This window comes from Sulfitobacter sp. R86518 (assembly GCF_042466275.1).
In the GTDB taxonomy this organism is placed as follows: Bacteria; Pseudomonadota; Alphaproteobacteria; order Rhodobacterales; family Rhodobacteraceae; genus Sulfitobacter; species Sulfitobacter pontiacus.
In genome coordinates this window covers 113313-169788 of record NZ_JAXHCA010000010.1, presented here as the reverse complement: position 1 = coordinate 169788, position 56476 = coordinate 113313, and the positions used below count along the sequence as shown (strand labels likewise).

Below are 56476 nucleotides of genomic sequence, written 5' to 3'. Positions count from 1 at the left end.
GCGCTGTCATGCGACATTATCCTCGCCTCCGATCAGGCGAAATTCGCCCTGCCCGAGGTCAAGGTAGGGTTCTTCGCCGCGGCTTCCGGCGTGCAGCGCCTGTCGCGCTATATCGGGCGTCTTGCCGCGCAAGAGATGATGTTCACCGGCCGCACCATCATGGCCGATGAGGCGCTGTCGATGGGCTGCGTTAACGCGGTCTATCCTGCCGACCAGCTGATGGCGAAAGCGATGGAAAAGGCCGAAGAGCTGTGCGCCGTGTCGCCGTCGGCGGTCAAGGCCACGAAACGCGTCCTGAACGACATGTACAAGCGCGACGGGATGCAGGACAGCATCGCCTATTCACGCGAGGTGATCGCGGACCTCAGCAAAACCGAAGATTTCAAGGAAGGCGTGAACGCCTTTGTCGAAAAACGCAAACCCAACTGGGTCAATAAATAATCGAACCAACTGCCAGGAGGCACTCTATGTCACATAACGAAGCTATGGCCGGAATGAATAATCTCGAGATGTCCGAGAAGGCCAAGCCGCTGTTGGCCGCCGTCATCAAACACATCCGCGAAAATGTCGATCCGATCACCGACGAATATTTCCGCCTTGGCGAAGGTCGTGCCGACCGCTGGTCACACGCGCCCGGCCAGTTGGAGCTGCTGGAAACCGCCAAGAAAAAGGCTCGTGAAAATGGGCTGTGGAATTTCTTTTTGCCCAATGCCGAAACCGGTGAAGGTCTGTCGAACCTCGATTACGCCTATATCGCGGCCGAGCTTGGCAAAAGCCCGCTGGCCTCTGAATCGCTGAACTGTTCCGCGCCCGACACCGGCAACATGGAAGTGCTGGAACGGATCGGGACAGCGGAACAGAAAGAAAAGTGGCTCAAGCCGTTGCTTGCCGGTGAAATCCGGTCGGCCTTCGCGATGACCGAACCCGATATGGCGTCCTCGGATGCCAAGAATATCTCTACCTCTGCCGTGCTGGAAAACGGTGAATGGGTCATCAACGGCGAGAAATACTATATCTCCGGTGCCGGTGATCCGCGCTGCAAGATCATGATTACCATGGTCAAGACGTCGCCAGATGCCGAACCCTTCCGCCAGCAGTCGCAGATCCTCGTGCCGATCGACACCCCCGGTGTTGAAATTGTCGGCCCGATGCATGTCTTTGGTCACGACGACGCGCCGCATGGTCACATGCATATCAAGTTCACCAATGTGCGCGTGCCCGAGGAAAACATCCTCTGGGGCGAAGGCAAAGGCTTTGAAATCTCCCAAGTGCGTCTTGGGCCAGGCCGTATCCACCACTGCATGCGCTCCATCGGGGCAGCGGAAAAGGCGCTGGACCTGATGATCGAACGCGGGCTGAGCCGTGAAGCCTTTGGCAAGAAGATCATCGATCTGGGCAAGAACATGGAAACGATCTCTCGCGCCAAGATCGAGATTGAAGCCATGCGCCTGATGGTTCTGAAAGCCGCCAAGGCGATGGACGTTCTGGGCAACAAAGAGGCTCGCATCTGGGTCAGCATGATCAAGGCGATGGTGCCGGAAAAAGTCTGCAACATCATCGATCAGGCGATGCAGGTGCATGGTGCGACAGGTATTTCGCAGTGGTCGCCGCTGTCGGGCATGTACACGTCGCAGCGCACGCTGCGCTATGCGGATGGCCCTGATGAGGTCCACCACCACGTGATCGCCCGCGCCGAGGTCAAGGATTATCAGGAATCCAACCTGCGGACATCGCGCGCCCGTGAAGAGATCGCCACAGGCCGTACGCGAGGTGGCGTATGACCCTATTCGATCTGACCGGAAAGGTGGCGCTGTTGACCGGCGCCTCCAAGGGCATGGGGCTGGCGATGGCCAAGGGTCTGGCCGAGCATGGCGCGACAGTCGTCATCTCGGCCCGCAAGCAAGACCAGCTGGACGCCGCCGCCGCCGAGATCAACGCGCTTGGCAAGGGAAAAGCGTTCGGCGTCGCCTGCAACGTTGGTTATAAAGAGCAACTGCAAGCGCTGGTGGACGAGACCCACAAGCTGGCAGGCAAGATCGACATCGTGATCGGCAACGCGGGCGTGAACCCCTACTATGGGCCCACGTCCGAGATCCCAGATGATGCCTATGAAAAGACGATGAACGCCAATGTGCTGTCCAATCTTTGGCTGGCACAGATGGTGGCCCCCGATATGATCGAGAAAGGCGCCGGGTCGATGGCGTTCACCTCGTCCATCGGGGCGTTCAAACCGTCGGTCATGCTGGGCACCTATGGCATGTCCAAGCTGGCGCTGATCGGCCTTGTGCGCAACCTTGCCGCTGAATTCGGGCCCAAGGGTCTGCGGTTCAACGCAATCTGTCCGGGTCTGGTGAAAACCGAATTCGCGCGCGAGCTGTGGGACAATCCCGATGTCGAGAAACGCATCAAGAACGAGATCCCGCTGCGCCGTCTTGGCGAGGCAAAGGATTTCGCGGGGCTCGCCGTGTTCCTCGCCTCTGATGCAAGCCGCTACATGACCGGTCAGGCGCTGACCGTTTGTGGCGGGTCGAACATGTGGACGTAAGGGGCTGCTATGGAACTGAAGGATAAAATCATCGTCATCACCGGCGCCGCAAGCGGCATCGGCAAGGCGATGGCCATCCGCTTTGCCGCGGAAGGGGCCAAGAAAGTCGTCTGTGTCGACCTTAACAAAGAGGGCGCGCAGGCGGTTGCCGATGAGATCGACGGCGTGGCTTTCGGTGTGAATGTCGGTGTCGAGCAAGAGATCGCGGATATGATCGATGCCGTGGAAAACGACATCGGCCCGATTGATCTGTTCTGCTCTAACGCGGGCATATTGATCGCGGGCGGCATGGAAGTGCCGAACGAAGACTGGCAGCGCATCTGGGACATCAATGTGATGGCCCACATCTGGGCGGCCCGTCATCTGGTGCCGCGCATGACCGAACGCGGGGGCGGCTATCTGCTGAACACCGCGTCGGCGGCAGGACTGCTGAATCAGGTCGGATGCGCGCCTTACGGCGTGACCAAACACGCGGCTGTTGCTGTGGCCGAATGGCTGGCGATGTCCCATGGTGATGACGGGATCAAGGTGTCGGTGCTCTGCCCTCAGGCTGTCCGCAGCGAGATGACCCGCGGTCACGAGGATTCTGTCGCCGCGCTCGACGGTCTGCTGGAAGCGGAACCCGTGGCCGAAGCCTGTCTGGAAACCATCCGCAACGAGACGTTCCTTGTGCTGCCCCACCCGCAAGTGCTGGAGTATATGCGCAAGAAAACCGAGAATTACGATCGCTGGATCGGGGGTATGCGCAAGCTGCACCGGATGTATGGCGACCGCAGAAACCCGCAGGGGAATGTATCGTGATCGGCTATACCACGGTGGGCACCAGCGACATGGCGCGGGCCAAGCAGTTCTATTGCGACCTGTTCGAAAGCAAGGGTGCCAAGGTGCTGATTGACAGCGGCCGGATCGCCATGATCGGCACCGGCGGCGGCACGCCCATGATCTCTGTCTGCGAACCCTACAACAAAGAGGCCCCCACCCCCGGCAACGGGGTGATGGTCGCTTTTACCGCTGACAGCAAAGAGGAAGTGGACGAGATCTACGCCAAGGCGATCTCGCTTGGTGCGACAGACGAGGGCGCGCCGGGGCAAAGGGTGCCGGACCGGTTCTACGGGGCCTATGTCCGCGACCTTGATGGCAACAAACTGTGCTTTTTCAAATTCGCCTAAAGTAAAAACCTGCCGTCCGCGTCACGCGGGCGGCAGCCTATAGACGCGCCGCGCAGTGCCAGAGAAAAGCGCCGCTTGCGCCGCGTCATCCAGATGCGCTGACATCTTCTTGAACGCGTTCCAGATCACCACATAGCTGACCGCCGTGCGATCCACGGGAAAGTTGCTTTCGAACATGCAGCGTTCGGAGCCGAAGACATCCAGCATATGCGCGTACCATTTGCCCTGCGTCTCTACGATCTCGTCCGAGGACGGTGGCAGGTCGCGATGCATGTAGCCATACCCATTGTCGGGCATGCAAAGCCCGCCCAGCTTGGCCATCACATTGGGGCATTCCGCCAACTCAGACATATGGTCTTTCCACGCGGCAAAGATATCGTCGCGTTTGCCTTTGAACCGTCCAACGCCCAAGGGTGTGCCGAAGTGGTCAAGGATCAGCGTGGTCTGTGGCACCGCGCGGGCAAGGTCCAGAAACTCTTGGTGTTGATGGTGGTAATGCCAGCTGTCCAGCGTCAGCCCCCGCTCCCCCAGGATCGCGGCACCGCGGATGAAATCAGGATCGCCGTATTGGTTTTCGACCCCGCGTCCGGGGATCGCCAGATGCTGCGGTTCCGCATCGCGCGCGCCGGAGTTTCGTATACCCTTGAACAGCCCGTTCCCTGCGGCCTCATGCGCGTCGAGCGCGGCATGCAGCTGGTCGGGGGGCAGCACCAGTTCGGTCTGCGCGATGATGCCCGCGATCTGCGCCTGACCGCGCGGCACCTGCGCCGCCATCTGCGCCACGGTGCGGGTCTCGCCCACCGATTGCAGATGCGCGGGCGCGTCGCGATCCCAATAGGACCGACATTCGATATAGACCGTCTGTACCACGTTATGTCCGGCGCCGGTGTCGCGCCAAAGCGCGTCCATCTCGTAGACGGCGGGGGCGTCGGGCGTGCCGTGACGCCAGAGGTGGTGGTGGGGGTCCACAATCTCGCGGTGCGGGTCGATTGCGGTCTCGGGGACCAGTCCCAGCCAGTCGTCCCGCAGTTCGATCCCCGGTCGCCAACCCGGATAGCGGCCCCCCGTCTGTGTCATGAAGCAGCTTCTTTCTTTTTATAGGGGCGCATCAGCCCTTCTTGCGCCGTTGTCGCGGCAAGTTGGCCGTTCTGATTGTAGATCAGCCCGCGATTGAACCCGCGCGCGCCACCGGTGAAGGGGGCGTCGAGTTCGTACAGATGCCAGTCAGAGAAATCGATCGGCGCGTGAAACCACATGGCGTGGTCAAGGCTGGCGGTCATGACCTGCCCCTGGAACCACGTCAGCCCGTGGGGCCGCAGCGACGAGCCGAGCAGGTTCATATCGGACGCATAGGCGAGCAGGCAGTGCTGCATGATCGGGGACTGCCCCTTTGCCGCCTCCATCCGGAACCAAAGATAGTTCTTGTCCGAGGTCTTTTCCGGTTCGAACAGATCGCGCGGGTCAACCTCGCGGATCTCGATAGGGCGTTCGCGCAGGAAATCGTCGCGGTGTTTAGGCGAGATTTTTTCGATATAGGGTTCGCGCAGGTCGGGGCGGTCAAGCCAGTGTTCCGGTCCTTTCACGTCAGGCATCTTGTGCTGGTAGTCCCAGCCCTCTTCCTGCACGTGAAACGACGCCGAGAGGTTGAAGATCTGCTTGCCATGCTGGATCGCGACGACCCGCCGCGTGGTAAAGCTGCCCCCGTCGCGGGCGCGGTCAACCTGATAGATCACCGGGATCGACGGGTCACCGGGACGGATGAAATAGGCATGCAGCGAATGGCACATCCGGTCCGGCACCGTGCGATAGGCGGCCATCAGCGCCTGTGCGATAACATGGCCGCCAAAGATGCGCGTGGTGGTTTCCCCGCCCGACCCGATGCCGCGGAACAAGTCGATCTCAAGCTGTTCGATATCCAGCAATTCAAGGAGTTGGCGGGCCACATCGGTCATCTGGGTTCAGTCCTTCTGGGTCGCACGCGCATTGGCGTAGGCGACATAAAAATCAAAGCTGTCCGGATTGGCCATTGAATCCCTGTTCACCACCTTTTCCGGATCCTGACCAAGCAATAGCTTTTTCACAGGAACCTCAAGCTTTTTGCCAGATAGGGTGCGGGGGATCTCGGCGACCTCGATGATCTCGTTCGGAATGAACCGGGCCGAGACGTTCTTGCGAATTGCCGCGTTGATCTTGTCCTTGAAGGCGTCATCAAAGGCGACGCCTTGGGCCGGCACCACAAACAGCGGCATAAAGCTTTCGCGCCCCAGAAATTCGAGGTCGACAACAAGGCTGTCCATCACCTCGTCCAGCCCTTCGACGGCCTGATAGATTTCCGCACTGCCAAGGCGCAGACCCTTGCGGTTGATCGTGGCGTCAGAGCGGCCATAAATCACCGACCCGCCGTGTTCGTTGATCTCGATCCAGTCGCCGTGGCGCCAGATGCCGGGATAGGTGTCGAAATAGCTGTCGTGCAGGCGGCTGCCATCATCGTCGCCCCAGAAGAACAGCGGCATCGACGGCAGCGGCTCGGTACAGACCAATTCGCCCACCACGCCGGTCAGGTCATTGCCACCCTCGTCGAAGGCACGCACCGCGTTGCCAAGCGCGCGGCACTGCATTTCACCAGCGCGCACGGGCATGCCGGGATGGCCCAGCACAAAGGCCCCCGCCAGATCGGTCCCGCCCGAGATAGGCGCCAGCCAGACGTCCTCTTTCACCTGTGTGTATATCCAGTCATAGGCATCAGAGCTCAGCGGTGATCCGGTCGAGCCGAGCGAGCGCAGCGCGGAAAGGTCAACCTCGTCGCGTGGGGTCAGCCCTGCCTTCATGCAACCACTAAAGAAGGCCGCGCCCGCGCCAAAGAAATCAAGCTTTTCATCCGCGACAAAGCGCCAGATCACGCCCATGTCAGGGTAATTCGGCGCCCCGTCGAACATCGCGACCGTGGTGCCCTGCCCCAGTGCGGTGAATTGCGAGTTCCACATGATCCAGCCCGAAGATGTCAGCCAGCAATAGCGTCCGCCGCGCCGAAGATCATGGTGTAGCGATTGTTTTGCGGATTCCAGAATGATCCCGCCATGCCCGTGCACGATCGGCTTGGGGTTGCCGGTGGTGCCGGAGGAATAGACGATCCACAGCGGATGATCGAAGGGGACTTGCGTGCTTTCATAGGGTGCGTCGCGGTCCAGCAGACTGTCCCACGCCATATGCCCCTTGGGCAGATCCCCGACAAAAGGCACCGTGACGCATTGCACCAGACTGGGCAGCGCCGCCTCTAGCCCTGCGAGGATCTCGCGACGGTCCACGGTTTTGCCCGCGTGGACATAGCCGTCTTGCGCGATCAGCACCTTGGGTTCGATCTGCTTGAACCGGTCCAGAATAGCGACATGCCCCATATCGGGGGCGCAAAGCGACCAGATCGCGCCGATGCTCGCGGTGGCCAGAAAGGCGATCATCGCGGTTTCGGTATTGGGCAGCACGGCAACAACGCGGTCGCCTTTGGTCACGCCCATATCCCGCAGATGCGCGGCGACGCTTGCCACTTGTGCGCGCAGCTCGGACCACGACAGACGTTTGCGGCCAAAGGTTTCGGATTGCACGATCAGCGCATCGCCGTCAGGCTGGCTGTCCACATGCTTCATGATCTGGTCGGTGTAGTTCAGCATCGCGCCGGGGCACCATTCGGCACCGGGCATCTGACGCTTTGCCATCACGGTCGTGTAGGGCGCGCTGGCCTGTACGTCGAAATAGTCCCAGATCGCGGACCAGAATCCGTCAAGGTCGGTCACGCTCCACTCCCACATGGCGTTATAGTCGTCGAACGTCAGCCCGCGTTGGTCTTTCAGGAACCGTTCAATTTCCGCCATGGTCGAGGCATCGGCGCGCTCTTTTGTCGGGGTCCAAAGGATATCGTTCATGTCATCGCTCCGTGGATGAGGGCCTTGAGTTGGGGGCGCGCGGGGTACGAGCTGGACGGCGCAAGCTGCGTGAAGAATACGACAGACAGATCCAGCACCGGATCAATCCAGAAGAAGGTAGAGGCCATGCCGCCCCAGCTGAAATCACCTGGGCTGCTGGGAACGCGGACGCGACCGGGGTTCAGCACCACGGCACCGCCAAGGCCAAAGCCCATTCCTTCCATCGGTTGTTCAGCAAAGCTCGCGGGCCCCATCGACGCGATGTCGCCGGGCAGATGGTTGCGCATCATAAAGTCGAGCGTCTTGGGCGAAATCAGCCCCGCCCCACCGGTGCGCAGCATCTCGGTGAACTTGAGGTAATCATCAATGGTGCCCACCAGCCCGCCGCCGCCAGAATGCATCTCGGCGTTCAGGAAGGGGGAGGTGTCGGGCTTGTCCACGCAGCGCAGCATGGGCGTATCTGGTTTGGCCGCGTTCATGCCATAGGCGCTGCCCGCCAGCGGTGTGTAAAGCGAGGCAAAGCGGTCAATGCCACCTGCGGGCACGGAAAACCGCGTTTCGTCCATGCCAAGGGGGCCAAGGATTTCATCAACCAGAAACGCCTCTAACGACTTGCCCGAAACGACCTCTATCACGCGGCCAAGCACGTCGATGCCCACGGAGTATTCCCAACGGGTGCCGGGGTGAAACGCCAGCGGTAATGCGGCCACGCGGTCGGTCATCTCAGCCAGCGATCCCTGATCGGCGCGGAACAGGATGTCGGCCTTGTCCATTGCCTTTGCCGTGATGCCGGGGTTGAACGGATAGCTCAGCCCCGAGGTATGGGTCAGCAGCTGGTGCAGTGTCGGCGTCTGGCAGGGTTCGGTCTGATCCGCCGCTGTCGCGCCGTCGATCAGGCAGCGCATATCGGCGAAAGCGGGGATGAAATCGGACACCGGCGCATCAAGGTGGAACAGCCCGCGTTCCGCCAACATCATGATGCCGACCGAGGTGACGGGTTTGGTCATCGAATAGATGCGGGCGATCGTGTCGCGTGTGAACGGCTGGCCGGTATCCGTGTCGCGCTGGCCCTTGGCATCAAAGTAGACCTCTTGCCCGCCCTGCGCCACCAGCACCGAACACCCGGCAAACCGTTTGCGGTCCACATAGGTCTGCATCCAATCCCCGATGCGGCCCAGCTTATTTGTGTCGAACGCCAAAAAACTTTCCTCCCGAGCCGCGACCGCGCCTCAGGAGGATGAGGCCGCGGAACGCGACGATTTCAATAGATGATTTACTGGTAATGGTCCGGGTTAGGTCATCAGACCTCAAGCCATTCCTTGCGCACGTCATCACGCTGGCGCAATTCAGCCGGCGTGCCCTCATAGACCACCTGACCATGCCCCATAACATAGACCCGATCCGCGATGTCCATCGCGATCGACAGTTTCTGTTCCACCAGCAGGGTAGAGATCCCGCGGTTGGCGATCTCTTTGAGCACCTCGGCGACCTTCTGCACCATCTGCGGGGACAGACCTTCGGTGGGTTCGTCGATCATGACCAGATCGGGGTCGCCCATCAGCGTGCGACACATGGTCAACATCTGCTGCTCCCCCCCGACAGTACCGAGGCTTCGACGTCGGCGCGGCGGTCAAGGTTTTCGAACATGTCGAACATCGACTGCATCGACCAACGGCCCGCGCCATCCTTCTGGCCCGGCTTCAGACCCAGCGTCAGGTTCTGCCGCGTGGTGAGACCGGGAAAGATATCGCGGTTCTCTGGCACATAGCCGATCCCCATATTGGCGATCTGGAAGGCTTTCTTGCCGCTGATCTCCTGCCCCTGAAACTTGACCGATCCTTTCGGTTCGACCTCGCCCATGATGGCCTTGCAGGTGGTAGACCGCCCCACCCCGTTGCGCCCCAGAAGCGCGACGATCTCGCCTTCTTTGACGTTCAGGTTCACCCCCTGAAGGATGTGGGACTTGCCGTAGAAGGCGTGCATATCCGTGACTTCGAGCATCATTAGTGTTCTGCCTCCAATGCGGCGCCCAGATAGGCTTCTTGTACGCGGGCGTCTGCACGCACGTCTTCGGGTTTTCCGGTGGCGATGATTTCGCCATAGACCAGCACCGAAATCCGGTCGGCGAGACCGAAGACCACGCTCATATCATGTTCCACCATGATCAGCGTCTTGCCCGCGGTCACCTTGAGGATCAGGTCGGTGATATAGTCGGTTTCCGTGTTGCTCATCCCCGCCGTCGGTTCGTCCAGCATGATGACATCGGCACCGCCCGCGATGGTGATCCCGATTTCAAGCGCGCGCTGTTCGGCGTAAGACAGGGTACCCGCGGGCAGGTTGCGCCGTTCCAGCAGGTTGATCTGGTCAAGGATGCGGTCCGCGCCCTCGGTCAGTTCACGGGACCGGTTCACCAGATTCCAGAAGCTGTATTTATAGCCCTGCGACCACAAGAGCGCACAGCGCACGTTTTCAAACACGCTCATCGCCGGAAAGATGTTGGTGATCTGGAACGAGCGGCTAAGCCCCTTGCGGTTGATCTGGAAGGGTTCAAGCCCGGCCAGATCCTCTCCGTGCAGCTTTACCGTTCCAGCCGAAGGCGCAAACCGTGCGGTGATCAGGTTGAACAGCGTCGATTTGCCCGCGCCGTTCGGCCCGATCACGGCGTGACGTTCCGCCTTGCCGATGCTCAGGTCGATGCCGCGGATGATCTCGGCCTTGCCAAAGCTTTTCTTGAGGCCAGTCAGTTCAAGTGCGGGTGTGCTCATGACGCGCCTCCTGCTGTGTTTGCTTCGTTCCAGGCGTCTTTCAACGCGGGTGCTGTGGCCCTGGCGATGCCCAGACCGATCAGCGCGACCGCGCCCGCCACCAGCCACGGCATCAGCGTGTGGCTGTCAAAGGTGGTCCAGAAGACGGTCATTTCATTGTCACCCGTGGCCCCATGACGATAGTGGAACGTCATCTCGACCAGCGCGGCCAGCCCCATCAAACCGATTGCCGCTGGCAGCAGCGTCTTGAGATAGGGCATGATCAACGTCGATGCCTTGCCCAGCTTGAACACAGGCACATGCATCATCAGCAGACCCGCCAGACCACCGGGGAAGAACATCACCGTGGATAGGAACAGGACGCCCGCATAAAAGGCCCAAAGCTCTGTCGACAGGCTCAGAACGGTTTGCAGCAGGGTAAAGGCGATGGCCCCGATGATCGGCCCAAAGAAGAACCCGACGCCGCCAAGGAAGGTCACCAGCAGGATGATCCCTGACGAGGCGGTGTTGAGGTTTTCCTCGGTCAGGATTTCGTAGTTGATCGCGAAAAGCCCACCGGACACACCCGCAAAGAAGCCAGAGGCGACAAAGCTGTAGAAGCGGACCCACCGCGAGGAATAGCCCAGAAACTCTGCCCGTTCGGGATTGTCGCGCACGGCGTTTGCCATGCGTCCCACGGGGGTGCGGCTCCAGAGGTACATCAGCGCGGCAGAGATCACGACCCAGCCAGCGGTCAGGTAATAGACCTCGATCTGTTGCAGGAATTCGACGCCAAAGAAGGGCTGCGCGTAGGTCCGGTCGCCGCTGATGCCTTCTTCGCCGCCAAAGAACGCGACGATGATGACGGAACAGGCCGCGATCAATTCGCCCACACCCAGCGAGATCATGGCGAATACCGTGCCCGCGTTACGGGTCGAAAACGCGCCGACGATCATGGCCAGACCCATGCCGAAGAGACCACCAAAAACCGGCAGGATCACCAGTGGAATGGTCGAGAAGAAATCGGACATGTTCATGATGTGCATACAGGCAAAGCCCCCCACACCGGCATAGACCGCGTGGCCAAAGGACAGCATACCCCCCTGCCCGAGCAGCATGTTATAGGCCAGCGCGAAGACGATCGTGATCGACATCTGGTTCATGATCGTCAGTGCCGAATTATTGGTAAACACCATCGGCAGGATGGCCAGCACGACAGAGGCAATGACCCAGGGGGCCAATGTCAGCACCAGCGACCCTGACCGCATACGCTGCGCGGGTTTGGAAGGGTCCGTGGTGATCTGCTCTTTCGGGCGGGCGCCTTTGGGAATGTCGGTTCTTGGATCTGAAACTGTCATGAGCTGCGCTTTCCGAAAAGACCTGCCGGGCGGAAGATGAGGATCAGCACCATCAGGATATAGGGCAAGATGTCGGCGATCTGCGGGCTGGTGAGGCTCCAGAAATCGCGGAATATGCTGTCATCCAGGCTCTCGGGTTTAGAGATGCCAAGGCCGGTCAGGATATTCTCCATCTCGATGTTGTAGGATTTGGCGAAAGTGGTGATCCAGCCAATCAATAGCGACGCGATCAGCGCCCCCCACAGCGACCCGAGGCCACCGATCACGATGGTCACGAACACGATCGACCCCAGCACAAAGGCCATACCGGGGAAGGTGCCAAGCACCGGTCCCGCAATCACACCGGCTACGCCGGCCAGCGCCGTGCCGACCCCGAACACCCCCATAAAGATCAGCGGCACATTGTGGCCCAAGGCTTCGACCGTGCGCGGATAGCTCAGCGCGGCCTGAATGATCATGCCGACGCGGGTCTTGGTCAGCACGTAAAGCAGCCCGATAAAGATGCTGATCGAGATGAAGATCATGAATATCTTATAAGCGGGGATCGAATTCCCCGAGATCGCAAACGCGGTAAAGTTCAACGCGTCAGGAATGGCGTAGGGCAGTTGGTTCTTGCCCCAGATGAATTGCACCAGTTCTTCGATCAACAGCGCCAGACCAAAGGTAAAGATCAGTTCGGGCACGTGTCCGTATTGGTGAACCCGGCGCAGGCCATAGCGTTCAACCCCTGCCCCCATCACACCCACGACGAGCGGCGCGATCAGCAGCCCCATCCAGAAGCCGAGCGCAAGACTGATCTGGTAGGCGAAATAGGCACCAAGCATGTAAAAGCTGGCGTGAGCGAAGTTCAAAACACCCATCATCGAGAAAATTAGGGTCAGACCGGCGGAGAGCATGAACAACAGCAATCCAGTAACCAGCCCGTCGATGAGGTTGACGAGAATGAGGTCCATGAGGCCCCTCCAGTAGTATGGTGGCAAGGTGCAAGAGGGGCCCGCCCGCCAGCGCAGGCGGACCCGAGAGAAATCGCCTTATTCGGGGCGCTTCATCTCGCAGGTTGTCGGGCTGTCCATCGACGCCATTTCGACGGTCGATTCAGTCACGACACCATACCCGGATTGGTCATAGTCAAAGTCCAGGTTGTCGTTTGTGTGGACGCCGACATGCATGTCCTGAATGATCTGGTGATCTTGGGGACGCATGAACAGTTTACCACCCCACATGCTGTCGTATTCCATGCCTTCCAGTTTGCTGGCCACCGCGACCACATCTGTGGCGGAGCCCGCTTCGGTGATGGCCTGGGCCAGCATACCGATGGTGTTGAAGATACGGCTTTGGTCGATGTTGCCGTCTGGATACTTCTCAAGGAAGGCGTTGTAGGTGTCGCGCGCTTCTTCGGTGGCGATCGGGTTGATGCTACCTTGCGAAATCAGGCGGATCTTGTCTTTACCGCTTTCACCAAAGGCGGCCGTGATGCCGGAACCCGCAGCGTAATAGGTATAGATCGGCCCTTCGAACCCGTTGTCGATGATCGCCTTGCCGATGCCCAGCATGTCAGCGCCCCAGTTCCCGGTAATCACGGCATCCGCACCAGAGGATACAACCTTGCGCGCGTAGGGGGTAAAGTCTTTCACCTTGCCGATGGGGTGCAGTTCGTCACCGACGACCTCGATGCCGTCACCTTTCGCGCCCAGCATTTCATTGGCGGCGGCAGACACAGCCTTACCAAAGGAATAGTCCTGCCCGATGATGTAGACTTTCTTGATGTCCTTGTCCTGAACGATCACATCGGTCAGCGCGTCCATCTTGATGTCAGAGTTGGCGTCGAAACGGAAATGCCAGAAGTTGCATTTGTCGTTGGTCAGCGCAGGGTCCACAGCGGCATAGTTCAGGAACAGAACACGGCTGTCGGGGTTGCGGCGGTTGTGCTTGTCGATGGCTTCGGTCAATGCGTTCGCAACGCCAGAGGAGTTCCCCTGAACGACGTAGCGCGCGCCTTGGTCAATCGCGACCTGAAGCTGAATAAGGGATTCTTTGGGGCTGACCTTGTTATCAAAAGGCAGCACTTCCATTTTTTGGCCGTCCAGCAGACCGCCTTTGTCGTTTACCATGTAATCAGCCGCGAATTCGAACTGATGCAGGCCATTGGTGCCAGTGCTTGCGAATGGACCGGAGAGCGGGTCAATGAACGCGATCTTGATGTTTTCGGCAAAGGCTGCGCTCGCGCCAATGACCAAAGAAAGCGCGGAAACCGCGCCGTACTTAGCGATATTTTTCATTTTAATCCTCCCAAGGACGGCCCGGCGCTTTTAATGCGTTTTTTGGATTGCCAGACCTTGGGAAGAGCCTTGCATAATGCGATTTATTGTCAAGCGCCTCTATTCATAAGTTGCGAGCCTGCACCGTCGGTTATGCCATATATTGCGTGACGGTGCGGACAAAATCACCTGCGTGAAATTTTGCCCGCTGCCGTTTTTTGACGCAGGGTCAGAAATAAGCATTTGAAAATAAATGTATTAATGAATTGCACAAGATTGTGACGGCTGATCAGTTTTTACGCGGTGCCTGACAGATGTCCGCTGAACACTATTCAAAAAAAATTTGCGGCGGCGGGTGCGATCCTGACAATTGTCATGGCACCGCAGATTTGCCAATTCCAGCCACTGGAACGAAGCTGCTGGCCGCGGTGGTTGAAATCTATACGACCGGCCAAGTTGATTCTCCCGCCCCGCGGGTCCACACCCTAAAACCGGATGCTGATGGCTTGCGCCGCTGCTGACAAAAGCTGTGCATAGGTCGTTTCAAGCTGCCGTTTCTTCACGTGGAAAGCGGGACCGCCCACATTCAGCCCGTAAACCTGCGATCCGTTGGGCGAAAACACGGGCACCGCGATGCCGTTCACATCAGGACGCCAATCGCCATAGCTTGAACAAAATCCCTTATCTGCAAACTCTGTCATCGCTGCGGCATAGCTGTCGCGCGCGCGGGTTTCGAACTCGGGTCCTTCGGCTGCAGCATAGCGGAACGCGCGGTCGCGGCTTTCGTCGGACATGCCGGTCAGGATTGCGCGACCAATGGCGGAATCAAACAGCGGCAGCCGTGACCCGACGCGAATTTGCAACGCGACATCTTCGCGCGAGCGTTTGGTCGCGATATAGACAACGTCCAGCCGGTGGACCTCTCCGATCGCGATGGTGACGTAGGAATTGGGCCCGTCGCGCAGCTTGCGCATCTCTTCCTGCGCGCGGTCGCCGATCTCCATACTCGACAGCACGCCAAAGCCAAGCTGCAGCACCCCTGCGCCCAGCCGATAGGTGCCGGTGCGGGCATCGGCGACAAGATAGTCCAGTTCCACCAGCGTATGGGTCAAGCGCGACACCGTCGCCTTGGGCAGCCCTGTCCGTTCGGAGAAATCCGTGTTGGTCAGGGCTGTTTCGTTTTCCCGAAAGCAGCGCAACACATCCAGCCCGCGGGCAAGCGCCGTGACAAAGTTTCTGTCCTTCGTCTCTGCCGGATCTGTCGCGAACTCGTTGGAGGCCATCTTACTTGCCTTCCAGCGCTTTAAGCCCGTTTTCCGCAAACACAGGGACATAGGCCCCGACCTTCATCGCCCGCTCGGGGTTGGAGGCATTGCCGTCCAGCGCGCGTTTCAATACGCCCTGAATGATCCCGGCCATGCGGAAGAAGCAAAAGGCGAGGTAGAAGCCAAAGTTGTCGATCCCGTCCAGCCCGCGGCGTTCGCAGTATTTGGCGATGAATTCGGCATCACTCGGCACGCCAAGCGCTGCGCGGTCCACACCGCCAAAGCCGCGCCCTTCGGTGCCCGCGGGCATCTGCCACTGCATGATAACGGCCGCAAGGTCAGCGTATGGGTGGCCAATGGTCGACAGTTCCCAGTCCAGAATGGCCAGACATTTGGTGCCGTCTTTCTCGAACATCATATTGTCGATACGGTAATCACCATGCACCAGCGTGCGCTGCCCGTCATCCGCAGGGATGCTGGCGGTCAGCTTTTCGATCAGCTTGTTCATCGCGGGCAGGTCTTCGGTTTCGGACGCGCGGTATTGCTTGGTCCAGCGGGCGACCTGACGTTCATAATAGTTACCGGGGGGGCCGTAATCCGACAGACCCACCGCGTCGATGTCCACCTCGTGCAGGGCGGCAAGCACGCGGTTCATCTCGTCAATCACGCCAGCGCGGCCTGCCTTGTCCATGTCGGGCATGCGCGGGTCCATGAAGTTGCGCCCGTCGATATGATCCATGATGTAGAACGCCGACCCGATCACATCGTCGTCTTCGCACAGCAGGTGCATTTTCGACACGGGCACATCGGTATCCTGCAACGCCTTTTGCACGCGGAACTCACGATCAACCGCGTGTGCGGATTTCAACAGAACCCCCGGCGGTTTGCGACGCAGCACATAGTTACGCGACGGGGTTTTCAGCAGGAACGTCGGGTTGGACTGACCAGCCTGGAACTTGGAGACCTCAAGCGGGCCTTCAAAGCCCTCAAGGTGTTTTTCCAGATAGGCGCTGACCATCGGAATATCGAGTGTCTGGGTGTCTGTGCTCATGGCTACCGTTCCTTAACTATAGGTCAGCATGTCAGCGGTCTCGGCTGACATCAGATGCGGGGTCGCGTTGAATTCATGAAGGAAAAACGCGGATTTGGTGAAGACGAATTTGGTGATGGATGTGTTCTTGATCTGCAGGTTCAAGGTCATCATCATTTTATGCGGTGCGCCGAGAGACGCCGCCGTCAGCTGCCCGATCACCCCACCGGAGCTTACGGCAAGCACGCGCTCCGCCCCTTCGGCACAGGCGATCAGACGGGCGGCTTCCACGCGGTCGGTGAAATTGGCCCATGTCTCGGCGGGGCCTTCGATCTCGTCTGCCTGCCACTGAAAGACGGTTTCGCGCAGGGTACGGAAATGCACCTTGCGGTCGCCCTTGACCAGTTCCGGAACCGCCCCTTTATAGCGCGCGTCCAGCAGGTTCTGAAAATCATACTCATTCAGGCCGGGGTGGGTGTCGCCTGCCTCGAATCCCATCGAGGCAAGCGTTTCTTTCTGACGGGTCAGGGTGCCGGTGATTGTCCGGTCCGGCACCCATCCGGTATCGCGGAGCAACTGGCCGACGGCCTCGGATTGCCGGTGCCCGAGGTCCGACAACTTGTCATAGTTGTCAGCCCCAAAAGACGCCTGACCGTGGCGGATGACCAGTAGCTCTCCCATGATGGTTTACAGAACCTCAAAGAGGCCAGCAGCCCCCATGCCGCCGCCAACACACATGGTGCAGACAACGTATTTGGCACCGCGACGCTTGCCTTCGATCAGCGCGTGGCCAACCATGCGCGCGCCGGACATGCCGTAGGGGTGACCGATAGAGATCGCGCCGCCGTCGACGTTCAACAGCTCGTCCGGGATGCCCAGCTTGTCGCGCGATGCGATCACCTGACAGGCAAAGGCTTCGTTCAGTTCCCACAGACCGATGTCTTCGATCTTGAGCCCGTGCGCTTCCAGCAGCTTTGGCACGGCATAGATCGGGCCGATACCCATCTCATCGGGCTCGCAGCCTGCGGCCATCACGCCAACGTAGCGACCCAGTGGCTGAAGACCGCGACGTTCGGCTTCTTTCGCTTCCATGACCACGGCGGCAGAGGCACCATCGGACAGCTGCGAGGCGTTGCCCGCGGTGATGAACTTGCCTTCGGGCAGGTGGATGCCGTCTTTGAACACGGGCTTCAGACCGGCAAGGCTTTCCGCCGTGGTGCCGGGGCGGTTGCCCTCGTCTTTTTCCAAAGTGACTTCGTGCTTGGAAATCTCTTTGGTCTCTTTGTCCTGAACCATCATCGTGGTGGTCATCGCGACGATTTCGTCGTCAAAGCGGCCGGCCTGTTGCGCTTGGTGCGTCAGCTCTTGGCTGCGCGCCGCGTATTCGTCCTGCGCTTCGCGGCTCACGTTATAGCGCTCTGCCACGTTTTCGGCTGTTTCCAGCATGGTCATGTAGATTTCGGGCTTGTTCTGCTTGAGCCATGGGTCGGCGCTGACGCGCATCTCTGGCGTTTGCACGAGGGAGATGCTGTCGACACCGCCGCCGATGACAATGTCCATCCCGTCGGTGATCACCTGCTTGGCCGCGGTGGCGATTGCCATCATGCCGGATGCACACTGACGGTCCAGCGACATGCCTGCAACGGTCACGGGCAGGCCTGCGCGGATGGCGGCCTGACGCGCGATGTTGCCCGCCTGATGTCCCTGCTGCAAGGCGGAACCGATGACACAGTCAGAGATTTCCGACCCGTCAAGACCCGCGCGCTTCACGGCGTTCTCGATGGCGTGGGCGGCAAGCGCCTGTGGTGTGGTGGCGTTGAACGCACCGCGATAGGCTTTGCCGATCGGGGTACGGGCGGTGGATACGATTACTGCGTCACGCATGGTGATCTCCCTTTGAAAGTTCGTCTGTTAGCCCCAATCCAGATCAAGACCTTGGGCCTTGGCTGCATTGAGCGCGTATTTCTTCGTTTGACTAAAGGCATCGGTCAGCTCTTGCTGGCCGCCTGCGTCGGTGATTTTGTCGAAAGCGGATGCGACACCTTCAGGGGTATTCTCGTCGCCGGTCAAGGTCACGCCTTCCGTTTCGTAAATTCGGGTCTGGGCAAAGCCGCCCGCCCCTGCCCCAAGGATCACACGGCTGGGGCCGTCCTCGCTGACGAGGTACAGCAGGCCGGGGGTGATCGTTTCGGGGGCCAGCAGGGCTTGGGCCTGTTCGGGCAGCAGATCGGCGGTCATCCGCGTGGCCGCTGTGGGGGCCAGCGTGTTGACGCGGATATTGTCACGCGCGCCTTCCAGATGCAGCACGTTCATCAGCCCCACCATCGCCGCTTTGGCCGCACCGTAGTTGGATTGACCAAAGTTGCCATACAGCCCCGAGGCCGAGGATGTCAGCACAATGCGCCCGTATTTCTGTTCGCGCATGATCGGCCAGCAAGCATGGGTCACATTCGCAGACCCGATCAGATGCACGTCGACGACCTTGCGGAAATCAGACATCTCCATCTTGGAAAACGTCTTGTCCCGCAGGATGCCTGCGTTGTTCACCAGAATGTCGATACGGCCCCAGGCGTCCATGACCTGCGCGACCATATCCTTGACACCGGCCTCGTCCGAGACATCACAGCCATGCGCCATCGCCTCGCCGCCCGCGTCGCGGATTTCCTGCGCGACGGCTTCGGCAGCCGCCGACGAAGACCCTTGCCCGTCGGTTGTCACGCCCAGATCATTGACCATAACCTTTGCGCCGCGTGCCGCGAGGCCAAGCGCATGGCTGCGCCCTAGGCCCGTGCCCGCGCCGGTGACAATAGCGACGCGGTTGTCAAAACGAATATCCATCATCGCCCCTTAGTGCAGTGCTTGTTCAAAGATGTTCGGCCCGCTCATCACGTTGATGCCGCCGCTGACGGGGACGATCGCGCCGGTGATATAGGCACCGCCCTTGCCGCAAAGGAACAACATGCAGCCCGCGATATCCGTATCGGTTCCGACGCGGCGCAGGGGGACGTCTTCGCCCACCTTGTTGCGCATATCCTCGTCGTGGGTCGCAAAGGCGGTCATCCGCGACACGAAGGGTCCGGGGGCCAAGGCGTTCACGGTGATCGCGTCACCTGCCAGTTCCTTGGCGAGGATCTTGCTCAGGTGGATCACCGCGGCCTTCGAGGCAGAGTAGCTGTAGGCGCCATCGCCCATCTCGCGTTCGCCCATCACCGATCCGACGTTCACCACCCGTGCCGGATCGTCGATCGTCGCGTTTGCCTTGAGCAGCGGCAGCAGTTTTTGCGTCAGATCGAACAGTCCCGCGACGTTCACGTCCATGACCTTGCCCCAGGCCTTGAACGGGAAATCACCCAAAGGCGCGCCCCAGGTGATGCCCGCGTTGTTCATCAGGATATCAAGGCTCTCGGTGCGGTCCTTCACGGCAGCGACCATTGCATCGACACCTTCCTCGGTGCCGACATCGCCTGCGAACCCCTCGGCAGAGCCAGAGGCCCCGAGCGCATTCAGTTCTTTCGCCACGGCCTCGCAGGCCTCGCCCTTACGGCTGGCGATCAACACGCGGGCGCCGGCACGCACCAGCGCCTCGGCGGCCATACGGCCAATCCCGGTCGCCCCGCCTGTGACCAGCGCGGTTTTACCCTCTAGGCCGAAAAGTGTTTGAATATCCATGCCTTAGAATCCTTTGTGCTTGGCAACCTGGGCAGCGTGATAGCCGTAGTCCCCGAGCCATTCGGCACCCACACGGGCGCGCTTCATGTAAAAACCGATGTCGAAAGCGTCCGTCATGCCGATCCCGCCATGCATTTGCACTCCTTCGATCACCGCCAGCTTGGCGGTCGATGTCGCACGGGCCTTGGCGAGCGACACGGCCATTGTCGCATTGTCGGGGTCTTCGTCCAGCTTGCGCCCCGCGTGCAACACGGCAGAGGCGGTGACTTCCGTCTCGCACCACAGATGGGCGGCGCGGTGTTGCAAGGCCTGGAAGGTGCCGATCAACGTGCCGAACTGCTTGCGTTCTTTCAGGTAGCCCACGGTCATGCCAAAGGCGCCCGCAGCAACGCCTGCCATCTCGGCGGCGAGGGCGGCCTGCCCTGCCTCGATCGCGGGTTTCAGCACGGTCATGGCGTCATCGACCTGACCCAACACATCATCGCCCGTCGCTTCGACGTTATCAAAATCGATCCGCGCGGAATCGCGTGCGTCGATCATGTTCTGCGCGTTGCGTGTGATGCCTGCGCGGTCCGCGGGAATGTCGAACAGGGTCAGCCCGTTGTCTGTCTTGGCCAGCACCAGCAAACGGTCCGCCAAAGCACCATCGACGACAAAGGTCTTCTTGCCCGTCAGGCGAAAACCATTGCCTTCCGCCGTGGCGGTCATTGCCGTCGCATCGGGGTTGAACTTCGATGTCTCATCCACCGCTAAGGCATAGGTCGCGTCGCCGCTGGCAATCTTGGCCAGCGCGGCCTCGGCGCGCGCATCGCTGACGTGGCGCAGGGCTGTCGCCGCGATCACCGCCGTCGAAAGGAACGGGCTGACGGCCAGCGTCTTGCCCATCTCCTGCGCCAGAATACCCGCAGCAGCATGGCCCATATCAACGCCACCCGCACTTTCAGGGACCAGCACACCGGCCCATCCCATCGCGGCCATCTCTTTCCACATCTTCGCGTCATGGGTCTGCCCGGCATCGCGCAAGTCACGGAACGCTTTGACGGGGGCGGATTTATCAATAAAACCGCGCGCCGAGTTGGCCAGCATGGTTTCGTCTTCAGTTAATACTAGTTTTACCATGATCTTACCCCGGAAGCCCAAGCACGCGGCGGGAGATAATGCTCAGCATCACCTCGCTCGTGCCGCCTTCGATTGAATTGGCCTTAGTCCGCAGCCAGTCCGCGGGACGGTTGCCTAAAGGCCCGTCCCATTCCAGCGCGTCGCTGCCACCCGCGGCCATCAGCAATTCGTGGCGCTGCATGTTCAGCTCTGTGCCCATGTATTTCAGCATCGCCGAGGCATCCCCCGCGCCAGTGCCGGCCTCGGCCTGATCCTTGTAGCGTTCCAGCGTGAGGCCAATGGCAAGCGCGTCCACCTCGCAGCGCATCGCATCGGCGCGCAGCACGGTGTCCATCTCTTGCCCCTCGGCCAGAGATTTATTCAGCACCGCCCCAAGCGCACGACCGCCCGACAGGCCCTGCCCCCCGCCCGAGATCATCTCGCGCTCGTGGGTCAGCAGGTATTTCGCCACGTCCCAACCGCGGTTCTCTTCGCCGACGATCCGGTCCTTGGGCACCTTCACATTGGTAAAGAACGTCTCGCAGAAGACCGACGCGCCAGAGATCAGCTTGATCGGGCGGGTCTCGACGCCTGCGTCTTCCATATCGATCAGCAGAAAGGAGATACCTTTGTGCTTGGGCGCGTCACGATCCGTACGGATCAGCGCGAAAATCCAGTCGGCTTTATCGGCGTAGGAGGTCCAGATTTTCTGACCATTTACCAGCCAATGATCGCCCTTGTCCTCGCCTTTGGTCTGGACACTGGCCAGATCCGACCCGGCCCCCGGCTCGGAATAGCCCTGACACCAGCGGATTTCACCGCGGGCGATCGGGGGCAAATAATGCAGTTTCTGTTCATGCGTGCCAAAGTGCAGCAAGGCGGGCCCAAGCATCCAGATGCCAAAGCTTTGCAACGGGTTGCGCGCCTCGATCCGGTCCATCTCTTCTTTGAATATCTTTTCCTGCGCGCGGTTCATCCCCGCCCCGCCGTATTCGACGGGCCATGTAGGCACGGTATAGCCCTTGGACGCGGCGCGCTCCATCCAGACGCGCTGCGCGTCGGATTCGAACTCAAAATTCTTGCCACCCCAGCATATCGATGCTTCACTCGGCTCACCGCCGCGCATTTCGGCCGGGCAGTTTGCCTCCAGCCAATCGCGCAGCTCCGCGCGGAAACCCTCCAGTTCCTGTTCGGACTGCATCTTTTCTCCCCCCTCGTTTTGCGAACTCCAATTCCGCACTGCAAAATTGCATTTCGAAATTCGATTGACAAGACAGTTTCTGAACGCGCCTATTGCTTTGCAAATCTAGAGGAGGAATGACCCGATGAAAGCCATGCTTAGCACTGCCCCCGGCGGACCCGAAACGCTGGAACTGACAGAGATGCCACAGCCTGAACCGAAGAAAGGTCAGGTGCGTATTCGCATCCGCGCAGCGGGGCTGAACTTCCCTGACACCTTGATTATCAAGGATCTTTACCAGATGAAGCCGCCCCGCCCCTTCGCGCCGGGTGGCGAGGTTTCAGGCGATGTGGACGCCGTGGGAGAGGGCGTTTCCAACGTTGCTGTGGGCGACCGGGTGCTGGCGATGACCGGCTTTGGCGGCTTTGCGACAGACATCATTGTGGACGCGGAACGGGTGCTGAAGATCCCCGATGCGATGCCATATGACGAAGCGTCATGTCTGGTGCTGACCTATGGCACCTCCCATCACGCGCTGAAAAACCGCGCCGAAATCCAGCCCGGCGAATCCTTGCTGATCATGGGCGCTGCGGGCGGTGTTGGCGTGGCTGCGATCGAACTGGCGAAAGCCGCCGGTGCCCGTGTGATCGCTGCCGTATCGTCGGAAGACAAGGCGCAGTTCTGCCGTGATCTGGGCGCGGACGAGACGATCATCTACAGCCGCGACATGGATGACCGTGCGACGCAGAAAGCCTTCTCGGACGAGATCAAGAAGCTGTCGGGCGGTGAGGGTGTCGATGTGGTTTATGACGCCGTGGGCGGCGCCTATGCCGAACCCGCCGTACGCGCGCTGGCGTGGAAAGGCCGCTATCTGGTCGTGGGCTTCCCTGCCGGTATCCCCAAGATCCCGTTGAACCTGACGCTGCTTAAGGGCTCGCAGATCATGGGTGTTTTCTGGGGCGCGCATACGGCACGCGAACCCAAGGTACATGCCGAAAACATGGCCGATCTGTTCCGTATGTATGCGGGTGGCCAGATCAAGCCGCGCATCTCTGCCCGCTATCCGCTGGAAAAAGCCGCCGACGCTCTCAACCTGATGCAGGACCGTAAGGTGCAGGGCAAAGTGGTGTTGGATGTTCAATAAGCAGATAGGACGTTCAAAATGACCAACACACAGATTGTCATCGCAGAGCTGCCCAGCGATTCGCTGACGCCTGCGCATTTCAAACAGACCACCGCGGATATGCCCGTGGCAGGCGACGGTCAGGTGCTGCTCAAGGTGATCCTGATGTCCATCGACGCGGCCAACCGGTCATGGATGAAAGGCGCGACCTACCGCGCGGCGGTCAACGCCGGAGACGCCATGCCGACCTATGCCATCTGCGAGGTCGTCGAGAGCAATAGCGACCGTCTGGCCGTTGGCGATATCGTCGCGTCAGAAGCAACGTGGTCGAACTTTGTCGTCGCCGATGCGCGCAAATGCGAGAAGCTGCCAAAGGTGCCGCAGCTGTCGAACCTGATGTCCGTCTACGGCATCGCGGGCAAAACCGCCTATCACGGGCTGATCTCTGTCGGGCAACCGGTTGCGGGTGAAACCGTGCTGGTGTCGGCAGCCGCAGGGTCGGTCGGTGGCTATGTCGGCCAGATCGCCAAGGCGCTTGGCTGTCGGGTCGTGGGCATCGCGGGCGGAGCGGAGAAATGCAAATGGGTGACGGAGGAATTGGGCTTTGACGCCTGCATCGACTACCGCGCCCCCGGCATGTCCAAAGCCCTGCGTGCTGCCTGCCCCGACGGGGTGGATGTCTATTTCGACAACGTCGGCGGCACCGTGCTCGAGGCCGCGTTGTTCGCGATGAACGAAAAGGGCCGCATCGTCTGCTGTGGTGCTGTCAGCCAATATGACACCGAAACCCCCACCGGGCCGCGCAACCTGCCCGGTCTGGTCGTGGTCAAACGTCTGCGGATGGAAGGCTTTATCGTGATGGACTGGACCCAGAACGACGCCAAGGCGCTGCGCGCGTTGCAGACTTGGGTCGACGCGGGACAGATCAAGGTGACCGAGGACATCGTCGACGGATTGGAAAACGCGCCACAGGCGCTGATCGGCCTGCTGGCCGGTGAGAACAAGGGCAAGCGCATGGTGCGTGTTGCCGCGGACCCATCCTGAAGGAGTATCACATGTCTGCATTGAAAGAGGCACTTGCCCATAGTGAAACGCTGATCGGGACCGAGGTCGGGGTCTCTGACTGGATCACGGTGGATCAAGAGATGATCGACCAATTTGCCAAAACCACCCACGACATGCAGTGGATTCACATCGACCCTGAACGCGCCGCTGCGGAAACGCCCTTTGGCGGAACGATTGCGCATGGGTTCCTGACCTTGTCGCTGGCGAGCCGCTTTGCCTATGATTGCTTTAACATGATGCCCGGACAGGTGATGGGCATTAACTATGGCATGAACAAGCTGCGGTTCCTGACCCCGGTCAAGGCGGGGTCGCGGCTGCGCGGGCGGTTCACGCTGCAAAAGGTCACGGCGCGCAACGCTACCGATATGCTGCGCGAGAACCTGCTAACGATCGAGATCGAAGGCGTCGAGACACCCGCGATGGTCGCCGAATGGTTGGGGCTGGCGGTGTTCAAAGACTAACCCCCCACACCAGCGCAAAGACAAAGGGCCGCGCATCCCTGCGCGGCCCTTTGCTATTTCGTCACCTCGGTTATCCCGCGGGACAGGCGGCACCCGTCTCGATCCAGGCCTTGGTCAGCTCGCCAAAAATCTCCTGACTGCCGGGTGCGGGCTCGCGGCCCTCGCCCGGATGCCACCCCCAGCCGACCAGACCGTCTTCGGCGTTGTGCTCGTGCAGCTCTTCCAGCGTCTTACCGCCATTGCGTTCCTCGTCCTTGATCTGGGCACAGATTTCGGCAGCGGATTTGCCGATCCAGCCCATTTCAATCGGGGCCAGTTGCCAAGGGGTATGCCCCGGGATCGACCCGCCCCCTGCGGCAAAGGTAAAGTTCTGTTCGCCATGACAGGTGTTGCAGCGCATACCGGGCGCGCCAAAGTCCGCCTCTCCGCGTACCACGGGGGGTTCGTGCATCTGCATATCCATCCCTTGGCGTGGAGAGTTATCGACGGGGTGGCAATTCAGGCAACGTGGATGCCCGATCACCACCATCATTTCCTCGAAAAGCGCGGTGGAGCGTTCTGCCTCCCCCTCGATCGCGTCAAATTCGTCAACCGTGCGCAGACCGTTGACGGTCTCTGCCATGACAGGGCCCGCCATCAGCGCAGTGATGGCCATGATGTTCAGCGTATTTTTCATGACTTACACTCCTACAGATTTGGTAAAGGGCAGTTTGGTGACAGCTTGCCCCGTCAGGGCACGCCACGCGTTTGCAACGGCCGGACCGACAGGCGGCAAGCCGGGTTCGCCGATACCGGTGGGGTCGTTGTCGCTTTGCACGATAGCGACCTCTACCTCGGGCATCTCGTTGATGCGCAGCATGCGGTAGGTGTCAAAGTTGCGTTCCATGATGGTGCCGCCTTCGCCAAGGGTGACCTCGTCAAACAGCACCGATCCCAGACCATAACCCGCCCCGCCTTCGATCTGGGCGCGGATGACATTGGGGTTCACGGCGACGCCACAGTCAACGGCGCACCAGATTTTGTGCACCTTGGGGAAGCCGCTCTGATCCGAGACTTCGACGATCTGGGCCACATAGGTGTTAAAGCTTTCGTGCACAGCAACGCCGTAGGCACGATCCCCCTTCACCTTGGTGCCGTCCCAACCGGCCAGCGCGGCCACTTTCTCCAACACGCCACGGTCGCGACCTGCGTCGCCTTTCATCAGGTCCAGACGCCCCTGAACGGGGTCTTTGCCCCCTGCCTCAAGCAGTTGATCCAGAAACACCTCGGTCGCGTAACCCGTATGCGAATGGCCGACCGACCGCCACCAGAGCACGGAAACGGGGCTATCCTGCCGGACCCAGTCCACCTTCAGCGCGGGCAGGTCGTAGGGCATCTTGGTGGCCCCCTCGTAGGACGTGGGGTCCATGCCGTCTTTCATCATGCCTTCCATCGGACCACCGGCCATGATGGATTGGTTCACCACCACGTCATGCCACCCGACGATATTGCCGTTCGCGTCCAGACCGCCCTTCATCTTATGCACGGTTAGCGGGCGATAATAGCCGCCGATCATGTCGTCCTCGCGCGTCCAGAGCAGTTTCCAGGACCCGTTCCCGCCCGCGGCTTTCGCGATCTCGGCGACTTCGGCGGCAACATGGGCCGTGGGCTGCGCGCGGCGGCCAAAGCTGCCGCCCGCGAACATCACGTTGATCTGCACCTCCGATGGATCGATCCCCAAGGTGGCGGCCAGCGTTGGCTTGTCGAGCGACGGGAATTGCGAGCCCATCCAAAGCTCCGCCTTGCCGTCCGTGACCTCGAGCACGGCATCAAGCGGTTCAAGCGCGGCATGGGCAAGATAGGGAAAGTGGAACTCTGCCTCGATCACCTGCGCGGCCCCGTCGATCCCCGCCATGGCATCGCCAACCTCTTCCGCGGCGCGACCGCCTTCGGCAGCGGCACGCGAGAAATCCGCATAGATCTGCGCGCTCGACCGAGTTTCGGCTTTGCTGTCGTCCCATGTCACCTGCAATGCCTCGCGCCCTTTGAGCGCGGCACCGGTGGTCTTGGCATAAACCGCGACCCCTTGCGGGATCTCACGTGCCGCTATGACACCCGGCACCTTCAGCGCGTCGGTATCATCAAAGCTGGCGACAACGGCACCCATCTTATCGGGGTGCGCCACGACGACCGTTTCCATCCCCTCGCGGTAGACATCCATCGTGTATTCGGCCTGACCGGTTGTCTTGGCATGGGTGTCCAGCTTGGGAACATCGGTGCCGATCAGGGTAAAATCCTTGGCCTCTTTCAGCTTGGGCTCGGCGGGGGCGGTCATGGTTGCGGCTTTTTCAGCGAAGGCACCAAAGCCTGCCTCGGTCCCGTTGGGGTGGGATATCCGCCCTTTCGAGATCGTGATCTCGGACGCGGGCACGCCCCATTCGGCGGCGGCGGCATCAACCAGCATCGCGCGGGCGGCGGCGCCGGCCTTGCGCATCTGCATATAGCTGTTCGCCATCGCGGTGGACCCGCCTGTGCCCTGCAACCCGAACAGCGTGTTGGCATAAAGTTCGTCATTGGCAGGCGCGCTTTCGGCACGCATCTGCGACCAGTCGGCGTCCAGTTCCTCGGCCACGAGGGTCGCAAGGCCGGTGTTCGGCCCTTGCCCGAATTCGATATGTTTGATCAGCACCGTCACCGTGTCATCGGGGGCGACACGAACAAAGGCGTTCGGCGCGAATGTGGCCGGATCGGCTGCCGGATCAAAGGCGGTCGCGGCACCGGACTGGGCGCGCGATTTTTCGGGTAGAACAACGCCGATCACCAGTCCGGCAGAAACGGTAGACAGAAAACCGCGGCGAGAAAGATTAAGATTGGTCATGGCTTACCCCTCCAGCTCTTTGGCGGCGTTCTTGATCGCCTCGCGGATACGGACATAGGTAGCGCAGCGGCAGATGTTGCCGGCCATGGCATTGTCGATATCCTCGTCCGTGGGGTTCGGGATCTCGCGCAGCAGGGCCGTGGCGCTCATCACCTGACCGGATTGGCACCAGCCGCATTGGGGCACGTCGATCGCCTCCCATGCTGCTTGGACCGCTTTGGCCTCTGGCCCGTCGACACCTTCGATGGTGGTCACATAGGAGCCTTCAACCATAGAAAGCGGGGTGACGCAGCTGCGGCGGGTCATGCCGTTCAGCTCGACCGTGCAGGCACCGCATTGCGCGATACCACAGCCGAATTTCGTGCCGGTCAGCCGCAGGTCGTCGCGCAGCACCCACAAGAGGGGCGTGTCATCGGGCGCGTCGACGCTCACCTCTTTGCCGTTCAGGGTAAAATTTATCATGCTGGCTCCTCCTATTGGATGTTGGCTGCTGGCGTGGAATGTTCGGGCTTCCCTCGCAGAGGGAACTAGCCCGCAATAGCAGCGCGTCAATGTGCCCCAACGCAAAAGACGGAGGCGACGCGCCGTTGCCTCCGTCCTGACTTCATCAAAGCAAGGTGGTGCCTAGCCGGTGGTGTCCTTGACGGGATCCTTGCCGGTGAAACGCGCCACCATCGCAAAGAAATACGGCACGAAAAGAACCCCCAGAACAGTTGCGGCAATCGTACCGGCCAGCACACCGGCCCCAATCGCCGTACGTCCACCGGAGCCCGCACCGGTGCTGAGCACCAGCGGCAATACCCCAAGCGAGAACGCCATAGAGGTCATGATGATAGGGCGGAACCGTTGCCGCGCGGCGTCGACAGCGGCGTCAAAGATGCTTTCGCCCTCTTGCCGTCTGTCGCGGGCAAACTCGACAATCAAGATCGCGTTTTTCCCCGTCAGACCCACCACAGTCAGCAGCCCGACCTGAAAGAACACCCCGTTTTCGAACCCGCCCAGATAGGCGCCGGTCAAGGTCCCCAAAATGCCGATTGGCATGGCGAGCATCACGGCAAAGGGGATCGACCAGCTTTCATAAAGCGCCGCCAGCGCCAAGAAGATCGCCGCCAGGGACAGACCGTACAGCAAGGGGGCCTGGTTGCCGGATTCCTGTTCCTCCAAGGACAAACCAGTCCAGGCGATCTGGAAGCCGGGGGGCAACTGGGTGACCAGACGTTCAAGCTCTGCAATTGCCTCGCCTGTGCTGACCCCTTCGGCGGGGGAACCCTGGATCTGCATCGCGGGGATACCGTTATAGCGGTTCACCCCCTGCGGCCCGTACGCCCAGCTTCCTTCGGCAAAGTTAGAGAAGGGCACCAGCCCCCCGCTGTCATTACGCACGCGCCATTTCTCAAGATCCGACGGGGTCGCGCGGGCAGCGGCCTCGCCCTGCACATAGACCCGTTTGATCCGCCCCTCATCGACAAAGTCGTTCACATAGCGACCCGCCCACGCGACGGTCAGCAGGTTGCCCACATCCGTGGCACTGACCCCCATCGCACCGGCGCGGCGCCAGTCGATATCCAGATTGAACTGCGCCGCATCTTCCAACCCGCTGGGGCGGGCAGAGGCGATCAGCGGGCTTTGCGCCGCCATCCCCAAAAGCTGGTTACGTGCCTCCAGCAGCTGTTCGTGGCTTTGACCGCCGCGGCCTTGCAGGTAGAAATCAAAGCCCGACACGTTGCCAAGCTGGCTGACCGAGGGCGGCACGATGGGGAAGACCATCGCGTCCTGTATCTGGCTGAAGGCACCAAAGGCCCGCCCCGCCACCGCCTGCACGCTTTGCGCTGCCTCTGTGCGTTGCTCCCAGTCTTGCAGTCGTACGAAGACCAGACCAAGGTTCTGCCCTTGGCCCGCAAAGCTGAAGCCCACCACGCCGAAGACGGATTCAACGACGTCGCCCTCGTTTTCCAGATAGTAGTTCTCGACCTGTTTGATGACCTCGAGCGTGCGTTCCGCCGTCGCGCCCGTGGGGGCCTGCACCAGCGTGAACAGCGTGCCCTGATCCTCGGCCGGCAGGAAGCCTGCAGGCGTGCGCATGAACAAGAACACCATCGCCGCGATGATCGCCAGATAGACCAGCCCGACCCGCAGCGGTCGCCGCACGAGCCAGCCCACCGTGCCGGTATACCCACCAAGCGTCTTGTCAAAACCGCGGTTGAACAGGCCAAAGAACCCGCGCCGCTTCTCGTGGCTACCCTGCTTGAGCAGGGACGCACAAAGCGCGGGCGTCAGGGTCAACGCGACCACCACCGACAGCGTCATCGCCGAGATGATGGTGATCGAGAACTGCTTATAGATCACCCCCGTCGAGCCGGGGAAAAACGCCATCGGCACAAATACCGCCGACAGAACCACCGCGATCCCGATCAGGGCGCCGGTGATCTGGTCCATCGACTTGCGCGTCGCCTCAAGCGGGCCAATGTGTTCCTGCTCCATGATCCGTTCGACGTTCTCGACGACCACAATCGCGTCATCGACGAGCAGGCCAATCGCCAGCACCATGCCCAGCATCGTCAGCGTGTTGATCGAAAAGCCAAAGGCCGCGAGCACGCCAAAGGTGCCCAGCAAGACGACCGGCACCGCCAGCGTCGGGATCAAGGTGGCGCGGATGTTCTGCAAGAACAGATACATCACGATAAAGACCAGCACGATCGCCTCGATCAGGGTCTTGATCACCTCTTCGATAGAGATTTTCACGAAGGGCGTCGTATCGAAGGGCACGACATAGCTCACGCCTTCGGGGAAGAACGCCGACAGTTCCTCGATCCGCTGTTCGACAGCGGCGGCTGTATCCAGCGCGTTGGCACCGGGGGCAAGGCTGACCGCCATGCCGGTCGCCGCATTGCGGTTGTAGCGCGAGATCGTGGCATAGCTTTCCGACCCGATCTCGACCCGCGCGACATCATTCAGCAGCACCAGCCCGCCGTCGGTTTCCGCGCGCAATACGATCTGGCGGAAATCCTCGGGGCTGGTCAGCAGGGATTGCGCGGTGATCGTGGCGTTCAGCGCCTGCCCTTCGACGGCAGGACGGCTGCCAAAGGATCCCGCTGAAATCTGCGCGTTCTCGGCCGAAACCGCTGCCACGATGTCGGACGGGGTCAATTCAAACGCGGCGAGCTTCACCGGATCAAGCCAGATGCGCATCGCGTATTGCGCCCCGAACACTTGTACGCTGCCCACGCCTTCGACGCGGCTGATCTCGTTCACCAGATTGGATTGCATGTAATCGCCAAGGTCGGTGGCGTCATACTTCCCGTTCTCGCCAATCAGCCCGATCACCATCAAGAAGCCGGCAGAGGATTTTTGCACCGTGATCCCCTGCCGCTGCACCGGTTCCGGCAACAAGGCAGAGGCTTGTGACAGTTTGTTCTGCACCTGCACCTGCGCGATATCGACATCTGTGCCGGTCTCGAACGTCAGCGTAATGCTCGCCCCGCCTTCGCTGGTGGACGAAGACGAGATATAGCGCAGCCCGTCCAGACCGGTCATCTGCTGTTCGATCACCTGCGTCACCGTATTGGCCACCGTCTGCGCCGAGGCACCGGGATAGGACGCGCGCACAGCCACAGAGGGCGGCGCGATCTGCGGGTATTGCGCCACGGGTAGGTTGAGGATCGACAAGACGCCGATACCCATGATGAAAATCGAAATCACCCATGCGAAGATGGGGCGGTCAATAAAGAAACGGGCCATGCAAAACGCTCCGGCTTTTGGTTATTCGGCGGGTGCCGGTGCGGCGTCCTCGGACTTGGCGTCTGGGGCGGCTTGCTCTTGCGGAGTAACGGTCGCACCGGGCGCGGCCTTTTGCAGCCCCATCACGATCACACGGTCGCCCGCCGATAGCCCCTCGCTCACGATCCAGTCCGATCCGCGGTCCTGCAGCACGGTCAACTGGCGCTGTTCGACGACGTTGTCGCCGTTCACCACCATCGCCAGCGGCTGCCCGCGACGGTCGCGGCTTACGGCTTCTTGCGGGACAAGGAAGGCACCTTTCGCGATCCCCGTGGGCATTTCAACGCGCACATACATGCCCGGCAGGAGCAGACGGTCGGGGTTGTCAAAGGCCATCCGCAGCACGACGACGCCGGTTTGCTGGTCCACATCCGGTTCGGCGGCGGTCAGCGTACCGGTCTGGTCATAGATACTGCCATCGGCCAGCGTCAGCTTGACCTCGCGCGGGGTATCGCCAAGGCGCTTTTCCGCATTGCCGCGCCGCCAATCCAGCAGCTCGGCCGCTGATTGCGTAACATCGACATAGACCGGATCAATGTTGCGGATCACGGCCAGCGGGCTGGCCTGACTGTTGGTCACCAAGGCACCGGGGCTGGTCAGGGACCGCCCGATCTCGCCCGATAGACGGGCGCGGACCTGTGTGTGATCCAGCTCGATCTGGGCAGAGCGCAGCCCCGCCTGCGCCGCCTGAAGCGAAGCCGCCGCGCTGTCGCGTGCCGCTACCGCCGCATCCAGCGCCTGATCGCTGGCAACATTGCGCGAGGACAGTTCCTCGAGCCGCTTGGCTTCACGCTCGGCAGAGCTGGCTTGCGCCTGTGCCTGCGCAACCGATGCCTGCGCCTGCGCGACAGCCGCCTCGTAAACGATGGGATCAATTTTAAACAGCACATCGCCTTCCGCCACGGGCTCACCCTCGGCAAACAGACGTTCTGTGATGATGCCGGCCACCTGCGGGCGTACCTCTGCCTCGGCAGAAGCGACAACGCGTCCGGGCAAGGTTGTGGCAAGCTGCACATCCTGCGGCTGCATCGTCATGACGGTGACGGCAGCGGGCGGGCGTTCGCCCTGCTGCGCCGTTGCGGGGACAGACACCACACAAATAGCCGTTGCAAGGGCGGCGCAGCGCAGCCCGGAGATCAAGGAGTACATTCTGACGATCCTGTCTTTTAGTTCAAATCGAAAGCACCACCGCGGGGTGCTGTGGATGGGGCGGACAAATTGCCCTATTTTTCCGGTGCCGACACGGGCGACGGCGCCGTCACCTTGGGCCCGCAGGTGGCACGGGTTTCTGCCGGTGCAGCGGCTGCGGGCCGAGGCTGGATCTTGCGATAAACCAGAAACGACACGCAAGCTACCGCGCCCATCATCGGGATTAGGGTTGCCATAGCCAAAAGCGCATTGCCCAGCAAGGCACCAAGCGACCCGACCAACAAACCGGACCCCATCTGGATAAAGCCCAGCATCGACGCCGCCGCCCCCGCAGCCCGCCCAAAGGGGGCAAGTGCCGCGGTGGACATGGCAGGCATCACAAAGGCAATCCCGAAAGAATAGGTCGCGACCGGCACCATCACATGCAGAAAGCTCGGCGGCCAAAGCAGCAGGGTTAACGTCCCCAGACTGCCCAAGGCCACAAACACCAGCCCCGGCCCGACCAGCCGGTCTGCCGAAAACCGGCCCATCAGCTGACGCACCAACAAGGACGCGGTAAAGAAGCTGCCCGATTGCGCCAACATCGACGCCCCGAATTGCGCAGGCGTCAGCCCGACCTCGTCCATCAGGATAAACGGCAGGAACGTCGCCTGCGCATAGAGCGCCCCAAGTGCACCGCCCATCACCAAAGCGGCGGATAGGAACTGCGGATTGCTGAGCAAAGCCTTGTAGGTCCGGCCAAGTGCCTTGAAATTCAGGCGCGAGGGGTCTGCGGTCACGGTTTCTTTCATGGAAAAAAGCGCGACCCAGATCACGAGGAAACCGATCACGGTCATCAGCAAGAAAATCGACTGCCAACCAAACACCGGCAGCATCAGCCCCCCGATGGTCGGGGCCAGCGCCGGACCAAGAGCTAGAATAATCCCGATCAGGTTCATGATCCGCGACGACCGGTCATCGGTGAACAGATCCCGCACCAATGCCCGCGAGATCGCGATGCCCGCGGAGGCACCGATGCCTTGCAGGAAACGCGCGCCCATCAGAACCTCTACCGTGGGCGACAGGGTCGCAGCGACACTGGCCACACAATAAAGCGCCATGAAGGCAATCGTGATCGGCCGCCGTCCAAGCGCATCCGACAACGGCCCCGCGATCAGCTGCGCGCAGGCGAAGCCCCCGAAATAAAGCGTCAGCGTCAGCTTGATCGCGGATTCCGTGGTGTCAAAGACGCGCACCAGCTCTGTCATTGCGGGCGTATACAAGGCCATCGACACAGGTCCGATGGCCACCAGAAGCGCGCCGATCAGACTGACCCGCCGTTCTGACATAATGGGCGTTGTCATTCGGCAGCCTCGGATTTGCACGTCGCCCCGCGTGAGGCTGACAGGTTCTGTCGCAGGGTCAGGGCCGTGGCGCGAAAGGTCTGCCACTGCTCTGGCGTCAATCCTTCCGAAATGATCGTCTCTACCCGTGCACCGGCCTGTGCGATCTGCGACAGGATGTCATTGGCTCGCGGGGTCAGGGACGCGATCTTGGCGCGGCGGTCATTCGGGTCTGCGGTACGGGCAATCAGCTCTGCCGCTTCCAGACGGTCCAGAAACCCCGTGAGGCTCATCGGCGTCATGCCAAGACTTTCAGCCAGCATATGCTGCCGCGTCGCCCCGCAGCGCGCCATATGCGCCAGCACCCGTGCCTCTGCCGCCGTCACAGGAAGCTCGGCGGCTTCGATCTCGCGCTCGAACACGCCACGGCTGAGCCTGCCGATGTCGCTGATAAGGAAACCAAAGCTGTCAGGGTTGATCTTGGTACGCATGTCTTGTCCGCTTTTAATATGTTAACCTTATTATATAGCGCACTGATACATCTTGGACCAAGTGTCAATTCGACCCTGCCCCAAAAAAACGTGAGGTGACCACGGCAAAGCTGTCAAATGCGGCGCAGCTCGAACCGGGACCGGTATCGCACGGGCTTTTCCGGCAGCAGCAAACAATCGGGATACTCGGGGTGGTGCGGGGTATCGGGCCAGAACTGCGGCTCGATCGCGAGCCCTGCCTGTGGCCCATAGGCGCCTCCGTCCACGCCCAGATCCGCACCTGTATCAATATGCGCGCCGTTATAGAGCTGCACCCCAGGTTGATCTGTCAACACATCCAACTGTAGCCGTTGAGTGCTTAACCGGCAGGCAAGCACCATCTGGTCCCCGCCTTGGGAAAGGCAAAAGTTGTGATCCAGCACCGGCCCGATGGCGCGCGCATGGCGATAGTCGAATTCGCTGCCCGCTACCGAGACGGGCGCGCCCAACGGGAGTTGAGCGTCATCCACAGCAAGGTAGCTGGTCGCGGGCACCATCAGGCGGTGATCCGACAGATCCGCCGATCCCGACAGGTTCCAATAGCCATGAAAGGCGGGATTGAAATAGGTCGGCTGATCCGCCGCGCCCGTCATCTCGATCTCTAGATGTCCAGCAGTATCAATCGTGTATGTAACAGACGCGTCAATATTCCCGGGAATCCCGGCCAACCCGTCGGGGTGGTGCAGCTCAAGCCGGCAGCGCGTGGGGGTGACATTGGTAAAGCGCCAGTTCCGGCCGGAATATCCCGCAACGCCACTGTGCAATGTGGTCCGTCCTGCTTCGTTTTTATCAAGCTGATGCCGGATGCCCGCAATCTCCATCTCTGCGCCCGCGATGCGATTGGCGACCGGACCGACCACCGCGCCAAAGTACTGCATGCTGCCAAGATAGGCAGCCACGTCGTGCCCGCCCAGTAGCAGCGAATGCGATTCCCCCATGACGCGAAGCTCTTGAATCGTTGCCCCCCACGACAAAACGGAAATCGACGTGCCGCCGTTGCTGATCTGATGCCGGACGATCTTTTCACCCTCTGGCGTTGTGCCGAAAATCGTTGAATCGGCTTTATTTTTCTTGCTCTGCGCCGGCGTCATCGAATGGTCCCTTTCGTCTATTCAACTGCTCAAACGAACATCTAATTAGCCTAAATGCCTAAGTATTTAACCGAGATCGCCCCAATTATGACAAGTTTCGCCATCAGATAGAAAGCAACAGAAACAGCCATACCGAGCTGTTACGGACAAGTAGTAAGGCAAACAAATGAAAATTCTTGCGGTAGATGACGACCCAATCATCCTAGAGCTTTTGTCGCATTTCATTGAAGGCATGACAGACCATACGCTGGTCACTGCCGAATGCGCTGCCGATGCACTTGAGGCGATCAAGGACAACGCCCGCGCCCCGTTCGACAGCTTCCTTCTGGATATTCAGATGCCGGTCACCGACGGTATCCAGCTGGCCAGCCAGATCCGCGCGATGAAGCAATATATGGACGCGCCGATCCTGATGCTGACCGCGATGTCCGAAAAATCCTATATCGACGCCGCCTTTTCTGCCGGTGCGACCGACTATGTGACCAAGCCGTTCGAAATGACCGAGCTTAAGGCGCGGCTGTCGCTGGTTGAACGCGCGGTTGACGGGTTGGCAACCCGCACCAGCAAAGTGTTCGCGGCCAAGGCGGTTACCCATCACGACGGTCGGCCCGAACGCGCCGTGCAATTGCACGAGCCGATGGCGATCCATGATGTGAACAACCTGATCGAGTTCATGGCGCTTGAGAACTATGTGCAGCAGTTGTCGCGCAGCGACCTGTTCGGGTCGATCTGTTTTGCCTTCAACATCCGCGATGTCGAAATCTTCCACGAAAACATGTCGAACTTTGAATTCTGCAGCATGCTCAGCGATGTCGGAGAGATCATTTCGGATACGCTGGAAGGGTGCCAGTTCCTCATGTCTTATGCAGGCGGCGGCACGTTTGTGTGCATCACAGAAAGCGGCTGGCGCCCTGATCCCAAGCTTTTGGCGAATAATATCAACATTTCGCTGGCAAAAACCGAATTGTTCGATAACCGTGGTCAACACATCAACCCACGTATTTGCGCCGGCAAGGCGGTGCGGTTGATGTGGAAGACAAATTCCTCGGTCATGGATGCGCTGTCAGAGGCGCATGCCTCTGCCGAAGAAGCGACAGCCAACTACCAGAAGGTCCAGAACGACTTCTGGAATGTGGGGAGAACAGCGTGATGCACAAGAAGCTGGAGTTACCGGGGATCGAGCGTATTCGCGCGCGGTTCCTCGATATGCTAGAGCAGCGCCAGCGTGCGCTGGCCGAGCACGCGCTTGCCGCCTGGGAAGGCAGCACGCTGCAAGATATCAACGATAACCTCGCCGAAGCCCGTACCATTCTGCACCAGATCGCGGGCACGGCCGGTTCTTTGGGGTTCGACGATCTGGGCACCGTGGCGCGCGACAACGAGCTTGCAATTGACGCGCATCTGGATGGCCCCAAGGGCAAGATCGCCAACTGCCCGACCGAGATTATCTTTGGTCTGGATGACTTCCTGAAATCCTCCGAAGCGTTGATTGCCGAACAATCCGCGTTGGAATCCGCCTAAACTGTCCTTTGCGCTTCCGCCCCCACGGGCCATTTGCCGTTGCAGCGCCTCGCGCTCCGGCGATCCGGGATGTGCCCCGCTTTCCCAGACATCCCATTGATTTCCGCACCATGATGTAGGACGTTCGTCGCACAACGAAATGCCCCTAGTCGAAAGCGGAAATGCACCATGACCCAACCCCATATCCTGATCGCAGGCGGCGGTATTGGCGGCCTAGTACTGGCGCTTTCGCTGCACCAGCTTGGCCTGCGCTGCACCGTTTATGAACAGGTGCGCAGCTTGAAACCGCTGGGTGTGGGGATCAACATCCAGCCCAATGCCGTGCGCGAGCTGTTTGACCTGGGGTTGACCCAAGCGCAGCTTGACGAAATCGGCGTACCCGCAAAGGAATGGGCGCTGGTCGGGCAGAAGGGGCAAGAGATTTACGCAGAGCCGCGCGGCACCGACGCAGGCTATCGCTGGCCGCAATATGCCGCGCATCGGGGCCAGCTGCATATGCTGTTGTATCAAACGCTGGTGGATCGCGCTGGTGCCGAGGCCGTGCAGCTTGGTGCCAAGATCACCGGATACACCCACGGGCCAGCGGGTGGCGTGACCGCGCATATCGCCCGTGCCGACGGGTCACAGACACGTGCCGAGGGCACCCTGCTGATCGGTGCCGACGGGATACATTCCGCCGTGCGTGCGCAGATGCATCCCGATCAGCCGGCGATCCACTGGGGTGGTGCTTTGATGTGGCGCGGCACCTCGCGGGCAAAACCGGTGCGCACGGGGTCTTCGTTTGTTGGGCTTGGCGACCACCGCCAGCGCATGGTGATCTATCCGATTTCAGCCCCCGATGCCGAGGGCTATGCCACCATCAACTGGATCGCCGAAGTCACGCTGGACGAGACCGAGGATCGCAAAAGCGGTTGGTACCGTCCGGCGGAGCTGTCGGACTTTGCGCATCACTTTGACGGCTGGACTTACGATTGGCTGGATGTCCCCGCCCTTCTGCGCGGCGCGACAGAGATTTACGAGAACCCGATGATCGACCGTGACCCGATCCCCACATGGGTCGACGGCCCTGTTGCCCTGATCGGCGACGCGGCCCATGCCATGTATCCCACGGGATCGAACGGCGCGAGCCAGGCGATCATGGACGCCCGCCATCTGTGCGCGCGCTTCCTGCAAGACGGGGTCACCCCCGCGGCACTGCGCAGTTTTGACGACGCTTATTGCGGACCGATATCAGAGCTGATCCTGCGCAATCGCGGGGCCGGTCCTTTCGGGTTGCTGAACATGGTAAACGACCGCTGTGGCGGTGCCTTTGACCAGATCGACGACGTGATCCCTCCTCAGGAACGGGCCGAGTATATGGCGCAGTACAAGACCGCAGCAGGATTTGCCGTTGATCGGTTGAATGCCTCTGACCCCACTTTGCCGCAAGGCGCCCGCCTTACATAGTAAGCCCCTAGGATCACCGCGTATTTTTTGGGCGATGCCAAAAACGTGAGCGGCAAAAAAGTTATCTTACTAAAATTGTCGGGTTGACCTTCCCAACGATACTGTTCAGGTATTGCGCATGATTTACATGCCTCCGGCGCGGCACGTCGACCCGAAATTGTCGACAGCATCCGCAGGCGCGATCCGTCAAAAGGAACTGAACGTATGACCCGCAGCTTGATGACCTCTGTGCTTGCATTGACCTTGGCCTCCCCCGCTTTGGCGGTAGAGAAGTCCGAGGTGATCGACACATACGCCGACATCGCCGAAGCCGCCTACGGCGACAGCCTGATCACAGCCCAAGCGCTGGTCGACGCCGTGGATGCCCTGATCGCAGAACCCTCCGCCGACACGATGCAAGCCGCCCGCACCGCGTGGCTGGCAGCGCGCGTCCCCTACCAGCAGACCGAAGCCTACCGTTTCGGCAACCCCATCGTTGACGACTGGGAAGGCAAGCTGAACGCCTGGCCGCTAGACGAAGGTCTGATCGACTATGTTGACGCCTCCTATGGCGGGGCCACCGATGAAAACGCTGCCGCCGCGTTGAACGTTATCGCGAACCCGACCTTTACACTGTCGGGCACCGAAGTTGACGCCAGCACAATCACCCCCGACTTCCTTGCCGAAACCCTGCACGAAGCCGACGGGAACGAAGCCAATGTGGCGTCGGGCTACCACGCGGTTGAATTCCTGCTCTGGGGGCAGGATCTGAACGGCACGAAACACGGGGCCGGTGGGCGCGACTGGACAGACTACGCCACGGGCGAAGACTGCACCAATGACAATTGTGACCGCCGCGGTCAGTACCTCAAGGCTGCTGCCGATCTGATCGTGACCGATCTGGAGTATATGGTTGCACAATGGGCCGAAGGCGGTGCCGCGCGCACCAACCTGACCGACAACGAAGACGGCGCCATTTCTGCGATGCTGACCGGCATGGGGTCGCTGTCTTACGGTGAGCTCGCGGGCGAACGCATGCGCCTTGGTCTGATGCTGAACGACCCCGAAGAAGAGCATGACTGCTTCTCGGACAACACACACAACAGCCACTATTACGACGGTCTGGGCATCCAGAACGTGTACCTCGGAGCCTATGCGCGTACCGACGGCACGCTGGTCACCGGCCCATCCCTGTCCGATCTGGTCGCTGCCGAAAACGCTGATCTGGATGCGGAAATGCAGCTGAACCTGTCGACCACCATGCGCAAGCTTGGCCAGATCAAGACCGCTGCCGAAGCGGGCATGTCCTATGACCAGATGATGGCGCGTGGCAACAAGGGCGGCGAAGCCTTGGTCATGGGGGGGGTGAACGCCCTGATCGCACAGACCAAGACCATCGAACGCGTCGTCGCCACCCTGGGCGTGGATGACGTGGCGATTGAAGGCTCCGACAGCCTCGATAGCCCCGGCGCCGTGTTCGAGTAATACCCCGTTTTCATGAGTTCCTCCTCCCACTGAAAGTAAACAAGAATGAAGAAACTAGCTCTCGCCGGTTGCGCTTTGGCGCTGACCGGTGCCACTCCCCTTTTGGCTCAAGAACAGGCATTTGTCTGGGGCGGTGAGTTTGAAATCGGCGTCGACAGCACCGTCACATCCGATGATCCTGCAGGCGAGTTGACCGATAACTACGCCAGCCTGTCGCTCGCCTTCGAAGCCGGTGTCGCGACCAGCATCACGCTGTTTGGTGAAGTGACCCTGGAAAGCGTCACAGACCCGGCCGAAACCCGTCAGTTCGACGATCTGGGTCTTTATGTGAACGAACTTGGCCTGCGCTTTGATCTGGCAGCAGGCGAGCTGAGCGTCGGTAAAGTAAGCCCGACCTTCGCTGTGGCATGGGACGCAGCCCCCGGTTTCTACGGCACGTCGCTGGCCGAAGATTATGAGTTGTCCGAAGTGATCGGTGCGACATTCGACATGCCCGTCGCCGCCTCCGGCGGGGTTCTGTCCTTTGCGCTGTTCTATGCGGATGACACGGCGTTCAGCAACTCGCTGGGGACAAAACGCGGCCGCAACACCACCGCGGACGGCGGCGCGGGTAACACCGGCAAGCTGAACAACGTGGCGCTACAGTACACGCAAGAAGTTGGCGACACGACCTATTGGGTTGGCGGGCGTTTCCTGACCGCGGGTGACAGCGATGTATCCGACGAAAAAGGGGCCGTCATCGGGATGGCGCATGACTTTGGCAACGGTTTCGACCTGATCGCCGAAGTGGCCTATTTCGACGGGTTCGCAGGCACGGGCGAGGATTCCACCTATGCGACGTTGGGCGGTTCTTACGTTCAGGGGCCGTGGGCCTACTCTGCCAGCTACACCGGCATCGACAACACCGCGAATGGTTACGACGATTTGATCACCGTGGGTGTAGACTACACGTTCGAGAATGATATGTCGCTGGGTGGTGGCGTCGGCTTCTACGATGTAGACGGCAATGACTTTACCGCTGTCGGGGCATCGCTGGTGATCCCCTTCTAATATCGAAATAGGGCAGAATATGCATTTCCTCCGGTCTTTTATCCCTCAGGCCCTGGTGATGTCCCTGCCCCTATTGAGCGGTCCGGTCTACGCCGGGCCGCTTGATGAACCCCATCTGGATATCATCCCGCGTACCGCCGATGAGACGGCCCGTATCGCCGATGTGACCGCCCCACCCGACAGTTTTGACGCCCCCAGCCCGTTCGAGGTGAACAGCGGCGGCGCGGCCACCGTACGCCCGCGCATGAACGCCGATGCGTTTTCGCAGGCCTCGGGCAATATGTCGTTCGAGGACGAGCTGACCTTCAAGCTGGGCAATGGGCTGTTTCGCAAGCTGTGGGTGTCGTCGCCTTCGTCGACGCTGGCCTCTGACGGGTTGGGGCCCTTGTTCAACGCGCGGTCGTGCCAAAGCTGCCACATCAAGGACGGACGCGGCCACCCGCCCGAGGGCCCCGACGACAGCGCGATTTCCATGTTTCTGCGCGTATCTATTCCGGGCAATGAAGACGCCGGCAATATCAAAGAGATTGAAGGGTATCTGGCCACGCTCGCCGAACCCACCTACGGCACGCAAATGCAGGATTTCGCCGTCTCGGGGCATCGTGCCGAGTACCGCTTGCAGATCGATTATACCGAAGTCCCCGTGACCCTGTCGGGCGGGCAGGTCGTGTCTTTGCGGCACCCGACATACACCGCGGCTGATCTTGGTTATGGTCCGCTGCACCCCGACGCGATGCTGTCGCCCCGTGTGACGCCGCAGATGATCGGGCTTGGGCTTCTCGAAGCGATCCCTGCCGCGGATATTCTGGCGCTGGCAGACCCGAATGACGCGGATAGTGACGGTATTTCGGGCCGCGCCAATATCGTCTGGTCGCAGGAATACAACATGCCGATGCTGGGCCGTTTCGGGCTCAAGGCCGGGATGCCCACGATCCGCGAACAATCAGCGGGGGCCTTTGCGGGCGATATCGGCATCTCTAACCCGATCTTCGGCGATCCGTTTGGCGATTGTTCGACCATTCAGGATGCCTGCGTAAACGCGCCTCATGGGGCCGGTGACGTGCGCGGCTTCGAGATTGACGCCGAAGGGCTGGATCTGGTCACCTTCTACAGCCGCAACCTTGCCGTGCCCGCCCGTCGTGACGCGGACGCCCCCGAGGTGCTGCGCGGCAAACAGGTGTTCCATGAGACGGGCTGCGCCGACTGCCACCAGCCCAGCTTTGTCACCCATCGTCTGAAGGACCAGCCAGAGCAAAGCTTTCAGCTGATCTGGCCCTATACCGATATGCTGCTGCACGACATGGGCGAAGGCTTGGCCGATCACCGCCCCGAGGCCCGCGCCACCGGCACCGAATGGCGCACCGCGCCGCTGTGGGGGATTGGCATGACCGAAACCGTATCGGGACATACGCAATTCCTGCACGACGGGCGCGCGCGGTCACTGCTGGAAGCCGTGCTTTGGCATGGCGGAGAGGCCGAGCTCGCCAAGAACCGGGTCATTGACATGCCACCCGCAGACCGTGATGCCTTAATCCACTATCTGGAAAGTTTGTAACATGAAAAAACTGGTCCTCGCCCTTGGTCTTTTCTGCGCACCATTGGGTGCTGCGGCCGAGGTAGGCTCCGCCGTTTTGCGCGATGTGGTCGATCATCACATCCTGCCCCGCTATACCACACTGGTAGAGCGTTCGGATGCATTGGCCGCCGTTGCCCAGCAGAATTGCGCCCCCGATGACGCCGCGTTGCGCAATGCCTACCATGATGCCTTTGACGCGTGGATCGCGGTGAGCCATCTGCGTTTTGGCCCGTCCGAGACCGACAACCGCGCCTTTGCGCTGGCCTTCTGGCCGGACAGCCGTGGGGCCACACCCAAAACACTCGCGGGTCTGATCACGGATGCCGATCCCGTGGGCCGTGACCCGCAGGCCTATGCCGATGTTTCCATCGCGGGGCGCGGTTTCTATGCGCTCGAATTCCTGCTGTATGACGATCAGATCAGCACGATCGGCGATGCTGGCTATCGCTGCGCCTTGGTGCAGACGGTAACTGCCGATATTGCCACGCAGTCCCAAGCCATTCTGGACGGCTGGACCTCTCGGCTATGCCGAGGCCGTTGCCACCCCCGCCGAAGGAGGCCCCTACCGCAGCACCGAGGAAGCGGCGCAAGAGCTTTTCAAGGCGCTGAACCTCGGGCTGGAGTTTACCGCCGACACCCGCATCGGACGCCCCATGGGCAGCTTTGACCGCCCGCGCCCCAGTCGGGCAGAGACGCGGCGATCGGGGCGGTCTTTGCGCAATGTCGTGGTCGCGCTCACCTCTCTGCAGGATCTGGCGGAGCGGTTGGCGGCGGATGACCTGGCCGTGGTGGCCGCCTTTGACGACCGGTTTGACGAGGCGCTGGCAATCGCTGCCGACCTGGACGACCCTGTGTTCGCAGGAACGGCCAAGCCGCAATCCCGTCTGCGTGTAGAGGTGTTGCAGCAATCTGTTGCCGCGATCCGCGATGTCGCCCGCCAAGATCTGGGACCGCATTTGGGCGTTGCTTCCGGCTTTAACGCATTGGACGGAGATTGATCCCGTGACCAACCGCCGCCATTTCATTGCAGGGATGCTGGCATCAGGATTGGTGCCCGCCCCTACTTGGGCCGATGCGGGCGGGCCGGCATATCTTGCCGCTGCCGGTCTGCGCGATGGCAGCTTTGTGCTCTGCGGCATCGACGCGGCGCTTGAGCTGGTGTTCGAAATCCCCCTGCCCGGTCGCGGCCATGCGGCGGCGGCGCATCCGTCCAAGCCGCAAGCTGTCGCCTTTGCACGGCGCCCCGGCAATTTCGCACTGGTGATCGACTGCATGTCGGGCCGGGTCAAGGCCACGCTACACGCGCCCGAGGGGCGGCACTTCTACGGGCACGGAGCTTTTTCCGCCGACGGGAGCCTGCTTTACACGACCGAAAATGACTATGCCAACGGCATCGGGCGCATTGGTGTCTGGGACGTGGCGCTTGGCTATGTACGCGTCGATGAATTTGCCAGCGGCGGTGTCGGCCCCCATGATATCAAACGTCTGCCCGGTGGCGACACGCTGGTCGTGGCGAACGGCGGGATTGATACGCATCCCGATTCAGGGCGCGCCAAGTTGAATATCCCCACCATGCGGCCCAACCTCACCTACATCAACGACCGCCGTATTCTAGAGCAGATAGAATTGCCCCATGACATGCACCGCAACTCGATCCGGCATCTGGCCGTAGGATCCGACGGGCGTGTCGCGTTCGGGATGCAATGGCAAGGCGACGGCGATGCCCCCGCGCTTGTCGGGCTGCATCAGCAAGGAGAGACGCCGCTCTTGCTGGACGGTGCCGAAGATATGCACGGGTATATCGGCAGCATTGCCCTGTCGGACGACGGGTCCGAGATTGCCGTCACCTCGCCCCGTGCCGGTTTGGTGCAGGTATTTGACGCAGCAACCGCGTCATACACCCGTAGTGTCGCGCTTACCGATGTCTGCGGTGTTGCCGCGGCACCGGAAGATTTTATTGTGACCAGCGGTACCGGTATCGTTCAGCGCCTCTCTGGCAGGTTGAACCCGGAAAAACCGCTGATGTGGGACAATCACCTCGTCCGGCTTTAAGCCCCAGCGGGTTGGTTTGATGTCACCGGCTTACATCTTCGAAAACGCAAAAAGCCCCCGGCCGGCACCTAGGCCGGTCCACAGGGCAAAGTAGTAAGGGCCGGAGCAGGCCCGAAAATCGATTAAGCTGATGAACTCTGCCCCGCGAAAATTCGCGCGTTGAGGGTCCACGAAAAAGGGAAAGCGCCGCATTCGATGCCCGTCTGCCGTTAAATCCTTTCAAATCATATCGGGTCGAACACGGTGCTTTCTCGGGCCCTGGCTGCGGCGAGGCATGCCGCTTTGACAGGGCAAACCAGTTAACTTTGACGCATACCTCCTTTCGTTGCCGGGCTTTTGCCCCACAAAAGGGCATCTATTGTTGTGGCTCCCATGTGGTCCGCCATCGCGCCGACCACAGTCTCGTTCACGCCGCTCAGGAAGTTCACAAGTTCCGTCAGCGTCAGCTCTTCGAGCAGCAGCTTGAGTGTGCCGGCACCGACATTTTGCAACAGCTCGTCCAGTTCTTCCGCCTCGAGCACATTCAACAGACGCGTCGCGGCAGGGGTGTCGAGGTTTGCAACCAACACCGCAGCGCTGCCGACACCAAAGGCGCGGTCGAATTCATCGGTGCCAAGGGCGGTCACAAAGGCGTCGATCTCGGCCGAGGTCGCGTTGTTCAGCGCGTCGGCCAGTTTGAAGGCTGTCTGCCCTTCGGCAGAAAAATCAAACACAGCGTCGATCAGATCTTCGGCCTGGGCAGCGGCACCAACAAAGACCGCGCGGGCCCCGTTTTCCATCGTGATGATGACGTCACCGTCGCGCACATCGCGGGACCCGGTCAGGCACATGGCAGCGCGCAGATCGGCGCGGGAAGAAAACTGACCCAGGAAGGTGATCGCATCGCCGCGGGCGACGTCAAAATTATTGACGACGATATGCGTGTCGGAGGGTACCACGATAAAGTCAGGCGTGGCGATGGTCATTGTCTCCTGGGTCAGGTCGGGACGTGCAGCCTGGGGCGTGGCCCAGACGTCCTGCACATGAGAGAAGCCAGCGTTGATCTGGATGGCCTGCGTCGGGTCCGCATCAGTCGGCATGACATAGCGGGCGCAGCGCATCCGGTCCGCTGCGAGTTTAAGCGCGGTGCTGTCGGCCGTGATGTCCAAGACGGTGTCGGAAGTGTTTCCCGAAACATGGATGCCAAGTACTGCACCCAAAACCGCCTCGCGCAGGGAGGAGTTGTTGGCGATCTGGGCCAGTTCTAGGAATGTTGCGTTTGCCATCGTCTTCACCTTGGATTTGTTTCAGCCTGTGTTTGGTGGCTGTTAAGATGAAATTAACGCTAAATCCCAAGGCCGTCGCGGGCCTAGGCGGGTAGTCCAAAACAGCTTGTGGCTATGGCGCTATCCCAAAGGATAGGTATCTGCTGCTGCACTGGCACTATTCACCCTGCCCTGCAGGCAGAAACGGAGTTTACCATTGCCAAAAAAGCCCGCCCCGCCTAGCCTTTTCGCAACTGCAAAAAGCGCCCGATCAACGAGGCGCAGCAAAAAACGCAGTGAGAGCAGTAGTGAAAGGACAGCACCAGACGACATCCAAGTTGCCATGCTCCGCAGCATATGCCGCGGGGGCGCAATGGAATCGATCGCTTTGGATGCTTTTACAAGTGGTTTGACGTTGTGATGTTTGATAGCAGGAGGCGGGCTTTGACTATGCTTTCCGGCGTCCGCAAAGCGACGAGATGAACCAGAAAGAGAATATGGCGGGCGCTAAAATCGTGAAACAGGCATGGGGCAAGCTGCGTCGAACGCTTTTGGGTGCCGCTATCGCCCTGATCGGTGCACTACAACCGGCGGCTGGTCAGCAGGTCGACACGATGGATGCGCCCCGTGACATCACCATCGGTATTCTCGCCTCCGAAGGGATCACCCGCGCGCTGGACAGCTGGTTGCCAATGGCCGCCGCGCTGAACACCGCCGCACAGGGCGCAGAACTGAACTACCGTTTCAAGATCGCGCCTTACACCGACGCCACAATGATCAATAAAATCTCGCAGGGCGCGCTGGATTTCTTCCTTGTCGATCCCGCGGCCTTTGTCGTGGCCGAGGTCGAAAGCAACGCCCGCCCGCTGCTCTCTGTCGCCCAGATGTGGGAGGGACAGGTCTATGATAAAACCAGCGTCGTCGTCTTTACCACCGCTGACAGCGATATTCGCGCCATCCCGGATATCGCAGGTCGCAGCATCATGGGGGTTTCGGCCGACGAAATGACCGGCTGGAAGCTCGCGCTGCAAGAGTTTCGCAAGTACCGGCTGGATATCGACGATATCGCGTCCCGCGCGCTGTTCTCGGGCGGGAACCAACGCGAGGTCGTCTATGCCGTGCAAGCGGGTCTGGTGGATGTGGGCGTCGTGCGCGCCGGTGTGCTCGAAGCGCTGGCCCGCGACGGCGTGATCGATATGAACGATTTCCGCCCCGTGTCCCCTGTCGATCATCCAGGCTATCCGTTCTGGGCCAGTACCATGTTGTATCCCGATTGGGTGCTGGGGACGATCCCCGGCGTGCCGCAGGCGGCGTTAACCATTCTTGTCGACACCCTGCTGGGCCAGGATACCGGCAGCCCCGAGGCGATTGCCGCCGGTGGCACCGTCTGGCTGCCCCCGCAAAATTATCAATCCGTGCACGAGCTGCTGATCTCTTTGCGCGCGCGCCCCTACGAGAATTACCTGCAGCGCTCCGCCTTGCGCATTGCCTCAACCTACAAGTGGCTGGTGTTGGGCACGCTGCTGCTGATCGTGTTTTCGCTGTTGTTCCTGATTTTCCAACTGCGCGAAAACGCGCGACAGGCCCATGCCCGCAAGGATGTGCTGAAGTCGGAGGTTCGGTCCAAGCAATTTTATCGCAACGCGGTAGAGGCCCATACCGTCTTCTGCATGCTGAACCAGAACGGCGCGATCACTCATGTGAACGACCAGTTTGTCCAAGCCAGCGGCCGGTCCCGCGAGGCGCTGATCAGCACGCCGTTGGTTGATGTCATGGATGCCGGCAATTGCGGTGTGCTGACGGGCGATGTCTTGCCCGCCATGATGTCGGGCACCCCGTGGAAAGGCACCATCGTTCTGCATAAAACCGACGGCAAGGCGGTCTGGCTGCAATGTAGCTTTATTCCGATCACCGACGGCGAAAAACAGCTGCGCGAGATCGCGATTGTCGCCTCGGATATGACCAAGACCCGCGAAGGCGTGTCAGAGGCGCGGTTCAACAACACGTTGGAACTGTTGCAGGATCATGTCGTTGTCTTCCAGCCGCAAACCTATGCGGTGATGTATGCCAATGCATCGGTCGCACGACACCTGATGCGACATGATGAAAGCGACGACTGGCGCGGCAAGAGCCTGTCGGACCTGATTGGCAAACGGGATTATGACAGTCTGCGCGAACGCTGCGCCGGTCTCATCAAGGGACCAGAGCGGCGCGTCACCTGGGAGGTCGAGGCAAAATCAGGCATCACCTACGACATCAGCCTTGAATATGTCTGCCCCGCTCAGGACGAACCGCGCTTCATCGCGATTTACCGCGATGTGTCGCAGCGCAAGGTGGCCGAAAAAGCAAAGACCGAATTCCTGTCCACCGTCAGCCATGAATTGCGCACGCCGCTGACCTCGATCAAGGGGGCCTTGGGGCTTGTGCTGTCAGGTGCCACGGGGCAGTTGCCTGACAAGATGAAGGGGCTGATCACCATCGCCGCCTCAAGCTGTGACCGGCTGATCCTGCTGATCAACAGTATTCTTGATATGGAGAAAATCGAAACCGGCACGCTTGATTTCCGGATGAAGACGCTGAACCTGTCCGAGACGCTCAATACGGCGCTGGTGCCGAACCAGCTTTATGCCGAACGCGCAGGCGTATCGCTGCGCCGTGTCGATACCCCCGATGACGATGTAATGCTGACCTATGGCGACTCTAAACGCTTGGTGCAGGTGCTGGATAACCTCTTGTCCAACGCAGTCAAATTTTCGGAACACGGCGGGGAGATCCTGATTGCACTGCACGCGGTCGGGGACCAGCTGCGCATTTCGATCCGCGACTTCGGCACCGGCATTCAGGCTGCCGCTCAGGCGTCGGTGTTTGAAAAATTCACCCAAGGCGACAGTTCTGACAGCCGGTCCAAGGGGGGCACGGGGCTGGGGTTGACCATCGCCAAAGTCATCATCGATCACCATCAGGGGCAGATCACGTTCTTCAGCCGCGAAGACGTGGGGACAGAAATTATCATCTCCCTCCCCCGTCTCGCGCAAGAGGACGCGCCGGCGCCCGACACGCCCGTTCAAGTCGCCCCACCAACGGCCTTTTCTGCCGCATTGGAACAGCAGGCCCGCAAGACACCATCTGTCATCAAAAAGACCGCCGCGGAACATCTGGTGCAACAGATCACACGCGCGGGATACGGGCCGGAGTTCGAGCTTGGCAAAGCCGACGTCGGACGTCTGGCCGCAGGCGTCGAAATCGTCGGCGCGCCGTTGCTGAATAAATGGATCACCCAGAACGAACGCGACACGCTCTCGCAGTTGATCGGCGCGGGCGCGATTGCGGATGCGGCGGTCTGTGTGATCGAAGCCGCCTCGGACACGGATCACAGCGCGGCGGGCAGCGCATCCACCGCTGTGGCTCAGCTGCGGGCATGGTTCGCCACCTGTGCTGAACCCATCGGCAATCCCGCGCAACCGCTGACCATCGCGGCGGTCGATCACCCGGATGTTGCCAGCTGGCTTGAAACCGAAAGCATCGTGACCTTTGACGATACTGTGGATCTCGCAAAATCAGTCGCGACGTCGCAGGCGGATGTCGTGCTGACCTTTGCCATCAACGACGGGTCGGCCAGCGTCATGGCGGTGCCAACCTCGCAAGGTTTGATGCCATCGGGCTGGCCGGTCTGCGTGCTGGTCATCCGGAATGTAGAGAACAAAAATTCGCTGGGTGTGGTGTCAAAATTCAGCAGCGGACGCTAAGGCAAAAAGCGTCACCGGCGCTGCAATACAAACAGCGCGCGCGACGCGTCGTCTAGTGCGGCCTGTTCTGCCCTGTCGGCATCGGCTTTCGCCTCGGTTTGCACTTTCGACAGCACCGTTTGCGTGGTCTTAAGCGCGCGGAACTGCGCGAAAAGCGCATCCTCTAGCGTGTCGATCTGCCCTGACAGCGCATCCCCCTCCGCCGCCAAGCCACGTTGTTGCCGGTCAACCGAGGATAGGTAGGCGGGCAAATAGGCTTGGGTTTCCAAGGTGCTGCCCGTCTGTTCAGCAATCGCCCGCTGGGTCAGCGCCGCACTTTGTTCCGTCAGCGATGTTTGCTGTGCCCGCAGGCCCGAAAGCTGTGCCCCGATCGCATCCAGCTCGTGTTGCCGGATGGTGTTGATCAGCTTAAGCGCAGCGATCTGACGGCGTCCGGCCATGGGTTATGCGGCCTCTGGCATCTGTTTGCGGGCCTCTTCCATCTCGTAAAAGCTGGGCTGCAGGCTGGTGGGAATGTTGCCGCGCCCGATCTCGGTGCAGATCGCGGGCGAATGGCCATGCAGGATGGCGATAAAGATGTCGCGGATCACGGCGTAGTAAATGCCGTCCTGCTCTTCGATGGCTTGCAGACGGTTGGCGACCGGAGAGACGAAAAGATAGGCAAGGAAAACCCCAAGGAATGTCCCGACCAACGCGCCGCCGATCATCGCCCCCAGAACCGCAGGCGGCTTGTCGATCGACGACATCGTCTTGATCACCCCCAAAACCGCCGCAACAATCCCGATGGCGGGTAGCGCGTCGGAGACGGTGGTCAGCCCGTGGGGAGCCACCAAAGCTTCGTGGTGGTGCTTCTTGAGCTTGCGGTTAATGACATCTTCCGCCTGATACGGATCATCGAACTGCATCGCCAGCATACGGAAACTATCGGTGATCAGATCAATGGCAAAGTGGTCTTTCTGCAGCTTGGGGTACTGCGAAAAGATCGAACTTTCTTGCGGGTTTTCAATATGTTCATCCAGCGCGAGCATGCCATTTTGCTGGTATTTGCGGGCCAGCGTATACATGAGGTTCAGCAGGTCCACATAGTCGCCCGAATTCCACTTGGGCCCCTTGAATGCCTTGACCAGCGCGCGCCCTGCCCCCGCGATATTGGCAAAGGAATTCGCCGCAATAAACGAGCCAAGCGCGGCACCGCCGATCATCATACCTTCGAACGGTAGCGCATGGGTGATGATGCCCATGTCCCCGCCAGAGAGCATATACCCCCCAAAGACCATGCCCATCACGACCACGAAGCCCAGAATAATCGTCATTTGATTTCCACTTGCAAGTTTCCAAGCACTTTAGGCATTTTCATTGAAATCTCAAGAACAGTTCATGTTCTTCCAAGTTTAAAAATTTGTCGCTCAAGACCAATTGCTATCTTTCCATGGTGTGACTAAGGTAAACCTCAGAATAAGCTGGAGAGTGCCGTGATCTCGGATGTTGAAACCACAATGATTGTCCTGATTGATGCGGACGATGTGAAATTCGCATTCTCGGGCTGGCCGGATCACATCTGCCTCGCGGCGTGCCTGTCCAGCTTTGGGACCTGCAGCATGATCGTGTTTCGCCGCGATGAACGCCACTTGATGCCGGATCGTTTGGTCAAGCTGCTGAAGCTGCGCCGCGAAAACACCTGCTTTGTCCCCGAGGTCGACGGCTTCAAGACCAAGCAATTCCTATATTCCGACGAACGCCGCTTGATGGCGCTGGTCGCATCGGACCCGGTGGTGCTGGAAGAAGCGGTCGATTACGCCGTGAACTACAACTACGCGCTGGAAGAAGGGCTGGACCCTGCCAAGATGCTCGGCCTTGATATTCCCACAGCCGACCCCGTGGTCGCTTCACCGCGCGGCACGATGGTAAATGAAGAAGCAAACCCCATGCTGCCAGAGTTCCTGCGCCGCTCGGTCGAACGATCCCGCCGGCCGATCTTTGCCAGCCGACGGGCCCCCACCTTGGGCGAGTTGATCAGAGCCTGATCACCGCAGCGCGTTGCGCAGGTTCAAGAATACATCATCCTTCAAAGGTGCCGCCACAGGCTCGACATTCTGTGCGACCCGTTGCACCTCGCCACTATTTTGTGGTGCTACGGGCGCAGGGATCGACGCCTTATATAGCTTCTCGCCGGTCTCGGCTGGTGGTGTCGCCGCATCAATCTGCGTCGGGGCTACGTCATCGCCGGCATAGTCCTCGACCTTCTGATATTGAACCGACACCGTGATCCGACGGTTAGACGCGTCGGTCGGGTTTTCGGGCACCAGCGGCGCGGTATCGGCAAGGCCCGACACGCGGATGATACGATCACGTGCGACGCCCGAGGCTTCGAAAACACGGCGCGTGGCGTTGGCTCGGTCCGAGGACAGATCCCAGTTGTCGTATTTCTGGCTATTGGCAAAGCGGACAGCATCGGTGTGCCCTGACAGCGTGATTTTATTCGGCAGGCGCGCCAAGGACTTACCCAAGTTCGCGAGCAGCTGATCTGTGGCACCCTGCATTTCGGCGCGCCCACTATAGAACATCGGTTGCCCTTCCTGATCGATGATCTGGATCTGCAAGCCTTCGGGTGTTTGCTGGAAAATCAGGTTTTTCTTCAGCGGATCAAGGTCGGGATTCTCCTGCATCGCTTGCAAGATATCCTGCTCTAGCTTTTTGAACTTTTCATTGTCCAATGCATGCACATTATCAATGGTCGCATCGCCAGCCGATTTTGACCCATCGGATGCGGTTTGCGACGCGCTGGCAACATTGGCCGCGGCGGGGTTTTCATGGGCACCGTCTTCGGAGCCGATCTGCGTCTCATCTGGCACCGACGTCGCGGTTTCGTCGCGGATTTCCCACTTGGCCGAGGCCGGATCGTCGATTTTCCCAAGCTCGCTGCCACGGGCCACAATCGCCCCATTCGAAGCGGTCAATGTACCGGGTGGCCCCAAGGTCGCCCCGTCCAATACACCACTGCCGCCGGGCAGGGTCGCATTGGTAAAGTATTCGGCAATCCCGCGCAGCTTTTGCTCGTCCGCGCTCGAGAGAATCCACATCAGCAGAAAGAACGCCATCATCGCGGTCATGAAATCAGCATAGGCGACCTTCCAGCCGCCACCGTGATGTCCACCGCCTTCGATAACTTCTACTTTTTTAAATACGCGCGGCTGTGTCGTCGCTGCCATATGTCCTGCCTCTATTCTCGCGACCACGGGGGTCGGTTCGGCAGACGTGCTTCTGCACCGACTGCCTCAGAGACATGTATCGAGGGGGATTAGGTGCTCCGCAGGACAAAACGGTGGCAAAGGAAAGGCATTTGAACTTTATAGCTGCGACCCAAGATTTGCCTGCACCGCCTCGTCGCGGGCATAGCGGCCAAGGCCGGCTTTCTTTGCATAATCCGCCTTGCGCAAAGAATAGTTCGGGGCGACGAGGGGATGATCATCATCAAGATTGAACTTGATCCGATATTCGCTCTCGCTCAACCCGTGCTCTGCGCGCAGGTGACGCTTGAGCATGGTAAAGGATCGGCCGCAGCACAGGCAGGTGACGGAATCATCGGTAAAAGACTCGGCAACCGGAACCGCGGGAATGGCGGTTTCAGTCGTAAACCGCGCTGCTACCTTGCTGATTTCGGCCTTGGCGGCTGCGGGCTGGAGCCCGGCAAGCGCGGCGGGAAGCGCCTGCGACAACGCCAGAATGTCTTGCACGGTTGCGGATTCACGGCCAGCGAATGCGGTAATCACGCGAACTGCGGCCTCGGAAACGGGGGGATCTGTAAACTCTGTCACTTTCGTATGCGCCTTTACTACGTCGGTGCGGGATGAAGCCTCGTGAACAAATCTTGGAAACTCTACTAGAATACCAGGATTGTCCGCCAACCTCACAAAAATTGTCAATGTCTCTTAAGTATAGGTTGGCCCGCCGCAAGGAATGGCGAAAGGACAACAACTTATGAACTCAAGATAAACTGCGGTGGATTAATTCAACCGGTGGCCGTCGGGATGCAAGCTCGCCAGGTCAGATGTGGCAAAACCTTGCCGTTTCTGACTACTCTCTGCGACTGCGGACAGAACCCCCGACTTGGCCACAACTTCTGCCGCGTGAAGGATCACCGCGCGCATGTTTTCATCCTGCACCGCCTCGTCGCGCAAATGGACCAGCCGTTTGGCCGCCGCGAGCGCACGCCGCTTTGGCGCAACAATTTCAAGTATGTCTGCCATTTTCTAGCGCCTATTCTTGAGGTTCTCTCAGACGCGTTCTGCAGTCTGCAAGGATATACATAGCGTGGAAGGTTAAAGAATAGTGAACGTATGGCTTTTTCATGACAAGCAGGCCCAATTATTGCCGCATAACTCTGACTTTGATTTCGCCCACGGGTTCGTGCAACAAAGGGATAACCCAGTTCATCGCTCCCTTTCCTAGTATATGGCCGTTATCATCGTGTCCTTTCCGCGTCTCGCCGCAATGCTATCCTTTTCCGAACATCCATCGGTCAACCCATTGGGGCAGCGCGATAAATGACCAAGATCCTACTCGTCTCTACGTCACCTTCGGTGCGCAACGCCCTGAACTATTTATTTACGGTTATCCTAAAATTTGACTTTGAATGTATAGACTTTGACGCCTGCGAAGATTGGCTACACAACAATGAAAACGTTAATGCCATTTTCGTCGATATGACCGAAACGAACAGCAACCCGGCCCCGCTGATCAGCACGCTCACCACCCACGCGCAGCCCGGAGTCGTGCTCGCAATACAAGAGCTGAAGGGGGTATGGGGTGCCGATGCGTTTGAAGCGGGTGCGATCGATGTCCTCACATGGCCCTGCAATCTGCGCGAACTGTCTTTGCGACTGAACCGACGGCTACCAACCCCTACGCCGTCAGTTGAACAAACTCACGATGTGAGCTGGGATGTCGAAGCGTATATCGCTCTGCGCGCCGGATTAACGACGGCGGAAGCTCAGATCATGCGGGTATTATTCGCGCAGGACGGGCAAATTGTGACCCGCGATGCGCTAAGTCTCGCCGTAAAATCTCGGCCGTGGCGCTATGGTGATCGGAAATTTGATGTCCACGTCGCGAAAATCCGTAAGAAATTTGCGGACACATTTGACGAGCGTATTTCCGTCGAAACGGTACGTTCCAGCGGGTATATGCTGCGCACGGGCGGCTTGAATGCCTTCGATCCGACGTAAGGGATGCCCGTACCTGCACGGCGAGAGAATCGCACCTTTCCGCACTCACACTTGCCGCACATTCTCAACACATTTATTGTAAATTCGCATATGGGTGAACATGCAGCCATATTTTGCCCCGCCCACCAATACTTGTGCTGTGGATAACGTTTCGCCCCATATTTGGTTCCCAAAAATATGGGTTATTGGGGGAATTTTGCCGAAATCACCGCAAGCGTCAGCGCAAAACCGCTTGGCAGATCGTGGTTAAAATTCAAGATCAGCTTGCGAAGTTTAACAAATCCGGAATTCAAAAAACCGTGTCGGGAAGATACCTTGGGGTTGCACACGCGACACTTGGGGAAGTTTTAACTATGCGTTCTGATTTGATGGGGCACATCTGGGGCGGTCGGCTGGAATTTTGCGCCGATCCTTGCAACACGCCCTTGGGCCGCATCCTGTCGTCACTGCTGGCGTCGCCGATCACCCGTTTCACCGTCGCGGTAGAGGACGCCGATCTGACCCCTTTCGCGATCTACGCCGGAGAAGAGATCATTTCCGGTGCCTCTTTGGCCGATGTTCTAGATCAGGAGTTTGGCCTTGATCTGAAAGATGACGCCATCGTTTTGATCGAACCCTGCGCCCAACCAACCCTGACGCCTACGTGCCCCGTTCAACTTGGACACCACATCGGCCATATCATCGTTTCCCTCGCCCAGTCCGAGCGTGACGGCACCGCCCCTGACGGCTTGCTTTCCGCTGATAATATCGCCCACAGCTTTCACCGTGAAATGCTGCATGCGGTCACTCCGGGCCAGCACATTCATTAACACTGCGGCCCCCCGAAAACCCCGCCACAGTGTGACATGCAAAGCATGATTTAAAAACAAGTGCTGAAAATTATCCTTGCTTTCAAGAAATTAAGGATTTTTTAAATCTCCCTTAACTCTGCCACCCTATAGTTGAACCGAGGCAGAATAAAAAGGCAGTGAAATGAGTGTAACCGCGTATAAGCGGACCATCTCGCACACCGAAGATCCGCGCCAGATTGAGCGTCGGATTTTGGCGAGCGTGACATCCAAACTTGAAAACAAATTCGAAGCATTTGACGGTGCTGCGGAAAAATCTCAAAAGCTTCAGATGCTTGCAGATGGCCTGCGCGATACCCTGTGGGAGAACCAGCGCGTTTGGCTCACGTTCAAGGCCGATTTGGCCGAGAAGGATAACGGGCTGACGGCCGATTTGCGCGCTGCGCTGATCTCGCTGGCTCTTTGGGTGGAAAACCACACCAAAGCGGTCCTGTCAGGGTCTAAAAATGTGAAGCCTTTGATTGATATTAACCGCAGTATTATCGACGGTCTGAGCGGACGGGCTGCAAAAGTCGCGGCGGAGTAAGCTTTATGGCGCTGCGATTAACCCTGAAACCGAACGAGCGGATCCTGATTAACGGTTGTGTCGTGCGCAACGCCGATCGCCGTCAGATGATTGTGATCGAGAATCAGGCTGACATCGTGCGTGAAGCCGATCTGCTAAAAGAGGATGAAGAGCGAACCCCTGTAAAAGAG

The 56476-nt window shown here is 59.9% G+C and carries 53 protein-coding genes and 1 pseudogene (2 of these 54 only partly in view); 22 read left to right on the top strand and 32 right to left on the bottom strand.

What is annotated here, in order from left to right; translation table 11 throughout:
- The 5 genes in view from SJY36_RS18905 to SJY36_RS18885 are tightly spaced (at most 53 nt apart) and all read left to right on the top strand, a layout consistent with a single transcriptional unit that may run on beyond the window.
- A protein-coding gene (locus tag SJY36_RS18905) for an enoyl-CoA hydratase-related protein (RefSeq protein WP_386176866.1) crosses the window boundary here: on the top strand, window positions 1–441 show its 3' portion. 339 nt of this gene lie to the left of the window's left edge; 441 of the gene's 780 nt are visible here — the last part of the coding sequence; the start codon falls outside the window, past its left edge; its stop codon occupies window positions 439–441.
- Between the two features lie 53 nt (window positions 442–494).
- Window positions 495–1781: an acyl-CoA dehydrogenase family protein gene (locus SJY36_RS18900; protein WP_009824291.1), complete on the top strand. Its 1287-nt coding sequence runs from the start codon at window positions 495–497 to the stop codon at window positions 1779–1781.
- Window positions 1778–2545 (top strand): SDR family NAD(P)-dependent oxidoreductase, encoded by a 768-nt coding sequence (locus SJY36_RS18895; protein ID WP_386176865.1) that lies wholly within the window; start codon window positions 1778–1780, stop codon window positions 2543–2545. The genes SJY36_RS18900 and SJY36_RS18895 overlap by 4 nt, the downstream gene beginning before the upstream one ends.
- A gap of 9 nt (window positions 2546–2554) precedes the next feature.
- Window positions 2555–3346 (top strand): SDR family oxidoreductase, encoded by a 792-nt coding sequence (locus SJY36_RS18890; RefSeq protein ID WP_289084561.1) that lies wholly within the window; start codon window positions 2555–2557, stop codon window positions 3344–3346.
- Window positions 3343–3714, top strand: coding sequence for a VOC family protein (locus SJY36_RS18885; protein WP_005848865.1), 372 nt, complete (start codon window positions 3343–3345; stop codon window positions 3712–3714). The genes SJY36_RS18890 and SJY36_RS18885 overlap by 4 nt, the downstream gene beginning before the upstream one ends.
- A 21-nt stretch (window positions 3715–3735) precedes the next feature.
- Here SJY36_RS18885 and SJY36_RS18880 read toward each other — a convergent pair whose 3' ends face one another.
- The 18 genes from SJY36_RS18880 to SJY36_RS18795 all read right to left on the bottom strand — a co-directional run bounded on the left by SJY36_RS18880 (window position 3736) and on the right by SJY36_RS18795 (window position 22254).
- Window positions 3736–4791: an amidohydrolase family protein gene (locus tag SJY36_RS18880; protein ID WP_386176864.1), complete on the bottom strand. Its 1056-nt coding sequence runs from the start codon at window positions 4789–4791 to the stop codon at window positions 3736–3738.
- On the bottom strand, window positions 4788–5666 hold the full coding sequence (locus tag SJY36_RS18875) for an acyl-CoA thioesterase II (protein ID WP_005848859.1): 879 nt from the start codon (window positions 5664–5666) through the stop codon (window positions 4788–4790). Before SJY36_RS18875 ends, SJY36_RS18880 begins: the two co-directional genes overlap by 4 nt.
- Before the next feature lie 6 nt (window positions 5667–5672).
- A complete protein-coding gene (locus SJY36_RS18870) occupies window positions 5673–7631 on the bottom strand; it encodes an acetoacetate--CoA ligase (protein ID WP_386176863.1) in 1959 nt (652 codons plus the stop codon).
- Window positions 7628–8830: a serine hydrolase domain-containing protein gene (locus SJY36_RS18865; protein WP_386176862.1), complete on the bottom strand. Its 1203-nt coding sequence runs from the start codon at window positions 8828–8830 to the stop codon at window positions 7628–7630. The genes SJY36_RS18870 and SJY36_RS18865 overlap by 4 nt, the downstream gene beginning before the upstream one ends.
- Window positions 8831–8931: 101 nt before the next feature.
- Entirely contained in the window at window positions 8932–9213 is a 282-nt protein-coding gene (locus SJY36_RS18860) for a hypothetical protein (RefSeq protein ID WP_386176861.1), read from the bottom strand.
- The gene (locus tag SJY36_RS18855; RefSeq protein ID WP_386176860.1) at window positions 9207–9635 is read right to left on the bottom strand and encodes an ATP-binding cassette domain-containing protein; all 429 of its coding nucleotides are present in this window, start codon (window positions 9633–9635) and stop codon (window positions 9207–9209) included. Before SJY36_RS18855 ends, SJY36_RS18860 begins: the two co-directional genes overlap by 7 nt.
- Window positions 9635–10396 (bottom strand): ABC transporter ATP-binding protein, encoded by a 762-nt coding sequence (locus SJY36_RS18850; protein WP_005848852.1) that lies wholly within the window; start codon window positions 10394–10396, stop codon window positions 9635–9637. The genes SJY36_RS18855 and SJY36_RS18850 overlap by 1 nt, the downstream gene beginning before the upstream one ends.
- Complete coding sequence (locus SJY36_RS18845; protein WP_037941897.1) at window positions 10393–11733, bottom strand: branched-chain amino acid ABC transporter permease; 1341 nt, start codon at window positions 11731–11733, stop codon at window positions 10393–10395. Before SJY36_RS18845 ends, SJY36_RS18850 begins: the two co-directional genes overlap by 4 nt.
- Complete coding sequence (locus tag SJY36_RS18840) at window positions 11730–12686, bottom strand: branched-chain amino acid ABC transporter permease (protein ID WP_005848848.1); 957 nt, start codon at window positions 12684–12686, stop codon at window positions 11730–11732. The genes SJY36_RS18845 and SJY36_RS18840 overlap by 4 nt, the downstream gene beginning before the upstream one ends.
- Window positions 12687–12764: 78 nt before the next feature.
- Window positions 12765–14012, bottom strand: a complete 1248-nt coding sequence (locus SJY36_RS18835) for a branched-chain amino acid ABC transporter substrate-binding protein (protein ID WP_037941894.1) — start codon at window positions 14010–14012, stop codon at window positions 12765–12767.
- A 464-nt stretch (window positions 14013–14476) separates the two neighbouring features.
- Window positions 14477–15274, bottom strand: coding sequence for an IclR family transcriptional regulator (locus tag SJY36_RS18830; protein ID WP_074636808.1), 798 nt, complete (start codon window positions 15272–15274; stop codon window positions 14477–14479).
- A 1-nt stretch (window position 15275) separates the two neighbouring features.
- Window positions 15276–16307, bottom strand: a complete 1032-nt coding sequence (locus SJY36_RS18825) for a phosphotransferase family protein (RefSeq protein ID WP_386176859.1) — start codon at window positions 16305–16307, stop codon at window positions 15276–15278.
- A gap of 12 nt (window positions 16308–16319) precedes the next feature.
- A complete protein-coding gene (locus SJY36_RS18820; protein WP_005848839.1) occupies window positions 16320–16967 on the bottom strand; it encodes a histidine phosphatase family protein in 648 nt (215 codons plus the stop codon).
- A 6-nt stretch (window positions 16968–16973) separates the two neighbouring features.
- Window positions 16974–18170 (bottom strand): acetyl-CoA C-acyltransferase, encoded by a 1197-nt coding sequence (locus tag SJY36_RS18815; protein WP_005848837.1) that lies wholly within the window; start codon window positions 18168–18170, stop codon window positions 16974–16976.
- A 27-nt stretch (window positions 18171–18197) separates the two neighbouring features.
- Complete coding sequence (locus tag SJY36_RS18810) at window positions 18198–19124, bottom strand: SDR family NAD(P)-dependent oxidoreductase (protein WP_386176858.1); 927 nt, start codon at window positions 19122–19124, stop codon at window positions 18198–18200.
- A 9-nt stretch (window positions 19125–19133) separates the two neighbouring features.
- Entirely contained in the window at window positions 19134–19955 is an 822-nt protein-coding gene (locus SJY36_RS18805; RefSeq protein ID WP_009824304.1) for an SDR family oxidoreductase, read from the bottom strand.
- A 3-nt stretch (window positions 19956–19958) separates the two neighbouring features.
- A complete protein-coding gene (locus tag SJY36_RS18800; protein ID WP_386176857.1) occupies window positions 19959–21074 on the bottom strand; it encodes an acyl-CoA dehydrogenase family protein in 1116 nt (371 codons plus the stop codon).
- 4 nt (window positions 21075–21078) lie between these two features.
- Complete coding sequence (locus SJY36_RS18795; protein ID WP_386176856.1) at window positions 21079–22254, bottom strand: acyl-CoA dehydrogenase family protein; 1176 nt, start codon at window positions 22252–22254, stop codon at window positions 21079–21081.
- Between the two features lie 124 nt (window positions 22255–22378).
- Here SJY36_RS18795 and SJY36_RS18790 point away from each other — a divergent pair, with 124 nt between their 5' ends.
- From SJY36_RS18790 to SJY36_RS18780, 3 genes are read left to right on the top strand one after another with little or no spacing between them, the layout of a single operon-like run.
- Window positions 22379–23377, top strand: a complete 999-nt coding sequence (locus tag SJY36_RS18790; RefSeq protein WP_074636819.1) for an NADPH:quinone oxidoreductase family protein — start codon at window positions 22379–22381, stop codon at window positions 23375–23377.
- A gap of 18 nt (window positions 23378–23395) precedes the next feature.
- On the top strand, window positions 23396–24400 hold the full coding sequence (locus SJY36_RS18785; protein ID WP_317938950.1) for an NADP-dependent oxidoreductase: 1005 nt from the start codon (window positions 23396–23398) through the stop codon (window positions 24398–24400).
- An 11-nt stretch (window positions 24401–24411) separates the two neighbouring features.
- Window positions 24412–24882 (top strand): MaoC family dehydratase, encoded by a 471-nt coding sequence (locus SJY36_RS18780; RefSeq protein ID WP_005849103.1) that lies wholly within the window; start codon window positions 24412–24414, stop codon window positions 24880–24882.
- A 70-nt stretch (window positions 24883–24952) separates the two neighbouring features.
- Here the strand turns inward: SJY36_RS18780 and SJY36_RS18775 are convergent, their stop codons facing one another.
- The 8 genes from SJY36_RS18775 to SJY36_RS18740 form a co-directional block, all read right to left on the bottom strand.
- Complete coding sequence (locus tag SJY36_RS18775; protein WP_005849102.1) at window positions 24953–25558, bottom strand: hypothetical protein; 606 nt, start codon at window positions 25556–25558, stop codon at window positions 24953–24955.
- 3 nt (window positions 25559–25561) lie between these two features.
- Window positions 25562–27739 (bottom strand): molybdopterin cofactor-binding domain-containing protein, encoded by a 2178-nt coding sequence (locus SJY36_RS18770; protein WP_386176855.1) that lies wholly within the window; start codon window positions 27737–27739, stop codon window positions 25562–25564.
- 3 nt (window positions 27740–27742) lie between these two features.
- The gene (locus SJY36_RS18765) at window positions 27743–28201 is read right to left on the bottom strand and encodes a (2Fe-2S)-binding protein (protein ID WP_009824309.1); all 459 of its coding nucleotides are present in this window, start codon (window positions 28199–28201) and stop codon (window positions 27743–27745) included.
- 162 nt (window positions 28202–28363) lie between these two features.
- Entirely contained in the window at window positions 28364–31477 is a 3114-nt protein-coding gene (locus SJY36_RS18760) for an efflux RND transporter permease subunit (RefSeq protein ID WP_386176854.1), read from the bottom strand.
- Between the two features lie 21 nt (window positions 31478–31498).
- Window positions 31499–32665, bottom strand: coding sequence for an efflux RND transporter periplasmic adaptor subunit (locus SJY36_RS18755; RefSeq protein WP_386176853.1), 1167 nt, complete (start codon window positions 32663–32665; stop codon window positions 31499–31501).
- A gap of 74 nt (window positions 32666–32739) precedes the next feature.
- Window positions 32740–34008, bottom strand: a complete 1269-nt coding sequence (locus tag SJY36_RS18750; protein WP_064216649.1) for a multidrug effflux MFS transporter — start codon at window positions 34006–34008, stop codon at window positions 32740–32742.
- Window positions 34005–34478 carry a MarR family winged helix-turn-helix transcriptional regulator gene (locus SJY36_RS18745; protein WP_005849095.1) on the bottom strand — a complete coding sequence of 158 codons (474 nt, stop codon included), beginning with the start codon at window positions 34476–34478 and terminating at the stop codon, window positions 34005–34007. The genes SJY36_RS18750 and SJY36_RS18745 overlap by 4 nt, the downstream gene beginning before the upstream one ends.
- Before the next feature lie 113 nt (window positions 34479–34591).
- Window positions 34592–35608 (bottom strand): aldose epimerase family protein, encoded by a 1017-nt coding sequence (locus tag SJY36_RS18740; RefSeq protein WP_386176852.1) that lies wholly within the window; start codon window positions 35606–35608, stop codon window positions 34592–34594.
- Window positions 35609–35774: 166 nt separating this feature from the next.
- Here SJY36_RS18740 and SJY36_RS18735 point away from each other — a divergent pair, with 166 nt between their 5' ends.
- The 8 genes and pseudogenes from SJY36_RS18735 (at window position 35775) to SJY36_RS18700 (ending at window position 44717) form a co-directional block, all read left to right on the top strand.
- On the top strand, window positions 35775–36758 hold the full coding sequence (locus SJY36_RS18735; protein WP_037942088.1) for a PleD family two-component system response regulator: 984 nt from the start codon (window positions 35775–35777) through the stop codon (window positions 36756–36758).
- Window positions 36758–37129: an Hpt domain-containing protein gene (locus SJY36_RS18730; RefSeq protein WP_386176851.1), complete on the top strand. Its 372-nt coding sequence runs from the start codon at window positions 36758–36760 to the stop codon at window positions 37127–37129. Before SJY36_RS18735 ends, SJY36_RS18730 begins: the two co-directional genes overlap by 1 nt.
- 168 nt (window positions 37130–37297) lie before the next feature.
- Entirely contained in the window at window positions 37298–38575 is a 1278-nt protein-coding gene (locus SJY36_RS18725; protein ID WP_386176850.1) for a flavin-dependent oxidoreductase, read from the top strand.
- A 204-nt stretch (window positions 38576–38779) separates the two neighbouring features.
- A complete protein-coding gene (locus SJY36_RS18720) occupies window positions 38780–40039 on the top strand; it encodes an imelysin family protein (protein WP_168592499.1) in 1260 nt (419 codons plus the stop codon).
- A 45-nt stretch (window positions 40040–40084) separates the two neighbouring features.
- Complete coding sequence (locus tag SJY36_RS18715) at window positions 40085–41089, top strand: hypothetical protein (RefSeq protein WP_386176849.1); 1005 nt, start codon at window positions 40085–40087, stop codon at window positions 41087–41089.
- Window positions 41090–41147: 58 nt separating this feature from the next.
- Complete coding sequence (locus SJY36_RS18710; RefSeq protein ID WP_386176848.1) at window positions 41148–42644, top strand: di-heme oxidoredictase family protein; 1497 nt, start codon at window positions 41148–41150, stop codon at window positions 42642–42644.
- 1 nt (window position 42645) lies between these two features.
- Window positions 42646–43663, top strand: a pseudogene (locus SJY36_RS18705) (imelysin family protein).
- A gap of 4 nt (window positions 43664–43667) precedes the next feature.
- On the top strand, window positions 43668–44717 hold the full coding sequence (locus SJY36_RS18700) for a DUF1513 domain-containing protein (protein ID WP_386176847.1): 1050 nt from the start codon (window positions 43668–43670) through the stop codon (window positions 44715–44717).
- A gap of 299 nt (window positions 44718–45016) precedes the next feature.
- On the opposite strand, the gene SJY36_RS18695 is transcribed toward SJY36_RS18700, so the two are convergent.
- Complete coding sequence (locus tag SJY36_RS18695) at window positions 45017–45982, bottom strand: hypothetical protein (RefSeq protein ID WP_386176846.1); 966 nt, start codon at window positions 45980–45982, stop codon at window positions 45017–45019.
- Window positions 45983–46458: 476 nt separating this feature from the next.
- Here SJY36_RS18695 and SJY36_RS18690 point away from each other — a divergent pair, with 476 nt between their 5' ends.
- Window positions 46459–49707 carry an ATP-binding protein gene (locus SJY36_RS18690; RefSeq protein ID WP_386176845.1) on the top strand — a complete coding sequence of 1083 codons (3249 nt, stop codon included), beginning with the start codon at window positions 46459–46461 and terminating at the stop codon, window positions 49705–49707.
- 11 nt (window positions 49708–49718) lie between these two features.
- Here SJY36_RS18690 and SJY36_RS18685 read toward each other — a convergent pair whose 3' ends face one another.
- Both SJY36_RS18685 and motA read right to left on the bottom strand, forming a co-directional pair.
- On the bottom strand, window positions 49719–50147 hold the full coding sequence (locus SJY36_RS18685) for a hypothetical protein (RefSeq protein ID WP_005849074.1): 429 nt from the start codon (window positions 50145–50147) through the stop codon (window positions 49719–49721).
- Window positions 50148–50150: 3 nt separating this feature from the next.
- Complete coding sequence (gene motA, locus SJY36_RS18680) at window positions 50151–51020, bottom strand: flagellar motor stator protein MotA (RefSeq protein WP_005849072.1); 870 nt, start codon at window positions 51018–51020, stop codon at window positions 50151–50153.
- A 183-nt stretch (window positions 51021–51203) separates the two neighbouring features.
- Between motA and SJY36_RS18675 the strand changes: the two genes are divergently transcribed.
- Entirely contained in the window at window positions 51204–51731 is a 528-nt protein-coding gene (locus tag SJY36_RS18675) for a flagellar motor protein (RefSeq protein ID WP_386176844.1), read from the top strand.
- Here the strand turns inward: SJY36_RS18675 and SJY36_RS18670 are convergent, their stop codons facing one another.
- From SJY36_RS18670 to SJY36_RS18660, 3 genes are all read right to left on the bottom strand, one after another.
- A complete protein-coding gene (locus SJY36_RS18670; protein ID WP_037942066.1) occupies window positions 51732–52916 on the bottom strand; it encodes a flagellar motor protein MotB in 1185 nt (394 codons plus the stop codon).
- 138 nt (window positions 52917–53054) lie between these two features.
- A complete protein-coding gene (locus tag SJY36_RS18665; RefSeq protein WP_386176843.1) occupies window positions 53055–53522 on the bottom strand; it encodes a MucR family transcriptional regulator in 468 nt (155 codons plus the stop codon).
- Between the two features lie 189 nt (window positions 53523–53711).
- Complete coding sequence (locus tag SJY36_RS18660) at window positions 53712–53954, bottom strand: hypothetical protein (RefSeq protein ID WP_386176842.1); 243 nt, start codon at window positions 53952–53954, stop codon at window positions 53712–53714.
- A gap of 297 nt (window positions 53955–54251) precedes the next feature.
- Here SJY36_RS18660 and SJY36_RS18655 point away from each other — a divergent pair, with 297 nt between their 5' ends.
- From SJY36_RS18655 to SJY36_RS18640, 4 genes are all read left to right on the top strand, one after another.
- Window positions 54252–54932: a winged helix-turn-helix domain-containing protein gene (locus SJY36_RS18655; protein WP_386176841.1), complete on the top strand. Its 681-nt coding sequence runs from the start codon at window positions 54252–54254 to the stop codon at window positions 54930–54932.
- A 353-nt stretch (window positions 54933–55285) separates the two neighbouring features.
- Entirely contained in the window at window positions 55286–55741 is a 456-nt protein-coding gene (locus SJY36_RS18650; protein ID WP_386176840.1) for a hypothetical protein, read from the top strand.
- A gap of 163 nt (window positions 55742–55904) precedes the next feature.
- Complete coding sequence (flaF, locus tag SJY36_RS18645; RefSeq protein ID WP_005849061.1) at window positions 55905–56306, top strand: flagellar biosynthesis regulator FlaF; 402 nt, start codon at window positions 55905–55907, stop codon at window positions 56304–56306.
- Window positions 56307–56311: 5 nt separating this feature from the next.
- Window positions 56312–56476: the start of a flagellar biosynthesis repressor FlbT gene (locus SJY36_RS18640; RefSeq protein ID WP_386176839.1), read on the top strand. It continues 255 nt past the right edge of the window; only the first 165 of its 420 coding nucleotides appear in the window; its start codon is at window positions 56312–56314; its stop codon lies off the right edge, out of view.

Excerpts from the sequence above, each read along its gene's own strand:
- SJY36_RS18900 (WP_009824291.1), top strand. The coding sequence starts at position 495 with ATGAATAATCTCGAGATGTCCGAGAAGGCCAAGCCGCTGTTGGCCGCC.
- SJY36_RS18895 (WP_386176865.1), top strand. The coding sequence starts at position 1,778 with ATGACCCTATTCGATCTGACCGGAAAGGTGGCGCTGTTGACCGGCGCC.
- SJY36_RS18890 (WP_289084561.1), top strand. The coding sequence starts at position 2,555 with ATGGAACTGAAGGATAAAATCATCGTCATCACCGGCGCCGCAAGCGGC.
- SJY36_RS18880 (WP_386176864.1), bottom strand. The coding sequence starts at position 4,791 with ATGACACAGACGGGGGGCCGCTATCCGGGTTGGCGACCGGGGATCGAA.
- SJY36_RS18875 (WP_005848859.1), bottom strand. The coding sequence starts at position 5,666 with ATGACCGATGTGGCCCGCCAACTCCTTGAATTGCTGGATATCGAACAG.
- SJY36_RS18870 (WP_386176863.1), bottom strand. The coding sequence starts at position 7,631 with ATGAACGATATCCTTTGGACCCCGACAAAAGAGCGCGCCGATGCCTCG.
- SJY36_RS18860 (WP_386176861.1), bottom strand. The coding sequence starts at position 9,213 with ATGTTGACCATGTGTCGCACGCTGATGGGCGACCCCGATCTGGTCATG.
- SJY36_RS18855 (WP_386176860.1), bottom strand. The coding sequence starts at position 9,635 with ATGATGCTCGAAGTCACGGATATGCACGCCTTCTACGGCAAGTCCCAC.
- SJY36_RS18850 (WP_005848852.1), bottom strand. The coding sequence starts at position 10,396 with ATGAGCACACCCGCACTTGAACTGACTGGCCTCAAGAAAAGCTTTGGC.
- SJY36_RS18845 (WP_037941897.1), bottom strand. The coding sequence starts at position 11,733 with ATGACAGTTTCAGATCCAAGAACCGACATTCCCAAAGGCGCCCGCCCG.
- SJY36_RS18840 (WP_005848848.1), bottom strand. The coding sequence starts at position 12,686 with ATGGACCTCATTCTCGTCAACCTCATCGACGGGCTGGTTACTGGATTG.
- SJY36_RS18835 (WP_037941894.1), bottom strand. The coding sequence starts at position 14,012 with ATGAAAAATATCGCTAAGTACGGCGCGGTTTCCGCGCTTTCTTTGGTC.
- SJY36_RS18830 (WP_074636808.1), bottom strand. The coding sequence starts at position 15,274 with ATGGCCTCCAACGAGTTCGCGACAGATCCGGCAGAGACGAAGGACAGA.
- SJY36_RS18825 (WP_386176859.1), bottom strand. The coding sequence starts at position 16,307 with ATGAGCACAGACACCCAGACACTCGATATTCCGATGGTCAGCGCCTAT.
- SJY36_RS18820 (WP_005848839.1), bottom strand. The coding sequence starts at position 16,967 with ATGGGAGAGCTACTGGTCATCCGCCACGGTCAGGCGTCTTTTGGGGCT.
- SJY36_RS18815 (WP_005848837.1), bottom strand. The coding sequence starts at position 18,170 with ATGCGTGACGCAGTAATCGTATCCACCGCCCGTACCCCGATCGGCAAA.
- SJY36_RS18810 (WP_386176858.1), bottom strand. The coding sequence starts at position 19,124 with ATGGATATTCGTTTTGACAACCGCGTCGCTATTGTCACCGGCGCGGGC.
- SJY36_RS18805 (WP_009824304.1), bottom strand. The coding sequence starts at position 19,955 with ATGGATATTCAAACACTTTTCGGCCTAGAGGGTAAAACCGCGCTGGTC.
- SJY36_RS18800 (WP_386176857.1), bottom strand. The coding sequence starts at position 21,074 with ATGGTAAAACTAGTATTAACTGAAGACGAAACCATGCTGGCCAACTCG.
- SJY36_RS18795 (WP_386176856.1), bottom strand. The coding sequence starts at position 22,254 with ATGCAGTCCGAACAGGAACTGGAGGGTTTCCGCGCGGAGCTGCGCGAT.
- SJY36_RS18790 (WP_074636819.1), top strand. The coding sequence starts at position 22,379 with ATGAAAGCCATGCTTAGCACTGCCCCCGGCGGACCCGAAACGCTGGAA.
- SJY36_RS18785 (WP_317938950.1), top strand. The coding sequence starts at position 23,396 with ATGACCAACACACAGATTGTCATCGCAGAGCTGCCCAGCGATTCGCTG.
- SJY36_RS18780 (WP_005849103.1), top strand. The coding sequence starts at position 24,412 with ATGTCTGCATTGAAAGAGGCACTTGCCCATAGTGAAACGCTGATCGGG.
- SJY36_RS18775 (WP_005849102.1), bottom strand. The coding sequence starts at position 25,558 with ATGAAAAATACGCTGAACATCATGGCCATCACTGCGCTGATGGCGGGC.
- SJY36_RS18770 (WP_386176855.1), bottom strand. The coding sequence starts at position 27,739 with ATGACCAATCTTAATCTTTCTCGCCGCGGTTTTCTGTCTACCGTTTCT.
- SJY36_RS18765 (WP_009824309.1), bottom strand. The coding sequence starts at position 28,201 with ATGATAAATTTTACCCTGAACGGCAAAGAGGTGAGCGTCGACGCGCCC.
- SJY36_RS18760 (WP_386176854.1), bottom strand. The coding sequence starts at position 31,477 with ATGGCCCGTTTCTTTATTGACCGCCCCATCTTCGCATGGGTGATTTCG.
- SJY36_RS18755 (WP_386176853.1), bottom strand. The coding sequence starts at position 32,665 with ATGTACTCCTTGATCTCCGGGCTGCGCTGCGCCGCCCTTGCAACGGCT.
- SJY36_RS18750 (WP_064216649.1), bottom strand. The coding sequence starts at position 34,008 with ATGACAACGCCCATTATGTCAGAACGGCGGGTCAGTCTGATCGGCGCG.
- SJY36_RS18745 (WP_005849095.1), bottom strand. The coding sequence starts at position 34,478 with ATGCGTACCAAGATCAACCCTGACAGCTTTGGTTTCCTTATCAGCGAC.
- SJY36_RS18740 (WP_386176852.1), bottom strand. The coding sequence starts at position 35,608 with ATGACGCCGGCGCAGAGCAAGAAAAATAAAGCCGATTCAACGATTTTC.
- SJY36_RS18735 (WP_037942088.1), top strand. The coding sequence starts at position 35,775 with ATGAAAATTCTTGCGGTAGATGACGACCCAATCATCCTAGAGCTTTTG.
- SJY36_RS18730 (WP_386176851.1), top strand. The coding sequence starts at position 36,758 with ATGCACAAGAAGCTGGAGTTACCGGGGATCGAGCGTATTCGCGCGCGG.
- SJY36_RS18725 (WP_386176850.1), top strand. The coding sequence starts at position 37,298 with ATGACCCAACCCCATATCCTGATCGCAGGCGGCGGTATTGGCGGCCTA.
- SJY36_RS18720 (WP_168592499.1), top strand. The coding sequence starts at position 38,780 with ATGACCCGCAGCTTGATGACCTCTGTGCTTGCATTGACCTTGGCCTCC.
- SJY36_RS18715 (WP_386176849.1), top strand. The coding sequence starts at position 40,085 with ATGAAGAAACTAGCTCTCGCCGGTTGCGCTTTGGCGCTGACCGGTGCC.
- SJY36_RS18710 (WP_386176848.1), top strand. The coding sequence starts at position 41,148 with ATGTCCCTGCCCCTATTGAGCGGTCCGGTCTACGCCGGGCCGCTTGAT.
- SJY36_RS18695 (WP_386176846.1), bottom strand. The coding sequence starts at position 45,982 with ATGGCAAACGCAACATTCCTAGAACTGGCCCAGATCGCCAACAACTCC.
- SJY36_RS18690 (WP_386176845.1), top strand. The coding sequence starts at position 46,459 with ATGGCGGGCGCTAAAATCGTGAAACAGGCATGGGGCAAGCTGCGTCGA.
- SJY36_RS18685 (WP_005849074.1), bottom strand. The coding sequence starts at position 50,147 with ATGGCCGGACGCCGTCAGATCGCTGCGCTTAAGCTGATCAACACCATC.
- motA (WP_005849072.1), bottom strand. The coding sequence starts at position 51,020 with ATGACGATTATTCTGGGCTTCGTGGTCGTGATGGGCATGGTCTTTGGG.
- SJY36_RS18675 (WP_386176844.1), top strand. The coding sequence starts at position 51,204 with ATGATTGTCCTGATTGATGCGGACGATGTGAAATTCGCATTCTCGGGC.
- SJY36_RS18670 (WP_037942066.1), bottom strand. The coding sequence starts at position 52,916 with ATGGCAGCGACGACACAGCCGCGCGTATTTAAAAAAGTAGAAGTTATC.
- SJY36_RS18660 (WP_386176842.1), bottom strand. The coding sequence starts at position 53,954 with ATGGCAGACATACTTGAAATTGTTGCGCCAAAGCGGCGTGCGCTCGCG.
- SJY36_RS18655 (WP_386176841.1), top strand. The coding sequence starts at position 54,252 with ATGACCAAGATCCTACTCGTCTCTACGTCACCTTCGGTGCGCAACGCC.
- SJY36_RS18650 (WP_386176840.1), top strand. The coding sequence starts at position 55,286 with ATGCGTTCTGATTTGATGGGGCACATCTGGGGCGGTCGGCTGGAATTT.
- flaF (WP_005849061.1), top strand. The coding sequence starts at position 55,905 with ATGAGTGTAACCGCGTATAAGCGGACCATCTCGCACACCGAAGATCCG.